Here is a 57,671-nt window from a genome sequence, read left to right on the forward strand (position 1 = left end):
CACCAGTCAGAACTACCTCGAATACTCCCGCATTTTCGGCTGCATGGAATGCATTGCGCACCGCTGGGATCGGTATTTGGCGCTCGCGCCAAACCTCGCCGGGATGGCAGTACAAGCAACGCAGGTTACACTCATTCACAGCATCGATCACAAGACGCACCAGGTGACCGATCCGCTCCGTCGCTATCTGCATGGAAGCCCCGACTGCAGGGAAAGTTTGTATCTCATATTGGTGCGTCCCATCGCGCCGTCCCTGCAAACTGTCGGCTAGATCGAGCACGGCTAATCGGGCTTGCAGGGGAGAGGTCTAGGATTACGCAGTTTTTCCGCCTGTCCACTTGACCGTCTGGACGGCCTGCGACTTTCAGCCACAGGCACAGGGCTGCAAACCTCTGTCTCATTGTGGCCTGTCTCGTCGGGATGCGCATATCGAACCCACAGCCTTGCGGCACCAGGGGAGTCAGCATCGACCCTTGCCGCTGGGGCTTCAAGGTTCTCCCACCAACGAAGACCTCAGGTGAGCTGAAGAGAAGCCTGCCAACCGTTGCAAGCGCACCACGGCCGCACCACAAGCGCACCAGACAGAGCGGGGAACAGCGGGGAATCACGGTGCAAGCATCCGGTCCCGACGAAGCTACAGCTCGGCCGTTCGCCCAGGTCAGCACGCGATCCGGCCGCAGATGATCGCAGCTTCCCAAGCTGGGGGCCCAAGTCGCGCACGGAAGCAGGCGCGTCGGCCACAGTCGACTATCGCTGTCTAGCCTGATTGGCCAGCGCACCCGCCGTCATAGCTGCCTGTCGTCGGCTGAGTTTCGAACCACTGTCACGCCAGATGCAGCGGTCAGCCACAGGTAGCGAGGTTGTCCCTGGTGGTCGAGTGGCTGGGCACTTCACCGGTCATCAAAGGGGCTCGATCCTGTGGCCCGACTCCACGGCCTTGGCCGACCTCAGGCCAGGCAGGTCGCCGGCCACACCCGCCGCCAACCTCGTTTTGAGACGCCGAGATTCGCTACCGCGCAGCCTGGGAAAGATTCCTCCCTATGATCTCCGAGGCGGGAGCGACACCGAGGCGGACCAGCACGCCAGCGCTGGTCAAAGCCCACAAGGGTGGGGGGCCACTTGACAACAACACATCACTACTCCGGCGATGAGTGGGAGCAGTACTGCCTCCTGCTCGCCCGCCGGCACTATGGCGCAGACCAGGTACAAGAGGTGCCAGCCCGCCATGGAGGAGACCTTGGAATTGAGGCCTTCACCTTCTGCGGCCGAGCATTTCAGTGCTACGCGCCGGTAGAACCGCTATCCACGTCTGAGCGATACGAAAAACAACGCGACAAGCTTTCGACTGACCTGCGTAAGCTCAGCACGAAGCAAAAGGACCTGCAACGCCTTCTTGGCGATGTCAAAATAAACACATACATTTTCCTCGTGCCCATTTTTGACTCAGCCCAGCTTGTTCAACACGCCAGCACGAAGTCGGAAGAGGTGCGGTCGAAAAGCCTTCCTTTCATCACAGATGATTTCAAGGTAACCGTCGCGACCGATGCCAGCTACGCAAAAGAGCGAAGCGAAATCTTGGAACGAGCGATTTCGCTGATCGACGTCATCCCTACTCCCCCAGGAGAGGTAGACAGTTGGATGGCCGGGAATTCTCAACTAGCCGATATGGCACTCACCAAGCTTGCCAAGCTGAAGCTATCCCCAGACTCCAGTCGCACCTACCTTGAGCAATTAGTCAACCAATTCCTTGATTCCGAAAATGCGCTAGCTCGCCTCCGGGAGAAGTATCCGGATCAATGGGAAGCGGCAACAGGGAGCAAGGTACGAAAAGAGCGCAAGCTAGTCCTTGAGTATCCTCCTGGTAGCACCAACAGCGCGGCCGACGTGACGACCATCGTGAGATCACTGAAAGAGGAACTAGCTCGCCGAGTTCCTGCGCTAGATGATTCTTTTATTGACGCCATGTCATGGGGGTCAATAGCCGATTGGCTCATGCGCTGCCCGTTGGACTTCGAGCTTAGCGAGGATTCATCATGAGTGATGTTGCAGTCCTAGAACGGGCATTCTTAGGTATTTCTAGCAACGTCGTATTCACTCGTCGGCCTGACCCGATCCCTGGCGATCTTCGCACAGGTTGGAGGCTGGCTTCAGCCGTGCTAATTCTGCGACGTTGTCGCGCAAATACTGCAAATCTAGAACAGATCCACGTCCTAGCCTGGGCTCTGCGATCCACCCAGGGCCGCAAAGTCATCGCGGAGTGGTTTCTAGAACATCGCAAGCCAAACGGCCTTATTATCAGGCATGACCCCTCGACAACCCGCACAATTAATCTCGCAATCGCCACGGGCCTGGCAAGGAGGAACGATAACTCTTCCGTATCCCTGGCAGATAGAGGGGAGCACCTAGCCACCCTACTATGGGCTAATAAGGAAGTTCTAGTGCCAGAGAAAGAGTTCCTTGCCACGCTACCCGCTCGCATCACTCAGAAGTCCGTGAGCGAGCTATTGGAGTGGAGGTCTTAATGCTGAAGATCCGGAAACTCTCTCTCAACGTGCACACCACCGGACCCACCTGCGGCACTGTCCTGGAGTTCGGCCCTGGCCTTAATATTCTACGAGCCGATAACTCAAGTGGTAAGTCCACCTGTCTCCAGTCCATAATTTATGGACTCGGTCTAGAAGGGATGATGAGTCCCAGTCGGGACATCCCACTTCCACACGCAATGACCGATAGGGTCGAAGTCGATGGGCAAGAATATCGCGTCGAAGAGTCGAGCGTTTCGCTCGAAATCGAGAACGGGCGGGGTGAGATTCTGACTATTGGTCGTCCCGTCAGGAGTGCACGGTTCGATACAACCCTGATCAGGACACGAAACGGCCCCACGCTCTCGGACTCTACTGCTCCATACACCCAGCGTGATTACTTTGTTCGCAGGGCGGGAGCGGCTCAAAGGGAGGCTGGATTCCACCATGAACTGGCCAAATTCCTTGGGTGGGAACTTCCTAAGGTGACTCGCATGGATGGCAGTGAGGGCACTTTGTACCTTGAGTGCCTCTTCCCTTACTTCTTCGTGGAGCAGAAACACGGTTGGTCAGGGGTTCAAGCACGTATCCCGACCTACCTTGGAATTCAAGACGTTTCGAAACGTTCCGCTGAATTCATCCTGTCACTAGACGCCATGGACATGGTGTTGGAGTCGCAACGGATCGAGTCGGCTATCACACTTATTGAAGCGGACTGGAAAAACGTAGAGCGCAACATTTCAGATATGTCCACTCGCGCTGGCATCCTCGTACGCGGAATCCCTAAGAAACCGCATTCTTCCTGGCAGCGCGAAGATTTAGTCTCTCTAGAAGTGGATTCCGGCTCCGGCTGGGCCCCGCTCGATGACGAGATAACTCGTCTTGCATCTGACCTAGAGGAGCAGAATGCACAGTGTCTAACATCCGTCGGCGAGGCCGCACCTGAGATAGAAGAGTCTTTGTCGCTCAATCAAGACAGGGCGACTCAACTTAGTATCGTGCTTTCCTCGGCAATTGAGGAGTGGGAGCAGGCTAAAAAGCAGGTTCTATCTCTGCAACTCCGCATTGAAGCGTTGGAAGAGGACCTGCGGAAACATAAAGACGCAGCCCTCCTGGAGCAACTCGGGGCAACAGGCAACTATAGTCTGCATGATGCTGCGTGCCCAACGTGTGGTCAAAGTCTTCCCGACGGATTTGAGATTACCGATTATCCGTTGACTATCGAGGACAACATCTCGCACCTCGATAAGGAATTGACAACCTTCCGCTCCATGCAATTAGATGCCGACCGAGTAGCGGAAATTAGCCAGGTCAGGGTTTTCAGGTTGCGCGAAGAGATGGCGAGTCTACGCGCAGCCATCCGCTCGCAGAAAGACGCCCTCATTAGCCCCAGCTCGCTGCCGGATAGCGCAAAGTTGGCTCAACGGTTCAAGGCCGAGGAAAGACTCAATGCACTACGCAGTGTCCGCGACTCCATCGAGTCTTCGATCGATGAGCTTGAATCACTCGCGGCGACTTGGCAGCAAAACAAAGAAGCTCTAGCCGCTCTAAGGAGGAGGGAGCTAACCACTGCCGACGAAATCAAGATCCGTTCGCTTACAGACTCTCTGACGTCACAGCTGGAAGCATACGGTTTCCGATCCCTCGAACCCCGCTCAATCGATGTTTCCCCGAAAACCTATCGTCCTAATCATGAAGGATTCGACCTTGGGTTCGATCTCTCGGCAAGCGATATGATTCGAGTAATCTGGGCCTATCTATTTTCCTTTATGGAGGTATCGCGGGAGTTTCAGACAAATCATCCTCAGCTGCTCATCTTTGATGAACCGCGCCAGCAAGAAGCTGCTCGGTTTAGCTTTCAGCAACTCCTGAGGCGAGCTGCTGAAAACGGGGCCGCTGGCAGCCAGGTCATCTTCGCGACTAGTGAGGAAGAGGACGATCTGAGGTCGATGCTATCGGGCCTGCCTCACCAGATGACGTCAATCCCAAGGGGCGAGAAGTTGATCAAACCTCGTACATAGGCACCCGACATCGCTGAAAGGGGCGCCGGAGTCATGTCACGGCCCGCGTCAGACTGCGAGAGGCATCCTCTCGCCCTCGTTCCAGCCAAGCCCTCGTGACATCCGTGCCTGAAATCAACCAAGGCCAGACAGCGGCAGCTACGAGCGTCCTGTGACAACTGTGACGCCCGGTCTCCGAAGCTCGTAAAGCCCAATTGACCGTACTCCAAGAGCGGGTGTACGCGAACCAGCATGTGAGGGTGCCATGTCAGAATGGGGTGATGCTGACCGAGGAGGACGCACGCCGGCTGGTGCTTGCCGAGATCGACGACGGGCGGGGCCACGTCACGTACGACCTTGAGATCCTGCGCGTGGAAGCCTTGCCGTTCGGGTGGATCTTCTACGGGGAGCAGTCCGGGACGGTCGGAGCGGACAGCACCGTCGGTTGAGAGGCAACGGTCCGTTCCGTCGATCGCAAAAACGAGCGGTTGATCCGAACTGCCACCTGCGTCCCCGTAGCCCGCCAGATCGCGGACTGCGAACGCCGAGTGCGACGCGAAGCTCACGCCCGGAACGCGGCAGCGAAGCAAGCTGCGCAGCAGCCATGAGTGTCTTACTGCGTGACAACGCCGACGAACAGCGGCGGACGCACGCGAACACCTGCGGACCATCAGCCCAGGTGAGACTCACACCAGCCCAAGGCACCACCCCCACCCAAGTTGCTTCGGGACGAAGAGGTCGTGGGTTCAAATCCCGCCACCCGGAAAGTGAAATACCAGTTCAGGGCTGGTGCTGAGAGATCAGCACCAGCCCTGAACTGTTCTCTAGAGGCTCCCTGGAGAGATCCTGGAGGATATCTTGGAAATCGCCTCCAGAGCAGCGCCCTATCAGCGAGTCTTTGGCAGCGCTTCCAGAGCAGTTACAGGCGAGCCCGGGGCTCATCACCAGGCGCGCATTCGACGCCTGCTCCCACGTCCCGGTGAGCGCGATCATCAGTGCCTGCCGCCTCCCGGGCGTGATGTGGTCGTAGCGGGACTGCACCGAGCCGTCCTCGTGACCCTACAAACGGCTTCCACTCTCTAAATGACCACCTGTGTCTTGTGCGCACAAGACACAGCGAAACGGTTGAAGTAGATTCCACTCACCTGACACGGTGTTACCTGTGACTGGCGACGGAACTCGGCAAGCAGGTACCGAAGGTTGGCCTGCCGCTGCGTTTGGCGAAGCCCTGCGGGCTTTCCGCAACCGGGCCGGGATGACCCGAGAGCAGTTGGCACGTGCTGCTGACATCGATCGCAGCGTGCTCTCACGCCTGGAGCGCGGGCAGTACCGGCACCGCCTCAGCGAACGCATCCTCACGAACCTGAGTACAGCCCTCGCCTGCGGCAACGCCCTTTTCGAAGCCGCCGACCGACCCGCGCCGGCTCTCCAGAAGCTCATCACCGCTCCCGCGCTCGCTCTGGCTCTCGCGAACCCGGAGGCCGCCTACCGAGTCCTGCGCAAGCTGCACTTGGCGGAGATCGCCGCGTCTGTGGCCAGTCCTGTTTTTGTGCCGGATGGACGGGCGGTAGATGCCGTGAGGCTGTGGAGAGCCGTCCGCGAACGGGCGGGCCTAGATTCCGTGCCTCCGCCGGAGGTGGGGCCGGGCAGGCATGCGCAGACACCCGTCGCCCGACGATTCTTGATCTCACATGCCACAGCCCACCTCCTACTGGAGACCGAATGCAGGTGGCCCTACATCGGATCCGAATCTGAGACTGAGGCAAGCGAGCTCGGAGGACTGCTGCTTACACCCCCCGGGCCTCTAACCCAGGCCGTCAGAGCAGCCTTCAGCGCCGGACTAGATCCATGGGAGGCGGACGCCGACGGACTCATCGCTGCGGTAGCCGACTATCTCCTGATACCAGGCTGGCTTGCCGCCTACAGGATCGGTGATTTCCCCGGTATCCACCTTCAGCTTCTACCTGTTGACGAGGAACCCGCATGACCGTATCCCCTGACCCCTTCGACCGGTCACTGCCGAGCCCGCTGGCCGGCCTGGCCGCCCTGCGGGCCTCCGGCGAAGAAAGCGTGGTGGCCACCGGACGGCTCTCGTCACGGCAGCAGGCTATGTACGTGGCGACATCGGTGGATGAGGCTCTGGCCGACAAGATCAGCACGGACTCGTTGCTCCGCCTGGTGCTTCTGACAGGAAGTGCGGGGGGAGGCAAAAGCGCGCTGATCCGGCAGCTGGAGAGCCGTCTGCCTGCTGAGGCGCTGAGCCGCGTGGTGGAGGACGCAACGCACGCCGACAGCCCGAGCGAGCGCCAGACTGAACGGCTCGCCGGCGTCCTGGCGGGATTCGAGCAGGGTGTTCCTCCAGCCGGGGATTTCACCCTCATCGCCGCCAACACAGGTCTACTGCTCGAACTGCACCGCGAGTTCACCGAGCGTAAGCGGCATGCCCAGGCTGAAGTAGTGGCCTATGCGCTCAAGGTGCTCGGCGTTCCCGGAAACCGGGTGCTCGACGCGGCACGCAAAGAGGAGCTGGATCAAGCTGTGCTTGTCGTCGACCTCGACCAGCGCCCCACTTCAGGAGGAGAGGGACGCTTGCTGCACAGGATGCTTGCCTCCCTTTCACCGCACGATCCTGCTGGCGTGCTTGGGGGGGCCGAGCGCTGCCGCACATGTACGGTCACGGCGTGGTGTGCGCCCCGAACGAATGCTGCGCTGCTGGCCGATCCGCAGATCGGCACCTCGCTGGACGAGGCAGTTGAGCAGGTTGCCCTCCGGCGAGGCCGCGACGTGGCACCCCGCCAGCTGTGGGACGGCATTGCTGAACTTGCGCTCGGGGGAATCAGCACCGAGGGGGACCCGTGTGAGGCCGTCGCCCGCATCGCTGCGACAGCGGATGCGGAGGCCGTATGGGCAGGCCTGCTTCCCAATGGCGCTTTCGTCTCCCCGCACAGCGAGCTAATCAGGGAACTGGCCGGACTCGACCCGTCCTACCGGGCCAGCGATGAGGCCCACACCGTGATCGCAGCCGTAGGGATCGACCCTCAGGCGGATGGCGGCCTGCTTACGAGCGTCCTCGGCCAGGGCGACGGGAGCCGGGAAGCCGTCAGCACGGGGGCTCGGGCGCTGGCCGACGGTACCCCTCCAGACGCCGCACGGGGCCTGGTACGCGCACACTGGCTCACCGGGCGCATCCCGCTCGGAGCAGTGGTGCCCACAGAGTTCAAGGCTGCGGTCGAACAGCAGGATGACGCTGTAAACCAGGTCATTGACGTTGTGTGTGATGGCCTGGTCAGCGCATTCGGCCGCAAGACGAGTCACGAATTCTTCCTGCCGACAGAGAGCCTGACGGAGAGCCGCACGGCACGCGTCCTCGTGCAGATCAGCCTTCCGGACGAAGTCGATGTCTGGCCACAGCGCACAAAGACGCTTAACCCCGCCGGCTGCGCCGTGGTCGGCTGGCGGCCACTCACGGCCCGCTTGAAGATCGGGAGGTCGGTTGTTGACCTGGACCTTCCGCTCTATGAGCTGTTGCAGCGAGCGTCCGAAGGTGCCCTTCCCGCGACAGTCGACATGGAGCGGTTCCATTCCCTGCGCTACGCGGCGGAGCGCCTAGGCCGCGCCCACGCAGGACAGGACAGCCGTCCGCTGCTTGTCACGGACGAGGCCCAGGGCACGGCGTTCCTGGTGACATCACAGCAGCGCCGCGGTCAGCAGCGCCTGAAGATCGAAAAGGTTGCGTGAGATGACCATCAGCGACCCCTCAGCCCTTAAGCGCCTGGCCGACCAGCTGCCGGGCGCAGCGCTCGGCGTAACGGTGGAAGGCAGCCGGATCTCTGTCTCCGGTGCACCCGGAATGCCGATTCCCCAGAAGCCTGCGGACTGGCTGATGCACCAGGCCCCGACGGTCTGGCCGAACACCCCGCACGGTGAGGCCCGCCCCACACTCCTCTTCGGGATCGTCAAAGACGCCGGCCCAACCCGGGCAAACCTGCCGCTGGACACCACGCTGAAAACTGTCCTCGACGAGAAACTGCCAGGCAATTCCCCACAACAACACCAGGCCCTGGCGGCAGCCATGCGCTCGAAGTTCTGGGGCACTGCAACTGGCAGACGAACCACCAAGAAGCGGACACACTACCTTCTTCCTCTGCATTCCCGCCTGCCGCTGTCCTTTGTGCAGACAACAGCCGAGGGCAGCAAGACGCCCTTCCGTTACAAGATGTTCCGCGGGACGGTCCTGCCTTTCCTCCTCAGCACGCCATCCGGGGAAGTTGACCGCGGCCTCCTGGAACGCTTCCTCGAAGTCTTCGCAGATGACCAGGATCTGACGGTGCTCGACAAGAAGGTCCTGGAGATCGCTGCTGAAATCTCTCCTGGACCGGACGGCTTGCAGGCCGACACGCTGATCGCGAGCTCACAGGCGGTTCTGCAGCGCCTTAGGGAGGCCGGGGGAGCTTTCTGCGCTGCCTCCCTGGAACAGTTCCGTCATGACCTCGGGCAAGTGCTGTCGCTGGATCTGCCGCGCAGGGACCTCATTCACCAGCTGACGATGCTTCTGGCTCTGCACCTCGCGACCCGCCTCTACCGCGCAGGCCTAGTTCTTAGTCTGCGACTCGATGAGTGCATCGCCCTTTTCCCGGGCGGTGACAAAGCCGACCTGAACGAGGTTTCCTGCGTCAAGGACTGCTGTGGTGACCTCGAAGGCTGCGACCTGTCCGGCCGGATGCTCTTCCGCACGGGGTCCGGGTCATTTCGCGGGGTCAAGCTGACCGAACCGTGCGTGACCAGTTACCGGGACCTGACCAGCAAGTACCTGCTGCCCTTGCCGGTGACCATCAACACCGCCAACCTTGCGCGCGATGCACTGCGCGCCGCTGGAGGCCCGGAAATCCCTACCTCGGACCTGGTGGCCTTGCACGCCGCGCTCACCGCCGACGACGCCTTGCGGCACAGATTCGACGCAGTCACGCGACTGCTTGCCGTGTGTCACCTCTACCAGCTGCGCGGAAACAGCGCAGTCGGGGCTGAGGCGCCCCACGACATGCCTGGCCTGCACGCCCTGCGGTCGGCTCTCCTGCAAAGCCGCAGGACGGTTATGCGGCGCGAGGGGCGCGACGTTGTGCACCAGCTTGTCAAAGATGTCCGCACGGGCCGCCTGATCGCCAGCAACGGCAATGCCGCTGTGTTCTTCGAGCTCGACGAAGACATGCTGCACCTGCTGGTGCGTCTGGTATGCGGTAACGAGCTCGTGGCATGGGACGACTTCCTGCGGGGGCTGCAGCGCTACGGACTCGCGCCGCAGAACTCTGCAGAAGAACAGCTGCTGCAGAAGGCCCTCACTCGGCTGGGCATGCTCAAGCGCTACTCGGATGCGGGCGAGAGCGCCTACGTCCATCACTCAGATGCAAGCCACGAGGAGGAGCTGTGACCGGTATCCAGCCAACGACAGCGGCCGCCGCGATCGCCTCCGGGCTCATCGACGATGCGCAGCACAGCACCGGACACCGCCGCCTCTTTCTGCGGGACTACCTGTCCATCTCCCCGGCGGCAGTCTTCGCTGCACTGGAACCCAGTCTCACCCACGAGGTCACGGTCGGTGCTGACACACCGAGGCGGATGGCCGCTGTCCCCGCAGGCAACGCCCTGCTTATCCCGTACCTCGTGGATCCAGAGCAGCCGGGCCCCAACCGCGGACTGCGGGGTTACGCCGGCACGCTGCGCACTGACTTTGCAGCGCACGACGAACAGGGACCCCCGCGCATTCTGCTCGTTTTGGACCAGCGTCCATTCGAGACGGTTCTCACAGCGGCCGAAGACGCCGCCCAGCTCGCCCGCCTGCGTTGGAGGAAACTGGTCGAGATGATCGCCCAGGCTGCGTCCGGGCCTGCGATGCAGGTGATCACCGACGTGGCGGCCGACCTATCTGGCATTGCGGAAGAGCTCCGTGGGGGAAGTCTGCTGGATGCCTTCGCCGCGTTCGCCTCGGAAACCTGGGCCGGAACCGAAGCAGCCGGCCTTGCCCTGGCCGACCTGCCCCTGTACCTGGCCGACCCACAGCCGACAACAGCCAGGCTCGGAAAGTCGCGGGACTGGCGCCACTGGCTTGAGATCCGCAGTCGGCCCGACCGCGATCTGGCAGCAGAACTCACCCGTCACGCAGGTCAGATCACGCCAGGCGTCAAGAAAGTCCTCGAAGCTCATAAAGTGAGCGGTCTCGACTGGCACGCGTTCACCCTGGATGACCTGCCTGAGCGGCCTGACCGGTCAAGGGCTGCCCTTGTCCTGCCGCCGCGGCTGCATGGGGTGCGCTCCTTCCTGCCAGAGGGCGATGCCGTGGCTGCCTGGATCGGCCCCGACGACGAATCCCTGGCAGTGTCCTTCACCGGCGCCGCGCAGGGGCTGCAAAAAGCTGCATCGGTGCGCTGGGCCGGCCGCAGCCCCGAGGAAACGACTGTCGATGAGGCTGCACTGCTCGTACATCTGAAGGTTCCCGGCGCAGGGACAGAAGGGTGGCAGTTCGGACGCTTGGAACTGCGCCGCGGCCAGCACCTCGATCTGGCCGTCTTCCGGGGTGCAGGAGCGTGGTTCCCTGTGGAGCGCGAGCTTTACCTGGATCAGCTGGCGGAGGCGTTTATCTCCTCAGATCCGCCGAGCATCGCAGCCGTGGGGCCGGACGGCGTGGTGTTGGGAAGCGCCTTGCCCGTCGACACCCCGGAGGACCGCGGCTCCGGCGCACGGACCGTCGTGCTTGTCGAGTATGCCGGCCAGCAGCGGCTCATCCCGCTCCTGACCGACACTGCCCCGGAAGTGACACCAGAGACTGGCGAGGACGACGGGCCAGTAGATGATGACGGGCCCCAGGAGGGAGACCCCAAGCCGTGGGACGACCCTGACGCCGGACCGGAAGACGGAGGCGGGGGCCAGGGCCCCCGCACGGCGCCATCCGGCCCCGTCGCCACAGGCGCCCACGCGCTGCTTGAATTCGCCGCGGCCCGCGCCAGCACCAGCCTCCCGGTTTCCGGCGCGGAGTTGAAATTCAGCAACGCCGATGTGCCCGAATTCAGCGGCGGCGGGATTTACCGGCCCTTGGAGGACCAGGCTCTTGGCGCCGGCCTGGACGGGCTGGCACTCGAAGCAGCCATCCTCAACCAGCCCGCCGCCCTGGCCTACACCGTCACCCGTGACGGAAGCGTCCCCAGACTCGTTCCCGACCGCACTCTGGAGTCCCTGAGCCTAGAAGGGCTCAGCACTGCGCATGTGGAGGCCTTCTACGCGGCACGACGGGCATTCTTCTCCTGCCTCAGCAGCCACGGCTCCGTCCATGCGGTGCTCTGCGGCGCCGGGCAAGAAGAGGCCAAAAACTACGTCGATGCCTATCAGGCACTTCTGCTTTCGCTGCCCGTGCCCGGCCGCTACAAATCTGAGTACGACCGCCTGCTGCTCTGTGACCTTGTCTCAGACCCGCAGAAGGGACAACGCTGGCTGGCACCCACCAACCCGGTTACCGTGGCATGGGCGCTGAACCTGGCAGCGCAAACCGCAGAATGGGTGCAGCAAAGCGCTCAACTGCCGCAGCGTGATCTCCAAGCGCTCACCCCCGCCTTCCTGCTGCCTCTCGTCCACCACGACGAGACCTGGTGGGAGACCGACCCGCGCTCTCCTCGCCTGTGGCGCCGCTACCAGCCGCTCGGCGCCTCTCTGGCCGTGGGGGCCGGAGACCCCCGCACCATCACCCGGCGCTTGGACAAGTTCCTGGCCATCTTCGAGACATATAGAAACCCGCAACAGCGCCTCGCCGTTGCCGTATACGAGCCCGGAGACGGCGACAGCGTCGCAGGAGCTCTGCGCGACTTCTATCGCCGTGAGAGCCGACCCGGCGCCGACCAGGTCAAGCCCGCCCTAGACGTCTCCGTGTACACAGCAGGCGGGCACACGCCTGAGCATTTGGCCGCTCTGGTGGCCCCTGACAACGACAACGACCTTGACAAGTTCATCCGCAGCCGGATCAACCTCACCTGCCAACCTGTCGATGCCCGGCCACGCTTCACTCATCTCTCCTTCGTGTTCCGTTCTCCGGCCCAGCGCGAGCCACGGGTTGCTCAACTGGATGAGCGCGCCCCGACAGCATGGGCCGGCGGTCTGGCGACCGCTCCAGGTCGCCATGCCCGCGTCGGCACCAACGAGATGGAGTTCACTTCCGGGCTGTTCATCGATCCCAGCCAGGGCCCGCTTGGTGCGTTGCTGGGCCGAACCCTGGAACTGGTGGGTGGCCAGCCACGCGGCCAGATCAGTGTGAACACCACGCAGGCGACCACGACGGTTATCGGCCGCGGCGCCATGGACGGCCTGTATGAGAGCAGCGTCTGGACCACCCATGCCGACCGGCTCCTCGGCCCCGAAGCTTTCGCCTCCGTACCTGGGCAGGCCCCAAGCATCGTCGATTTCGACGACCGCAGCGACTACGGGCAAGCAGGACTGGACAGCGTCACCGTGACGGCCCGGATGGAGCCGTACCGCGTTGCTCTCACCCGTGCCTTCGCGCCGGGCGCAGCCCTGGCAGCGAGCGCTCTCCCAGGGCTGATCGATCTCGGCAATGCAGTGAGCGGCAGGTGGAACATGGACCTGCTCTCCCTCGACGACAACCGGGTCCGGGAGAGGGTGGGTGTTCTGGCCGCTATCGCAGCTCTTCGCGATCTCGATGACGCCTTCGCGCCAGCAGACAGCCCAGATCACGTGGCTTCCGTGCTGTTGTCACTTCAGGAGCTGCTGCAGCTCCTCAGGGCGAGCGGCGTCAAGCGGCCGACCGCACGGCTGTGCGACGACCTGTTGTATTTGCGCATAAGGACAGGCGCCGATGGCCGTGTCCGTCTGCACGGCCGCATTATCGAGGTCAAATACGCAACCGTGGGACGCCCCGACCTGGCCATCGCACGCAACGAGATTGAAGCCACGCGCCAGTGGCTGGACGAGGTGTACAACACTTCCGGTCCCGCGCGGCCCTTCCGGGCACGGGACCTATCAGAGTTCATCCGCACCGCGGCAGCCAGGAACACCAGTTTCGGCCTGTCACCGCAGTGCTCCGCGATCGAAGAAATCGCGACGGCCATCGCAGAGGGCCGCTTCGACCTGACCCTGGAGTTCACTGCCTCCGGCGAACCTTATGGCGGCGATGTCATCAGCCTTGAGCTAGACAGCCCACTGCTCGCGCACCGGCAGAGGCTCCCCGGACAAGGCCCAGCACCACTGGGCTACATCCGGCTCGGCGCCCCCGCGCTGCAGCGGCTTGCGAAAGGCGAGCCACTGCAGCCGCCGAGTGGATGGCCCCGGGTAACTTTCCCAGGCGGGCGCGATACCCCCCCGGAGGACGGCGCGGCAGGACCCGCCGATGCGGGCCCTGCAAAGCCTGGAGGAGGCTCAACTGCCGAGCCACCGCCGGAAGGCGGCACCGATGGCGCCACCGAAGATCCGCTGGAATTCCCAGCGAATGACTCGGTCGACGTTGCCAGTGAGGTCGCAGACAAGGCAGCCGAACTGGATGAGGCCGCAGCCAAGTACGAACTGAACCTTGCGCCCTTCGACACCGCCGCGGCCCAGGTCGGTCCCTCAGTGATCCGCTACCGCACCCGCCTGCTGGGTAAGCAGACGATCGCTGGTGTGCGCAGCAAGGCACTCGACCTCGGCCGCGAAATCGGCGTGGCGGAGGGTGTCCTGGTTGATCAGGAGCCCTACTACCTGACGGTAGATGTACCGCGCCGCGAACGGGTGGTGGTACCACTGTCAGATTCGCTGAACAGGCTCCAGAGCGTGACGGCACCGGGCGCGCTGCCCTTCCTGCTCGGCGTTGCCCCCAGCGGCGAGATTCGTGTAGAAGACCTGGCCCGTTTGCCGCACCTGCTGGTGGCCGGCGCAACGGGTTCCGGCAAGAGCGTCCTGCTCCGCGGGCTGCTCTGCTGCCTGGCGCGCGTCCGCAGTCCACAACAGCTGCAGATCATGATCGTTGACCCCAAGCAGGTCGACTTCATGCCCTTCGAGGATCTGGCCCACTTGGTGGACCGACGTATCGTCACCGATCCCGCCGAGGCAATCTCCATCCTCACGGAGACCCTGGAACGTGAAGTGGCCGTGCGACGCGCCAAGCTCAAGGCGGTTGGGGCGACGAGCGTCCTTGAGTACTACGAGATGGGCCATTCACTCGAAGAGCTCCCGCAGATGGTGATCCTCGTCGACGAGTTTGCCGATCTCGCAGGCAGTCTCAAGCGAAAAGATCGACAGTCGTTCATGGAGCTTATCCAGCGGTTCGGGCAGCTCACACGTGCCTTTGGCATCTACCTCGTTCTCGCGACGCAACGGCCAAGCGTCCAGGTAATCACCGGCGATATCAAAGCGAACCTGACTGCCCGCGTCGCGCTGAAGATGCAATCTGCTGTGGACAGCACCACCATCCTCGGCCGCGGTGGGGCGGAGTCTCTCCGAGACCGTGGCGATCTCCTGTTCGATCACGGTGGGACGACTCAGCGCCTCCAAGCCTTCTTCACAACCCTGAACGACGTGCGCGCAGTCACGGCCCTGTGGAGGTAGAACCCGTTGACGTGGCCCCAGCTGGAACATCGGCGTCGGGGCCACGTCCTACTTGCCGACTGAGTGCCTCCTGCCAGACTTCAGCGCGTGACGATACAAGAGGGTCTGCCGTTCCCGCAGGATGCTGCTCAGGCTGGCATGCAGGAGTCTCGAGCGTTGGCGGCGAAGTACTCCCGCCGCAACGCGTTCCGCACCTGGGATCCCCCGAGCGAGCGCATGAGCAAGGTACCGCGCGAGTGGCGCATCCAGTCCGGTCTTACGCAGCACATCCCCGATGACCTCGCCCCGTTCGTGGAGTGGTTCTACAGCCAGCAGGAGGCGCGAGAGCGGTTCCGATGGGCGCTCCGTGACTCCCTCGACGAGTTGCTCGACGGCCAGCGGACGGGGCGCTGGGCGTACCAGCACCTGACGAAGACCGAGAAGACGTATCTCGGCACGGCCGTCGAGGTGAACCTCACCAAGGAGTTCGCTATCGGCAACGGCGTAGACCTCGACTGGTCCATCGCCGGCGTCGACATCGACTGCAAGTTCTCCAAGGATCTTGGCGGCTGGGAGATCCCGATGGAGATGTATCTGTGCGCTGACCACGGCGAGCGGAGTGGTCGTGCCGACCATGCTGCAGTCGTGACCTGGATGGACGACGACACGAGCCGGTGGGCCGTCGGCATAGTGCGGGTCACTGATGAGCGCCTGCGTTGGAAGAGAGAGCGGGGTGCAAACGGCGACCTCGTCCGTGCATACAACCGAGACAACAAGCGCAAGCTCTCCGACGGCGCCAAGTCTGACGTGTACTGGCTCTGGGGCGGGCTCCAGACAGATCTGCCGACGAACCTGCTGCGCCACCTGGATGTCGAAACACGCACGCGGATTCTCACTGCATCACTGCCGGGCCGAGCCTCGTCGGGCCAGCAGCGGCTGAACCAGCTTTTCCGCGAGGTTCAAAACCGGCTCATCGGCCGACAGACCGTGCTGACCGTCGGCCAGCAGGACGACTCGCCGAAGCGAGCCCGCGATGCACGGATACATCTGCGCCCGGAGGGCATTGTCGTGCTGGGTCACCAAGGATCACATCCGCACGTCGCCCGTGCGCTCGGATTGCCGGTACCGATCAAAGGTGAGTGGATCTCCACCCGCCTCGTTCCTGTCTCATCTGACGATGCGCGCCCAAATTTCTCACTGGACGGTCAGTTCTGGGCACGTGCTCGTGCGGAGGAGTTGTTGCGTCCTGAACCCGGTCCAGCTCCCGACCTGCCTGATAGCCGAAAGATTGATGGGCAGGCCCCTTGACCTGGCTCCGGTCCCCCGGATGTTCCCTGGCAAGGGGCGGCACACACAATGCCGCAGGTCGTAGGAGGTGAACGGAATCGGAGGAAGTCTGCTGACCCGGCACCGACCTTCGTGCTGGTTCCGTCTCGTGGCGTCGATGCACGATGGTGTTGACAGCGAGACCTCAACACCCCTGCGCTAAGCCTCACGCCCCAGCGTTAATCATGCCGAAGCCGTCCCTCTCCTCTGGCGCCCTGCTCTCTCGCCTCCGTGGTGTCTCGCGTGGCCAGTCAGACTGCCTGCCGGCCGTCAAGGGACAGCTTCTAATGGCCGTAGGGGCGGACCACTGCACCGCCGTCGAAAGTGCGACACCCAGGCCGCCAATAGCTGCCCACAAGCCCGGAAGCCGAGCTAGGTTAGACAAAATCCTCTTCGAGCTCTTCGATGGAATAGAGCGCGGGCGCCGGATGTTCCCCGCGCTGATTCAGCCTGTGCCGTTGGGCAAGGTGCTCCGCGTCGGACGGGATGAGGCTGCCGGGAGGCCGGGAGTGAGCGCCGCACGCACAGCGCCAGTGATAGCGCATCCGACTGCGTGGGCTGCCTGACGCGGTGGCCGGCTGGTACGCAGCAGTCTTGAGCGCCCGCCGAATCCTCTCGAACACGAGTGGTCTCCCGTTCCTGCTATCGGTGCGCGCAAGCCTACAGCCATGAGAAGCGGCGCCAGCAGGCAGAGCAACTAGCCAGTCGCTGCTTCGTTGCTTGGCTCACTCAACGCCTTGACCAGAACGGCGTTAGCAACCAGAGCTAGTTGGCCAAGAAGCACCGCTTCGAATTTGAAGTACGGATCGACCTGAAACGGCCCGGTGGGGGCGTATCCGAAGACCTCTTCCGAGCCGAACAGCGTGCCACGGTGTCCCGTGTGCGAGCGCTTGTCGTACAACGTGGCAGCGAGCTCCTTCACCTCGCGCTGGGTCATCACCGTCTTGAGTGCCTTCCGGAACCGTTTCTCGGCAACTCCCTTGTAATGGCTGCACTCAGGATGGCACTCACAGAGGGCGTCGGGGACGAACCTCATACCGACGCCCTCGATCGCCGCGACAAAGGTGAGCAGCGCGAGCGAGGGATGACGTCTCCGTAGGCGCATGGCCTCGTAGTACGCGTTGAGCGCGGTGTTCAGTTCGGAGTCGCTCTCGAGCCGCTTCCATGCCTGGTCCACCCACCTCGGCAAGCTCCAGCTCGGTGTTCCTGGAGGGACTTCACCGTTCCATTCCTGGCCTCCCGGGCTCGGAAGCTCAGGGCCGACCGAGCTCGGGATCTTCAAGGTCGGACCCGCGGCGTCCCGGGGCCATGGATGCGACCGAGGCTCCCAAAGCAGGGCCCGACTCAGCGTCACCAGAGCGCACACACGGCGCAACTGGGCCTGGGCAACTGGGATGACACGATCCCAGTCGTAAGTCGAAACCTGGCCGGTGACCATCACTGGGAAAGTGCGACTGATAGTGGTGAAGCCCGAGTCGACTCGCTCCGGCCCTCGGAACTCGCGCATGTAGACGCCACTCGGGGCTAGGGCTAGAGGCCCTACCTTCTTCGCTCTGAGCTGTCCCAAGAGCTCCGGTCCACAAATGACCGAGGGAGTGACTCCTACCAGCGCATCCCACACGTAAGACTGCTGGTGGCGCCCGATCTCGCCCACTGCGGTCTGTGCGCCAGCCCGCCAGGGCTCCACCTGGTCCGGTGAGGACCTGCCTGCGTCGCCGACGACAGTGCAGGTGATGCCGTCGGAGTGCGGGTAAACACGCAGCATGCTCGTCACAGATCCGTCAAGGGGTGGCCCCATCTCTACGGGCCCCCCGGCGCCGTCAGTTCCGCTGACGCTACGAAACCCGGAGCCCCCCATGGCCTTCTCAAGGTGGTGGGCCCATTCATTACCGTCTTCAGTGAACGCGACTGGGAAGGTACCAATGTCCTGTTCCCACACGATGGCCTCCCGCCACTTCGACTACGCCGATGCTGGTTGGCCATGGCTGCCACGACCTCGACGTCGCATGATCTACACCATCGTCTCGTTTCACTCGTGTGGACGCCACCGAATATGGCCGGGCTGTCATAGGCGGATGAACGGGAGGCCGAGGGAGCCGATCCGCTTGCTCATCAGCTGGCGCCCCTTTGCAGGCCAATTTCGATCAATGGGAGGCGCGTGTCGACCTGGTGCGGGGTTGCCCGGCCACCCCCGGCTTAGTAGGTGGAGGGGGTCTTGCCGGTAGCTCTCAAGCCAGCCCGCCACAACCTCATGGGTTCTCGCGAGCAGAGGGCAGACGCGAACCGGACACGGCAACCGCTCACGGTTACGGAGGGTATACCTAGCCTACTTCTGGGACTCCCGCTGGAGGGTTCAGACGCCAGTTGGAATGGAAAGACGCGAGCTTCGTTTCACCTCCATGGCTGGCATGAACTCCTGCCTGCGCCACACCGAACTTGTCTGAGCGTCTACTGACCTTGCTGGCGTGATGTCGTGGGGGTCGACAAGCTGTGGTTGTCGCAATAGGCCGGTCATATGAGGTATCCGCAAGGGGGCGGGCTGACTGCGGAGCGACGGGCGTTTCGCGAGCAGATCCGGATGCAGGCGGCCGAGTCATTCGCCCTGGGACACGACAATGCCACCATCGCCAAGCAGTTACGTGTCAGCGTGCGGTCTGTACAGAGGTGGCACCAGGCTTGGGAGCACGACGGCACACCGGCACTGGCGTCGATGGGGCAGGCGTCCAGGCCCAAGCTGAGTGAGGCCCTGTTCGAGGTACTCGAGCAGGAGTTGGCCAGAGGGCCGGTAGCGCAGGGCTGGCCGGACCAGACATGGACGCTGGCGCGGATCAAGACGCTGATCGGGCGCCGGTTCCACAAGAGCATGACACTGTCGGCCATCGCGCAGATGCTGCACCGGCACGGCTTCAGCCACCAGGTCCCGGCCCGCCGCGCGACCGAGCGTGACGAGGACGCTGTCACGGGGTGGGTGAAGGAGACATGGCCCCAGGTGGAAACGCCGTGGCGGCGCTCGGGGCCTGGCTGTGCTTCGAAGACGAGGCCGGGTTCTCGATGACGCCGCCCACCTCCCGCACGTGGGCCAGGCGCGGACACACCCCCGTCATCCGGGTGCGGGGACGCTCCCAACGCCGCTTCTCCGTCGCTGCTTTGGCCTGCTACAAGCAGGGTCAGCGCTCACGCCTGATCTACCGGCCCAAACAGCATGTCGACCACAAGCGGGGCGGCAGACGCAGTTTCACGTGGGCCGAATACCGCGACCTGCTCATCGCCGCCCACCAAGAGCTCGGCGCACCGATCGTGCTCGTGTGGGACAACCTGAACGTCCACCGAGACCGCCGGCTTCGGGAGTTCTTCGACACCCATGACTGGATCACCTGCTACTTCCTGCCGGCCTACGCGCCCGATCTCAATCCCGTCGAGGGCATTTGGTCACTGCTGCGACGCAGCAGCCAGGCCAACACTGCCTTCACCGACGCCGACCACCTCATGAGCGCGCTTCGGCGCGGCCTCCGACAGATCCAGTACCGCAGCAACCTCATCGATGGATGCCTCGCCGAAACCGGCCTCACTCTGACGACATCACGCCCACAAGGTCAGTAATTGCGTGTCAACTCCTGCGGACGGCGGCGGATAACCGCGTACCTCTGCGGACCATGAGCGCAGTTGCAGCCGCATCGAGCCAAGGCTGTGGCTCCACCCGAGTTTCTCCGGGACGAAGAGATCCTAGCGTCAGCTGTCACTCCGCCGCCGGCAGTCAAGGTGGAGGCTCCACGTCATTGACTTTGTGGAATCGCGTCCATCCTGTGTCAGGAGCCCAATGGAATCCATCGCCCGTGTTCCATGTACTCATGGCCCAGAGATGGGTGATCTCTTCAGGTAGCGACGGAGCCACTACCGGGAGGGGCCCGTCAGGCCTCATCAGAGGATCGAAAGCGTCGAAAGGTGCTGTCGTAAATCCCGGGAGAAGCAAAAAGAGGTGTCTCTCCGTAGCTCCTGATCGTCGCAACTTGCCGAGATTATCCGCCTGCGACGGTTCACGCAGCCAACTACTGACCCAGTGCGAGAAGGCATCGCCTGTGTCGGCAACCCAACCGCCAGATTGTTCTGGTGGCAGATCTATCGTGCAGTAAATACTGCCGGGGAAATCAGTAGCGGGTGATTGGTAGACAGAGACGACCCCGAGACGTTCCGCTCGATCAACTATGTCCTCGCCAGGCCCATGTGCTTCCCTCAGTTGCTGGGCGCCCATTCTTTCCAACTCGGCGAGCAAACCAGGGAGCTCCGCGCGCAGCCGCTTAGCACGCGCCGACGGAAGCAGTGTGACCAGCCAGCCGCCGGCTAGCCCATCATGGATCCAGCGCCCTCCACCGTTCATGATTTTCCAAAGTTCCAGCAACGTTGCATCTGCGGCTGCTGTGACTTCTACAGCCGCGAATCTACGGATACCGCGGATGAGGTCGAAATCGTGCATTCCGGGCTGGCTGCCATCGTCATGACGACGAACCTCAATGCCCGGTAGAGCTGCCTGCAGGCATGCTTGTACCCACTTCTCTTCACCACGCATCCGCTGCATACACGGACTATGCCAACCAGACGCAGAGTCATGCACGCCTTTTGGGAGGGGTCCGTGGCCAACACAGCACGGCGTGCAGTTCCCACCTCGGCGGGAGGGCCGCCATCGCCGACGCTTGCCGGAACGGATCGTTGGCAGACGCCTTCGTCTGGATGGCGTGGCCCACGGAGTCGAGTTGACCGTCGGCGGAAGGGCTGTCAACTGGTTGCCCTGGTGAGTGTCCAGCCGGGGTTCAGGCGCTCCGGCGAGCAAGGTTCATGGCCAGGGGCTGTGTCATTGGCGCGCCAGACTGCCGGAGCCATGGTGAACACCGGGGACCGGTTGTGGGTACTTCACCCCATACCGACGCAGGGCAACCCAGCAGCCACGGCAAGAAGCACGCTATTCCCAAGCAGACAGAGATTTGCCCTGCCGTTCGTCCGGGCTGCGGCGCTGGGGCGCCGGTCCCGGCCGAGCGGCAGGGCAACTGACCGCCGACGAGCAGTTCAAGCCGCAGGTGCTCCCCGAGAAGGGAGCAGAGGGCTGTCTGTCACCGCCTCACGCGATTCCGCAGCCAATCCGGCCTTTATCAGTGCCGCCAGCAGCTCAGCCGCTTCAGGGTGAACGGTGCCGAGCTGCACCAACCCGTCACCGAAGACGTTCACATCGGCCACCAGGCCGGGAAAGTCGGAGTCCAGCCCGAGTAAGACGAGCTGATCAGCCAGAGCGCCGGCGCTTCGTCGTGCGCGGTTCCAGCCGCGTACGTAGGGCACGCCGGGCGACAGGTTCTCCGCTCGCTTGGCTACCACTCCGCGCCGGTCGGTCATGGCGTCAGGCCCTTCCTTTGTGTTCTTCGGTGATGGTCGGCTCGTGATCGTCGTCGTTACGGTCTCGGCTGAAGCCGCTTGCCAGAGCCAGACGCAAGAGCTCTGCGAGACGCTCGGCCGTGTCAGGGGACACTCGGCCCAGCTCGACGAGGCCGTGCCCGAAGGCGTTCAAATCCGCGCGCAAGTAGGGGAAGTCCTTCTCCAGGCCAGCGCGCACGAGGACGTCCCGTAGTGCGGTAGTCGCGTTTCGGGCCGCGTACCAGCCTTCGCTGTCGAGCGGCGACCACGCGGCAGCATCTCGACCGCCGGTCGGCTCATCCGGCATCCGCGTTCGTCTCCTCGGGGAGGGCAGCAACCGCCGCGTAGGGCGTCGGGTACTGCTCGTCGAAGCGGTCGATGCGCGCCAGGAGTTCCACCGAGGCGACCAGCGCGGTCGCGAGGGCGACCGGGCGCAGTGGATTGGCCTCCGGCCGGCGTGTGGGGGCGCGGAGCCACTGATAGCGGTCATCGGACAGTGGGATGGGGCCGGGGACGACAACGGCGCAGCCGCGGCCGAGGTACCGGTACGGCGGTGGCGATGACGTTTCGCGTTCCAGGTAGTGCATGAAGGTCTCGCGGCTCTCCGAGCCGAGGAAGAACCCGACGCGCTGCGCCTTGCGGTCGACGACTGTCGGTCCGAACGGCATCCCACTTCGTAGGAGGCGGTCGAACATCTCCGTCCCGAGGCGCTGTTCGACGCTCACCACGTCGAAGAGGCGGCCGGTCGACAACAGGCACGGCATCCGAGGGTCGTCCGCCCAGACTTGCCGGCACTCCGCAGGGTTGTCCGCCGCTGCGGAGAGCCACTCCATGCCCCTTCTGGTCATCCTCTGCACTTCATCTCACCTCGGTCGGGTTCAGTTGCGGCCGCAATGCCGCCCTGCGTCCAGACTCAGGGGCCATGCCCCGGTCGGGGCAGATGACGAGGGATGACGGGGGATGACGCGTCGCGCATGGACGCGTCATCCCCCGTCACGAGTCAACGACCATGGATCTTCGGTTACTTGCAGCGCGCGGTGAGGAACAGCGCGTACATTCGGTCGAGAAGCCGAAGAGTCGTGCGCCGCAGAAGTCGCATCTACGGACAGGCGGGGAGGGAATGGTCACGCCTTCGCTGGAGCCGATCAGCGTTCGCTTACGGCAAGCTCGTGTGGACCGGGGCTGGAGTCAGCCGCGGTTGGTGCGCGAGCTGCGTCATGTTGCGCTCCGCCGAGGCCACCAGCTTCCCTCTGACGCCAGTGTGAAGCGGCGCATCGCCAGTTGGGAGAACGGGCACAGCACGCCGGACGACTTTTACGGTCCGATGCTGTGTGAGGCGTACGACCTCAGTGCCGGCGAGTTGGGGCTGAACCACGAAGGCGAGCGGGACACCGGACTTCTGGACGCCAGCTATCCGACGAGTCCCGAAGGCGCGATCGATACCGTCGGCCAGCTGTGGCGCGCGGATCTCAACAGGTACGAGCCCCTGTTACAGGCCGAGCCGTCCGAACCAGCGTGGAACGAAGCCTCGCTCCGGTGGCTGGTCGCGCCCGAGCCGGCCGTTCCTCCGCAACGTCGAGACGGGATGCGCGTCGGCTTTGGAGACGTGGCAACAATCAAGACCACCGCGGACATGTTCGCCGAGTTGGACGACCGTTTCGGTGGCGACCATGCCCGGCACGCAGCAGTCCAGTACCTCAGTACTGAGGTGACACCGCTCCTGCGAGGGCAGTACACAGAGCAAGTCGGACGGGCACTGTTCTCCACCGTGGCGGAGGCAACCCTCCTGGCCGGTTGGATGTCATACGACGCCTGCCGCCACGGCTTGGCACAGCGGTACTTCCTTCAGGCTCTCCGATTGGCCCAGGACGCGAACGATCGTCGCCTCGCGGGAAGCATCCTGTCCGCGATGAGTCATCAGGCGACGTTCCTCGGTCGCTACACCCAGGCCGCCACGCTCGCCCGCGCGGCACTCATGGGCATCTCCCCCGTAGCGACACCGACGCTTCGCGCCCAGTTCCATGCCATGGAGGCCCGCGCGCTTGCCCGGACAGGCGACGTACGGGCCTGTGAAGCCGCCTTGAACGCAGCCACGAATGCATTGGCGAGCAGGAACAACGACGACGAGCCCGAATGGATCAGCTACTTCGACGAAGCTGAGCTTGCCGCTGAGGCCGCTCACTGCTTCCGAGACGTCAACAGCGCGCGGAAGGCCGTACTCCACGCCGAGAACGCCATGAGCGGCAGCCACGTGCGGAGCGACTTCTTCGCGACCATGGTTCTAGCCGACGCCCACCTTCGTGCCGGAGACGTGGAGGAAGCCTGCCGCGTGGCGCTTGATGCCCTCGACTTGGGCGAGCAGCTCAAGTCGGCCCGCTGTGTCAGCTACCTGGCCGAGTTCCGGCAGAACCTTGCGGGGGTCGGCACCAGCAAGGACGTACAGCTCTTCACCGATCAGGTCCGAGAGCACAGACTGTGGATCGCGTCGGACGAGCGTGTTGGTGCTTGAGAGCTTCTCTCAGCGCGTGCTCAGAACGGACCCCATTCGTCTCGGCCCTCCCCCGTGCGAAGTGACCGGACCCGCCGGGCAAACTCAGCGGCAGCCCGGTCGTTCCTCGTAACCTGGTGGCCGAGCCAGGCCACCATCATCAGTTCACGCAGGTCCGCAAGGGTCTCGTACCCGGGCCAGTTCATCAGGTCGAAGCCGTACCGGTGCACGAACTCCGCGTACTCGGCCTGCGTGTGCCAGCCGTACCGTTCGTAGAACATCGACGTCTGGACCAGGTCCCACTCACGTGGTGCGAGAGCGAAACCGTCCAAGTCGATGAGCACGGCGTGCCCATCCCGGTGGCGGAGGATGTTCCCGATGCTGGCATCCCCGTGGATCATTCCGAACGGGAGGACGAAGTCCAGCCGCTCATAGTCCTTACCGAGGCTCGCCGCTCGCTCCTCCAGGAACTTCTGGTCCTCCCCCGAGATGCCCTCCAGGCCCTCCAAGGACGCCGCCACCTTGGCCAGTGGGTCGAAGTACGGCAGCTTCAAAGACTCAGGTTCTTCGAGCCAGTGCAAGCGACGTAGAAGATCCGCGAGTTCGCCGACCGTCCCATACTCCTCGTGCTCCTGAACGCTCTCCCAGAAGGTGACCACCCGGCCGCCGACGACGAGCGGTTGGGCGACCTCCGCCGGCACACGCATGGCCGGGAAGTCCCGCGTCTCAAGCCACCGGGTCACGTTCACGGCCCGTTCCATCTCCGCCAGCACTGACCGATCGCGCGCGATGCGGACGATCACCGGTGCCGACGCCAGGCGGTAGACCGCGTTCGAGCCGAGGCGCAGCAACTCGGCTCCGTGGGCGTCGAGTTCGGCCGTCTCGCACGCCTGTCGAAGGAGCGGCTCCAAGCCCTCCGCCGTGAACTCCGCGCCGCCGTCCGGTTCCCCGCTGCTGCCCGAGATCATGCTTCGACCATACGGGCCGGACCAACCGCCCGACAGGCTGCCCACGTAATAGGGGCGTAATGATCTTGATAGCCGAAGGTCACGACCTCCCCTCCCCCGCAGGTCAGCACCCCAAGAGCGCAACGGTCTCTGCTGGCCTCCGGAGCCGTGTGCGCAGGTTCGAATCCTGCCGGGGGCACCCTTCATACGGTGCCCAAAGACCCCGTCACCAGCGGAAACGCTGAGGCCGGGGTCTTCGCGTATGTGCAGGCGTATGCCGCTCTGAGCGGCTGTATGTCGGGGGCTGTGGACTATGCGTGGACTGGCCGCAGACCAGGAGACCGCAGGTCAGACCCCGAAATGACGAGGCCCCCGGACCGAAGTCCAGGGGCCATCACGCCGCAGGTGTGTGTGAGGAGCGCGTGGATCAGGGACCGGCGCCGGGCTGGTCGGTGTTCTCGCCGAGGAGTTCCGCGATCCGGCGAATGGCCACGTCCTGCCGCCCGTCGAGGCACTTGGCGTAGCGACTCAGGAGCACTTCAACGCTGTTGCCCGCACGCTCCGCAACCTCGGTGGGGTCCACGCCCGCGTTGAGCCACGAGGAGAGTGCGGCGTGCCGCAGGTCGTACGGGCGGGCGGCCAGCGGTGAGGCGACCTGTTCCGGCGTGAGAGCCAGGTGCCGCGCCTCGTCCCAGACGCGCCAGTAGGTGGTGGAGGCGACCACTCCCCCGCGTTCGTTGGCGAACAGCCGGCCGTCTTTGGCAGTCCCGAACTCCTCGATATGCGCAAGCAGGATGCGTACGAGACGCGGCGGAATCGGAACGATGCGGGTCGCGTTCGCGGGCCTGTTCTTGAGGCCGCGGTTGTCGTGCACCTCCCCCGTTCCGGTCCAGCGCTTGCCGACGGTGGGGCGGCTCTTTTCCAGGATCAGCGAACCCCATCCGCTATTCGGCAGCGTGCAGTCCGGGCGCCGAAGAGCCACCGCTTCCGCCGGCCGTAGCCCACCGAAGTACATGCAGGCGAAGAGAGCGACCAGGCGGCGGCCACGAGCCCGGCGGTATCCACCGACGTACGAGACGGCGCCCAGCAGCTCAGCCGCCTGGCGAGGATTCACCACGACGCGGCGGTCCACCTCCTTGGTGACCTTGGGCAGCTTCCACTTCACGAGCGTCACCGGGTTCTCCGGGAGCTCCCCCAGCTCGACCGCGTACGCCAGGGCGTTGAAGAGGACAGCCCGCTTACGCCTCACCGTCTCGGCCGCAGCCGGGGCACCAGAAAGCGTGGCCTTGAGCGAGTCGAGCACGCGGCGAATGTCCGCTGGGTTCTTGAGCGTCCCCAGCGGCAGCGACGCTTTCACCACCCAGCGGAGGGCGTTCGCGGCATCCACAGGCGGGGTGTTCTCACCCTCAGCATGGACGACGAAGGCCCAACCGCGCAGAGCTCGCCGCAACACGTCATCTGCCGGACGACCGGGCCTGTCCCCCAGGAGCTGTGTCGTGACGAGCGTCATCGTCTCGTTCAGACTGTCGCGGGAGTTCGGAGCCGCGTGCGGCCACTTCATGGCCACGTAGGCCCGTGCGAAGTCGTACCAGCTGAGGGATTCCTTGACCGGCGCCATGGAGTCCGGCAGCCCGGTTTCCGTGTCGAACGCCTCGCCCTTCTGGGTAGCCCGGAGCAGCTTGGCGCGGAAGTTGTCGGCGAGTGCCTTGGTGCGGAAGGTCTCGGAGAACGGCGAGACGTCGCCGACCTTCCATCGCACGTCGTACGAGGGGGTCTTGTACGGCCGCTTGCGAATGCTCCACACCTTGACGTCGTGCGACTTCATGCCGCCTCACCGAGCCCGTGGAGCCAGGGTCGGCGAACGCGCGGTTGGCCGTGGTAGTGCGTCGCAGGATCGACCAGATGCCCTCGACCGGGTTGAGGTCGGGTGCGTAGGGCGGCAGTTGGAAGACGGTGAGCCAGTCGCGGTCGGCGATGTAACGGCGCATGCCGGCGGTGAGGTGAGTGTTGAGGTTGTCCCAGACCAGCACGATCGGGCCTTCAAGCTGCTGGTGGGCGGTCTGTATCAGGTCGCGGTAGTCCTTCCAGGAGAAGCTTTTGCGCCCGTCGGGCCGGGCGTCCGGGCAGGGCCGGTAGATCAGCCGCGAGGATTGGCCGGTCTTGTAGCAGGCCAGGGCGGCCACCGATAAGCGGCGGCGGGAACGGCCCCGCACGCGGACCACAGGGGTGTGACCGCGGCGGGACCAGGTGCGGGTGGTCGGCGGCGTCATCGAGAATCCGGCTTCGTCCTCGAAGACGAGCCAGGCGTCGAGCGCCGCCACGGTCCTTCCACCTGGGGCCAGGTCTCCTTCACCCAGCCGGCCACCATGTTCTCGTCCCGCTCGATCGCCCGCCGGGCGGGGACCTGGCAGCTCCAGCCGTGCCGCTTGAGCAGGGCGGCCACCCCTTGCACGGTGTAGCTCTTGTGGAAGCGGCGCCCGATCAGCGTCTTGATCCGCGACAGCGTCCAGGTCTGGTCCGGCCATCCATGTGCCACCGGCCCCTTGGCCAGCTCACGCTCGAGTACGGCGAACAGTTCGTCGCTGAGCAACGGCAGCGATGCCGGGCCCTTCGAGGCCAGGGCTCTTGGCCCGTCTTGCGACCAAGCCTTGCGCCAACGCTGTACGGACCGGACGCTGACCCGCAGATCGTGAGCGATCATCGTATTCTCGTCGCCCTGCCTGAACCGCTCGGCCGCCTTCAACCGCAACTGCTCGCGGAAAGCCCGCCGTTCGTCGGTCAGCCCGCCCCCTTGCGGATACCTCATGCAGTCGGCATACCGCAGGGATCACGAAACGTCAGCACCTACGACACCACGCTTTGAAGGTCAGTAACTCTTACAACAGGGCACTCTGGCCAGCAAGGAATATAATGGTGCGTACAAGCCGAGTTATACACTCAAGCGCCGATTTTCATCACGGGGGCTAGCCTTAAAGGTTGAGGTTTCCACCACAGGGTGACTCGGGGCGCGACGGCTGACTTAAAGATCACGCTTGCCCATCTCGCGATGATGGACATGGGGAATGAGTCCGACCGCAAGGGTCGCCTATTCATCAAGGCGGGCAGAGACTTCGAAATAACCCAACTCGCTAGTGGGCTTGGGCAGGGTGCGAGCTACACAATCTGACTCAAGCATGCGACACGGGAGCTTATCGCGGGAAAGGTGGCTCACCATGCAGGCGTGGGAAGTGGGTCTGGTAGTCACTGGGTTCGGGGCGGTCGGAGGCATCCTCAGTGCCGTGTTGTCTGAGGACCGGGGTCTGCCCTGGCCTGGCTGGGTATCAGCGTCGGACGGTACAAGGGTCTGGCGCCCCGGATTTCTCGGGCACATCGTCGTCGGAGCCATCGCGGCATTGATGTCATGGGCCCTGTATGGCCCTCTGGCGAATACTTTCGTCATGGGAGGGCCGAAGAGTGAGCCTGGCAGGGATGACTACGGCATAACCTGGGCCGCCCTAGCGGGAGCCATAGGTGTGGGTATCGGTGGGGCACGCTGGCTCCTAAACTACGTGGATAAAGAAATTCTCCAGAAGGCCGTAGTCAAGGTGGCGGGGAAGCCAAGTGACCAGCAAGCACAGATTCAAATAATGGAGGCCAATCCCACCGAAGCCTTTCAGATCGCTGCGGATATGCCGCTGGATGGTGATCAGGAGGGTTCAGACGATGTAGAGGTCCCGGTGGTGACCAATCTCGGCGAGTGATGGCGTGTTCGCGGACAATCGGGCCGCCGCTGGATTCCTTGACCCATCCCGTTGACCTGCCCCCGAGGAGCACCGCGACCTAAGAGGGGTGCAAGGTAGCTCACCCGGCAGGGTGCTCCACCTTGCACCCCTCCCAAAACCAGTGCGGGCGCCATCAAGGCAACGGGCACCGGCCAAGCCACACCATCGTGCCGGCCAAGGACGCACCCAGGGCACGCTACGAGACCGCCGTCGGCATCGAGCCGCGCATGGCCGACCCGCGTTGTTTAGCTAGCGCATTCCGGGGTCATCCCCACCGAGGACCCTCCTGGCTGACGTCGTAAAGGCCAGACAAGCTTGATCCATCTTCTCTAGTGCTAGGTCCCTGCTGTGACTGTCAAGTGCCCACAGTCTCGTAGTGGTACCAACGTTGTCGCGAAGAAGCTGAGCAAACTCCTCCAGGAGGGCAGCGCACGCCACGACCACGTCGTGGGCCGCAGCACTCATTTCGGCTGGTCCTTCGAGGGCTACCGTCGAACCAGCTTCAAGCAACTCTACGATCGCCGATTCTGTCGCAGGCATTTGGGGACAAATCTGCTCCCTCGGGTCTAGCGGCGGGATGACCTTCTTAACTTCCTCAAAGTGCCGATCCACCTTGTGGTAAGCGGCGAGGAAGACCGCATACGCAGCGCGACGCGCCTCACGGTGCATCATGAGCCGCTGCTCATCGCGGTCCAACTGCCTGTCCAAACGGTCTTGGCGCCCCTTGAGGAGAGTGAAGGCCCCCGTCAGGGCAACACCAGCAAGAGCGCTGGCAGCACCTATGAGGGCGATCGACTGTTCAGCCACGGACACATCTAAATCAATAGGACCGAGCCTCGCAGGTGGATGAGCAAAGAACCCTGACCACGTAACCCACCAGTACCGCAGCCGCTGTCACGGGAGTGCAAGGTTCACAATCGCCGCCATGGGAGCCGTGATGCGTTGACAGGCTCCCATGGGGCACGGTGGGCCACCTAAGGGCCTGAGGGCGCAACGGTGGCCGCGGCTGCGGCGATCGGGCTCCGGGCGCTCCAGAGGGCCACCCGTGCCCTCCGCGTGCCCGACAGGGAGGCGCGAGACGGGGAACCACGGGGAGCAACAGCGACAGCGCCGGGAACGCACAGGGCAGCATTACGCCAGGCCAGCCCCAACCCGCATACGCGATCTTCCAAACAGGTGCTCCAGGGCAGGGCGGCAGCAGCGCTTGACTGACCATTGAGACGCCGACCTCAACGAGGGAAGCTTTTCACCCCGGGACAGGTCACAAAAATAATGGGGCCGACCCCCGTGCTTGCCGAGCCAGCCCCACTGTTGAACCTACTGGTACGCAAATCCCGCTTACCGGGCTACAGCGTGACAGAGAACCTCCATGGATCGAGTTGCCTGCTTAACAGCCGCTTGGGATTGATGGGCTATCCGCTCTCTTGGTTGCCCTGATCTTTCTAAGGCGCCCAGCAGGCTCTGAACGGCGGCCTTTAACCTGCGGAGGATGCGATCGAGCCGGTGCAGGCTGAGCCTCGATCGCAGGTCGAGGGGGCCGAGAGCCTCTCGCGCTGCCTCTAACGCCAGGTTCAGTGACCCATCCGCATGTTTCAGGTAAGCACGCAGGTGCGTCATGGCCGCTTCGCGCTGCTTCTTTTTCTCTTCTGCATCTTCTGCCCGAGACGCAGCCTCCAAGTGCCCTATAGCGTAGAAGAATTCCTCGAATCCACCCAACAGGGCCGCGTTTAGGTCATCCGTCTTTCGTCGCTTCAGGTTGGCAATTTCAGCTATCTCCGCCGCAGATGGCAATGAGTAGCCTGGACCACTGTGAGTTAACGTGTCCAAGAATCGACTGACACCCGTACGCGAATCGGTCCAAACGTCATCCTGAGCTAATTCATACCCTGGACCGCTGTGGGTCAGGGCGTCTAAGAAGCGAGTTCCCATGCTTACACGCCACCTTCCTCAGCAGTTGAACGACCCACGGCCATCCTCGTTACGCCAGGCTCAACTTCTCCTGATTGCTGAGATGTTTCCGTCATTGTCGCGTGCTGAGTCATCGCGAGCCCGGGCGCTGCTCGCTGCCACTTGTCAAGGATGGCCGGCGCCCCCGCACCAACCACGATTGCCCCGAAGACGCCTAGTTGATCCGTTGCAGCAAGCCCCCATGCAACGCCAGCGCCTAATAAGATCCGTATGACCTCACCAGTGAAGTACATCGGCTTCGTCGGCCCATTCTTCACCTTCCACGGCCATTGGTTCCGCGTCTGCAGGTGCTTATAGAGCGTCACAAGTGACACCAGAGCCCCACCGGCAGCGCCATAACAGAGCATCTGCCCATGCAGCATTAGGACTCCCCCCAGATGTCACGACCCAAGCCTGCGATCTACCAGGCTAGCGGCGACCTCTATGACTGTCATATGCATGGTGTACTATTCCGGCCGCCACACCGCGCCACGCTCGAACACACGTTTCCCCTGTGTGGTGTAAGCCGAGGTGAGCGCGACGCATCACAACTTCACCCATCGGATCCCAGACACATACATGACCGAAACTAGCCTCGGACTCACGCACCTCAGCAAACCCAGGATCGCGAGGCCGAGCAGCTGGTGTGGAGGACTTGGCGGGATTGCCCCTTAGTCGACTCCGCGAGGTTGCTGCCCGGCAGAGTTGAGTGTCTAACTGCGTGACGACGCCAACGCACAGCAGCGGACAACCGCGCACACATGTGGACCATCGCAGCAGGTAAGAGACACAGTGGCCCAAGCCTGGGCGCCCACCCAAGTTGCTTCGGGACGATGAGGTCACCAGCACCATGGCCGGCCATAGGGTGGGGGCGTGCGAAACGACCGGCATGACGAGCCCCTGTCCATCGAGGAGCTGGAGCTGTTTCTCCAGTACCTTCACCGGTTCGCCCAGCACGACGTGGACCTACACGCGCTCATGGAAGTGGGCCAGCCTGAGTACCCGTGCTACGTGACCGTGTCCCGGACACCAGTACCTGGGATCGAACCCGCCGCCTACCGCCGTCCGTAGCCGCCCCAGGCGGTACCGTCTGACATCCATGGCTGATCAACGGCGCCGTACATCGGCGACTTTGGGCGATGATCGACGTCAGCTCAGGCAGGCGAACTCCGCCGGGTTGAAGGCCCTGGCCAGCCAGCTCCTCACGCTCGCCCAGGACGGCGCTCACCTCCGCCTGGAGGAGAACAACGGGCCCGAAGGAGGCTCCGTAGGCCTGGTCTTGGAGCGGTGCGACGACGAACGACTCGTGCCAGACACGTGCCAGGTCGGGCAGGGGACCACGGGGAACAGCGGGGAACCATTTGACCGTCCACCACGCGCCTGCGTCGCGTCGCCGCAGGTCAAGCCTGTAGCAAGCCCCAGACGCCCTTAGCTTCCCAAGCTGATGTCCCGTTAGGCCGCCTTCTGCGGTGCTGCCAGCTGAGGTCATGGACGATGACCATATGCGCTACGTCAACGGCACAGGATGGCTCGCAATATTCACCGGCACGGAGACGATGATCGGCCGGACCGTGCACGTGGACGCTTGGGACGAGACGACCGGCGTAGCCCTCGTAGTCGATCCCAAGCGCGGTATCCGCCGCCCGGTCACGGACTACCCGGACTTCTCCCACCTTGAGCAAGCCGACCAGGTGGCCGCCGCCATCCCCGGAGGAGGCTGGCGCGCGTACTGGAAGGACGAAGGCCCCGCCAACGGGCCACTGACCGAACAGGTACTGGCATGGCTCGTCACAGCCAAAGGGCGAGCGACCCCGATCACCGTCGACGCCCACGGCCACGTGGACAACGCCGAGAGCGCTGATCGCCTCATCCCACCTGGGGACGAGTGAAGCAGCCTCCGCTGTCTGACCGTCTCAGTTTCCGTGTCAGTCAGCCCCGTTCACGGCCGTTCATCGAGGACTGCTCGCCGAGTTCGCCTCATGGCTCAGCCGTCCATGAACGCAGGTGAACGCCCTTGTACGAGCGCCGCCACCCCACCACCACAGTTCGAAAGCGTGTTGGCGGTGCGAGATTCAGGTCTGGTCGCGCTTGGCCCGATTGGGTTTGCCGGACGCCGGTGCATGCCTCCAGCGTGTTGCCGTCCGCGTCGAGAATCAGCAGTGGCAGACGCGCTCGCGAGGTGCCGTAACCCACGTGGCGACCGTCCCAGTGATGCCGAGCGGCATTCGAGGAGGGGTGATCATCGCCACGAAGCCCAGTCACGTGGACAGTCCTCTTCAACACACCAGCAATCGGGGCGGCCTCCTACTACTCTCCTCGGCTCAAGGCCCGTCTCGCGCGTCTGCGCTCGCGGCTAGTTAAGGCTGGGTCCGATGCCAGGGCCTGTAGGTGCGCTGTTGCGAGTGGAGACCCGAGACCCATCAGCCGCTCGGCGGCCTCGATACGTGCGTCTACGGGCCGGGACGGGTCCGACGACCAGGTGGCAAGGAGTTCCGCGGCTTTTCCCCTGGTGAGTTCCATCAGCCACATCAAGCCACGCTCGCGGCCTTCCGACTCGATCGCTGGGTCACTGGCCAATTCCGCCAACAGGGCAACGCCTTGTTCTTCATGGCCACACATAAGGAGGGACCCGGCCGCGTCCGCGCGATCGGTCGAGGGAACGCGCGGATCCGTGGCGAACACACGCAGTAGAGTGGCGGCTCGTTCCGGATCGACGGAGTGAAGGTCCGTGGCAGCTCGGAGCCGGTCCGACACGGAAAGGCCCTCGTCGTTGGTCAGAGTCGCAAGTACATCCTTTGCCTGGTCGGGAGCGACTTTAGCCAGCTCCACAGCTGCGTTGATGCGTTCGCCAGGCTCCGCGGTGCGATCGGCCGCGAAGCTAAGCAAGAACGCCATCGACCGCTCGGGGCTTTCCGAGCCAGCGTGGCTGCCGCCATGGTCCGGGTGTACGGGGACGCCGAGTCATCACTTGCCAGCGCTGTAAGCGCTTCGTCGCCCAAGTGTGCGTCGACGTCCAGAAGTCGTCGTGCAGCATGGATCCGCTTGTCGTGAGGCTTGTCCGAACCGGCCATGCGGCGCAACAGCTCGATGCCTTGCTCCCGGTCCACGTCGACGAGCCATCGCGCAGCCCAGGAGCCAAAACGCTCGTCGTCGGCGAGACGAGCGATCAGGGCAGCTCCCCGACGTCGGTCCAGCTCCGTTAGATACAAAATGGCCAGTTGTTGATCCGCGTGATGCACGTCCGGGTCTGTCGCAGAGCGAACCAGCGCTTCAGTCACGCATTCGATCACGCCAGCGGACAGGGGAACCCCATCGATGACCAAAGCAGCGGCCGCCTCTTGGGCGGTCGGGGTGCCGTGCGCCAGCAGAGCGAGTACGAGGCTCTCCAGGTTATGGCCCTCGCGCGCCCACACCCCAGCCGTGAACAAGGCGAAGGACTCCATGTCGGGGAGAACCGCAAGAGATAGTGTCCGCTCATCCGGAGGAACCTCCCGGCAGTACCGGCAGGCGGCCAGATACTCAGCGAAAGTCTCGTGAACGAAGGAGAACACTCCGAAGCGCTCGACCAAAACGCCACTCTGACGCAGCAGTTCCCTGAGAACTTCGCGCCATTGGCCAACAGGCAGGCCTGCGGGCCGTAGCCCGTCTGTGGCCTCGGCGGCGATGTCCAACAACGGTCGAGCGTCCCCCTCAATGCGCCTGTGGGCGATCTCCTCCATCAACTCACGAACACCGGAGATGAGTTGTTCGGCAGCCTCCTCCCCCCGTGTCCCTGCCTGGCGGCGCACATGGGAGGGCAGGCGACGATACAGGTCGAGGCGCTCTCGCTCGACATCCAGGAGCAGCTCGGTGAACTGCTCATACAGCTCCGCCCGGCTCCTCGGCAGACGACAATCCCCGCTCTGGCCGAACAACAGGCAGGCCATTGTCGCGAGCAGCGGAACCCGGGCCGCATCCCGAAGCCGACCACGGTCCAGCTCGACAAGAAAACGCTCAGCAAGGCTCTCGGTGCCGGAAAGGTTCATTGCCTCGAACCATTTGGTGGCGAGTACACGAAGCTCGGAGTGGTCGAAAGGTTGAAGCCAGTGCGTTGGTGCCTTGCGGCACAACAGCAGCGTTTCGGCCTCGTCCAACGGCCGGCTCGTCAGGACAAAGCGATATCGCTGTGGGTCCGCAGCCATCACCGCGTGCACAGCCCGTCGGCGATCATTGAGGGTCAGCCTGCGCCATGACCTCGGCGTCGAGTTCGAGCCTGACTTCGAGCACACCCGCACGCGGATGCTCACTGTGCTCAATACAGAGCGCAGGGGGCTGGAGCGGATACTCGCCTCCGAACAGATTCAGGCCGCCAGGCCAGTTCCACGGGCCTGATGAACGACGAGGCCGCTGGGACCGGATCCATCAGATCGGCCAACGGGCGTGAGGCTCGGGCCACCCAGCTCAGAGCCAACCGGACATCGGCCGGCATCTCACGCGGCTCCGGGCGCGGGACTACGAACGCCCAGCCCCGCATCGCCCGCCGCAGCAGTTCGTCGCTCGGATGGCCCCGCACGTCCCGGAGCATCGCCTGGGTGATCGCACACAGTGCGTCGTTGATCTCGTCCCGGGTCTTCGCCGCGATCAGGGGCACCTCATCTCCGGGTACTCCAGAGCAAAGAAGTACCAGCTGCCACCGACCATGCTCGCCTGCGGCAAACCGTGGCTGGTCCTAGCAGGCGGCTTCCGCAGAGCCTTGCCGAGTAACGCGGAGGAGCGTGGCACCAAGGTCTTCGGTCAGGGCCCTGACGTCCGTAGCACCCCCTGAGCGTCGGCCAGCCGCGGCCTTCGACCGCGCCTCCTCCCGGGGATGCCGCGCGCTTGAGATTGCGGGTTCCTCTGACGTCCACCACCTTTCTGTTCAGGTGAACGTCCTGGATGCCCTGCGCCGGCCCACTCAATACAGGGAGGATCAGAGGTAGGATGAGTAGCATGAGTGACCCTACCGGCAAGTACTCGATCACCATGCCCCGAGACATCGCCGAAGCCGCCAAGGCCCGCAGCGGCCCTTCGGGCCTGTCTGCCTATGTCGCCGCCGCCGTCGCGCGCCAGATCGAGCGGGACAATCTCAACGAGCTCATCCAGGTCGCCGAGGCCGAGCACGGGCCCATCACCGACGAAGAGATCCAGGCCCTGCGCGACCAGCTCCACCAGGCCCGCCGGCAGCAAACGCAAGGCGGGGCGGACGCCGCGTGACCCGCCTCTCCCCCGCTACCCCCGGCGGCACCCTGGTCCTGGACAGCGAAGGGCTGGCCAAGGCCGTCCTTCGCGACCGCACCGTCACCGGCTGGCTCGCCCTCGCTCGCGCCGACGACCTGCGGGTGATCACTTCCGCGGCCACCCTCGTGGAAGTGGTCCACCCCAGGGTCAACCGCCCGGCCCTGGAGTGGACCCTCTCCCGTCTCGTTATCGAACCGGTCACCGAGCCAATCGCCCGCCACGCCGCCACCCTCCTCGCCGACGCCGGCCTGCACGGCCACAAGTACGCCATCGACGCCATGCTCAGCGCCACCGCCCTCGCCGCCCCCGGTCCGACGACAGTTCTCACCTCGGACCCCGAGGATCTAACCGCCCTGTGCGGCTCTCGCATCACCGCTATCAAGGTCTGAGGATCGACTCTCGCCTGCGATACCGATCCTCTTCGGCGCTCCCCACTGCAGGGCCGCGGACCGCGGAGCCATTCCGATCTGAACCATGGCCGGTTCGCATCAACTTCGGCGTGCCCCTAGCGAAATGGGTACGGGTGCCTCCCAGGCTTTCTGTCCCTTCCGCGCCGAGCACGCCCGATTGAAGCACCGCCAATACCAGGCTCCACTGCCTCGACGGCGCAGATCCACGTCATCCCCCTTGCACGCACCGCACCGGGGAGGTCTCGCGAAGTCTTCCACGTGCTCGTGAGCGAGGATCTTGCGGGCGAAGTGGCCACCCTTGATCGTCAGCATGACCTCGCGCGAGCGGCTTTGCGACAGGGAGTTGAGGCTGCCGAGCAGGACTGTGTGTTCGTCGATGACGACGATCTTCTGGTGCATGACATTGACGGAGACTACGGTCGGCACAACTTCCCGAAGCTGCTTGACCAGATCGGTCTGCTTTTTCTGGCCTGTGTCGTAGGGGTCGCGGACGAAGACCGTCACGCGGACTCCTCGGCGTACGGCGTCTCCCAACACGGGCAGCAAGCCGATCAGTCGCTTCGCAGTCCAGGGGGACCAGATCCACAGCGACGTTCGAGCCTCTGCGAGACGGTCGGCGAAGGTGTCGTAGAAGGAGATCTCGTCGTCGATGTCGGAGACCTCGACGTGGCGGGAAAGAACATCGGCCAGACGGGAGCTGAACTGGCCAAGGTCTGGCGGCACTTGGGCGTTGGGAGCGATGAGTCTGGTTGCGGGGACCGATCGGGCACGCTGTGTGCGGATGAACTCCGCCAGTTTTCCCATGGGGGTGTGTTCTTCTGCGGCCAGGATGCGACTGCGGCTTCCGATGACGTACAACCTGGTCTGTACGCGGGTGACGGCGACGTTGAAGAGGCGCACGCCGTTACGGGCACATGTCGTCGCCTCTGGAGCACGGGAGGCGTGGGCCATCCAAAGGCCGTCACCGTAGTCGTCCTCCACCGTGTCGAAGACCACCACGGGGAACTCGCGCCCCTGAAAGCGGTGAGCGGTGCCCACTTCGGCCATCCGGCCTCCGCCGCTGCCTTCGATGTCGCGGAGGGCCTCCAAAGTGGCTTCCGCCTGCACGGGGTATGGCGTGACGACCCCGGCCGACACTTCGCCTAGCGGCTCAGCGGGACCTCACCGCTGTTGCCCGCCCGTTCGGCGACCTCGGTTGCGTCGACTCCGGAGTTGAGCCGATCGACAGCGCCGAGTGCCGGAGGTTGTACGGGCGGGCGGCGGGCGACGAGCGAGGAGACGAAAACGGCCGGCGGGAGCGCCGGCGCGCGAGCCTCCTGCCAGAACGCGGAAGTACGTCGACGAGCCGACGACGACTTCAGCCGGACGAAAGGCGCCGTAGTACATACAGGCGAAGAAGCCGACCCGTCGGCGACCACGCGCCTGGCCGTAGCCGCCGACAGGCAGCTCGACGCGCGTCAGCACGAGACCTGGCTAACTTGCCGTCAGCTTGACCGTATTCGAGTAGGTGGTCTCGGTTTCACGCGCGACACCGATCAACCCTGGTCCGGGTTCCGACTCCGCCTGCGGCTTGTTGGTGGTCGCGTCGAGCGCCAGCCTGTAACTGTTCGTGCCATGGCGCAGCTTGCCTGTAATCAGCGACGAGGTCACTCGCCCGTTGGCGGGCACGGATGGCTCTGTCCAGGTCGCTCCGTCAACGTCCCGCCAGGAACACCCCCAGAATCCACAGACCTTGGTCTGCAGCGTCGCGGTCACGGAGTTTCCGCAAGCGCTGTTGCTGGTCCTGAACTGCGCGACGTCAGCGACGACCTGGGTACCGTCGGGCAGGACCTGCCTCCGAGGGTTGTAGAACTCACCCTCGATGATCTGAGGCGCGATGAAGCCGCAGTCGTGGGCACCACTCCAGGTCACCACACCGGCCGCAGGAAAGGGTGCTTGCCCCGAGACCTCGTCAGCCGTCGCCGCGCCAGCGGTGAAGGCAACAAGGCCCACTGCGGAGAGCGCTGCAGCGGCGATCTTCGTCTTGCGCATGACTGTCCTTTCGACGCCGATCCGGCCGCAACGTTCACCGAATCATCACCCACTCTTGCCCAACTCTCCACGAGAGTGCAGGCCATGGAAGGGGCGCTAAGGAGCATCGATAGATGAATCACACACAACGACACAACCCATACCCAGGGGAACCGAATTGGCTCGACCGCCCTTCACTCGGACAGCAGCGCGTCACGCCTGCCGGTCAGGGAGGATGTGCACCCTCAGCTCTGCTCGTGCTCCGGAGCCGTGTACGTGTCAGAGGTGTGCGCTTGGATGAGCGGGTGACCATTCATGATGTTGCGCGGCAACTGCCCGAGATAGCAGTTCTTCGCGAGCACTGCCGTTCCATGGCCATCCTGGAGGCGATTCTCAGCCCTGAGTGGGGGACCGTTACCACTCCTTCAACGACCACTGGTCCGAGAAGGAGTCGATGGCCTCGATGCGGAACGGATCAGGCGACGAGTACTCGATCGTCTTCTCGGCCGCCGGTGCCTACATCCGCGGATTCGATCACGAATCACCGATGAGCCCCTACGCAGAGGACGGGCCATGGCCCGGAGTGCTCGACGAGGTTCCCGACGTCTTCCGGCCGTGTGTTGAGGAGCCCGCGTTCTCGGATGAGGACGGAATGCCTGTCGTCACTGCGTGTACGTGGCGAGAGACGGGAGACAGTGGCTGGAAAGCCGGATCGATCGACTTTCCCCACAGGGAAAATGAAGACCCGGACGGTGCCGGCTACCTCTTCCAACTACTGCTGGATCGCACGCCCGAGGCGTTTCAGCGTTGGGCCGAGGACTACTACGAGGTCTCGGTGGACCTGGACGCCGTTCGTCACATCCTTTCCTCGCGCCCGCTGACCGTAGGAGTGGTCAGCGCGTTGAACTCAGAGATCGACCTGGCCGACCTCATGCAGGACATTGCGGAGATCGGCTATCCGACGAGCTGAGACGCTGCGCGACGAGGAGGCCCCTGGACACAGTGCCAGGGGCCTCGGACCGGGCAGGGGTGTCACCCACTTCCCTACTTCGACGGCCTCTCGGCCACCGATGGCACCGGGCTCGGCACGGTGGTCGGCTTCGCCGGGGCGGGGCTCGGGGCGGTCGAGGGCCGTTCGTTCGGCACCACCGTCGGCACGGGGCTGGGCGCGGTCCCCGGGGCGGAGGGCACCGGGCTCGGCACCCTCGTGGGCGCGGACGGGACCGGGCTCGGCTCGGACGGCCCCCCGGACGGCACCGGTGACGGCACCTCCGACGGCACGGGTGACGGCGTGGCGGACGGCGCCGTAGTCGTCGTCGGCGTGGCGGAGCCGGTCGCGGCGCCCGCGACGGCGGCCCAGCCCGCCACGGCCACGGCGCTTCCCGCGAGGACGCCGATCAGCAGGCGGCGGGTGGGTCGGATGCCGTGACGGTTCGTCAAAACTGCTCCTCTGTGGGCGGGTCGGTTGCGTGAGAGGAGTACGGGGCGGCGGCCGGGGCGGGTTGCACGGGCCGGTGCGGAAACTTTTCTTTCGGGGGCGTGCAACCTCGTGGCGCGTCCCGCCGTACCTCTGAAGGACAGGTGTGATCGGTTCGGCGGAGGGTCTGGGCGGGTGCGGGAAGCAGTCCGGGAGCGGGAGTTCCGGGAGTTCGCCGAGGCCCGGCAGGGGCAGCTCAGACGCAGCGCGTATCTGCTGTGCGGGGACTGGCACCAGGCCCAAGACCTCACTCAGACGACGCTGATGAAGCTGTACGCCTCCTGGGGCCGGATCCGCCGCGACGGCAACGTCGAGGCATACGCCCGTACGATCCTCACCCGCGCCTTCATCGATTAGTACCGCAAGCGGAGTTGGCGGGAGGAGCCGATGGAGGAGCTGCCGGAGCCGGTGTCCGCCGAGCCGCCGGACACGCCCGAGCTGCGGCTGGTGATGCAGGCCGCGCTGATGGAACTGCCGCCCCGCTACCGGGCGGTCCTGGTACTGCGGTCTGGGAGGACTGGAGTGTGGAGCAGACCGCCGAGGCGCTGCGCGTGGCCCCGGGCACGGTCAAGAGTCAGAGCGCCCGCGGGCTCGTCCGGCTGCGCGGGCTCGTCGAGGGCCTGGCCGGCGGGACGAGCGGGAGGTGAGGCGGGAGATGTACGACTCGGACGAGTACGGGGAGGGCGCCCGCGTGCGGGGCGCCTTCGAGGCCATCCTCGACGGCTCGGCGGAACCGGCCCTGCCCAGTGTCACCGACGCGGCCGTCGCCGGCGGCCGACGGATCCGACGCCGTCGTACGGCGGTCTCGGGCGCCGTGGGAGCGGTGGTGGCCGCCGCCCTGACGGCCGGGATCGTGGCCGCGCTGCCCGGCGCGGGCCCCGGCCACTCGTCGGTGCCGTCGGCGCCACTGGCCCCGGCGAGCAGTCCTCCGCCCACCCCCACCGGCCCGATGCCGGGGTCGGCCGTCCCCTCCGAACCGTCGGCCGTTCCGACGCCGGGACCCGGCACCGCCGGGACCACCACGGGCGACGCCCCCTGGCATCGCCGGCGCCGTGACGGCCGACGGGCCCGGGAGGCGAGGAAGGATCGGGGTACCCGTACAGCCGTGTGACAAGATGCTTCGGTCACGCCCCACCAGAAAGGGACGATTCCCATGTCCAGGGTCGAGCTGACCACTAATTTCGGCCGTATCGTCCTCGAGCTCGCGGACGCCGAGGCGCCCAAGACCGTCGAGAACTTCCTGAAGTACGTCGGCAACGGGCACTACGACGGCACGATCTTCCACCGGGTGATCAACGGCTTCATGGTCCAGGGCGGTGGCTTCACGCCGGACATGGTGCAGAAGCCCACGCTCGCGCCGGTCCCGAACGAGGCCGACAACGGTCTGAAGAACACCATGTACACCGTGGCGATGGCGCGCACCAGCGACCCGCACTCGGCGACCGCGCAGTTCTTCATCAACGTCTCCGACAACGAGTTCCTCAACTTCACGGCCAAGAGCCCGAACGGCTGGGGTTACACGGTGTTCGGCAAGGTCGTCGAGGGCCAGGACGTCGTCGACCAGATCAAGGGCGTACGGACCGGCAGCAGCCGCGGTCACGGAGACGTGCCGACGCAGCCGGTGATCATCGAGTCCGCGAAGGCCGTCGACTGACCTCGCCGGGAGACTGACGCGACCTGCGCGGTGCCGTCGGCGGTGCGCAGGTCACGCGGTCCGTTTGCGGGCGGTCGTCTTCTTGGCGGCCGTCTTCTTCGCGCTCGTCGCCTTCTTGGCCGACGCGGTCTTCTTCGTCCCCTGTGACGACTTTGCCGTCGTCTTCTTCGCGGCGGCCGTCTTCTTCGTCGTGGCGCTCTTGGCGGTCTTGGCGGTCGACTTCTTCCCGTCGGTCTGCTTCGGCGCCGCGCGTGCCGACTTGCGCTGGGGCAGCTGCCTGACCTCCGCGGGCTCCTCGCCCCGCGACTCCTTCGCCTCCCGCACGCTCTTCTCCAGCGCGGCCATCAGATCGAGCACCTTGCCGGCGCGAGCCTGCTCCGGGGCCTCCGGGGGCGCCTCGCCCGCGGCCTTCGCGGCGACGACCTCCTCCAGAGCCTCGCGGTACTCGTCGTGCAGTTCGTCGAGGTCGATCTCGCCGAGGGTGTCCATCAGGGCGTCGGCGAGATCGAGTTCCTTGTCGCTGATGGTGACCTTGGTGTCGGGGGCGAGTCCCTCGGGCGCGCGGACCTCGTCCGGCCACAGCAGCCCGTGCAGGGCGATGGCGTCCTCCACCACCCGGAGCATGCCGAGGCGTTCACGGCCACGCAGCGCGTACTTGGCGATGGCCACCTTGTTGCTGCGCTTCAGCGCCTCCCTGAGCAGGGTGTACGGCTTGGCGGCGGGGGCGCCGCCCGCCTGGAGGTAGTACGACGCGTCCATCTGGAGGGGGTCGATCCGGTCGGCCGGGACGAAGGCGACGATCTCGATGGTCTTGGCCGTCGGGAGCGGGAGGTGGGACAGGTCCTCGTCGGTGATCGGGATGATGGTGCCGTCCGCGTCCTCGTACCCCTTGCCGATCTCCGCCTGGCTGATCTCGCGGTCCTCCAGTTCGCAGACCTTGCGGTAGCGGACCCGGCCGCCGTCCTCGGTGTGGATCTGGCGGAAGGAGATCGAGTGGCTCTCGGTGGCGTTGACCAGCTTGATCGGGATGCTGACCAGGCCGAACGAGATGGCTCCGTTCCAAATGGATCTCACCAGCAGCACCCTTTCTTGGGTATTGCACTGTTTTGCCTGATATGCGTGAGATTCTCATCGTATGACGCCGATCACTGAGGTGGAGGGGCGACGGCTCGCGCTCAGCAATCTGGAGAAAGTGCTGTATCCGGCCACCGGCTTCACCAAGGGCGAGGTGCTGCATTACTACGCCACGACGGCCGAGGTACTGCTCCCCCATCTGCGTGACCGTCCCGTCTCCTTCCTGCGCTATCCGGACGGACCCGACGGTCAGGTGTTCTTCACCAAGAACGTTCCGCCGGGTACGCCCGACTGGGTCACCACCGCCGAGGTGCCGCGCTCGGAGGGGCCGGCCCGGATGGTGCTCGTGCAGGACCTCGCGAGTCTGATGTGGGCCGCCAACCTGGTCACCGAGTTCCACACCCATCAGTGGCCGCTCGGCACCCCCGACGAGGCGGACCGCCTGGTCCTCGATCTCGACCCGGGCGCGCCCGCGACGGTCGTCGAGTGCTGCGAGGTCGCGCTCTGGCTCAGGGAACGGCTGGCGGCGGACGGTATCGAGGCGTATCCGAAGACCGCCGGTTCGAAGGGACTGCATCTTCTGGCGGGGGTGCGGGGGGCGTCACCCGACCAGGTCTCGGAGTACGCCAAGCTGCTGGCCGTGGAGGCGGAGCGGGCGATGCCCCGGCTGGCCCTGCACCGGATGACCCGCAACCTGCGTCCGGGGAAGGTCTTCGTGGACTGGAGCCAGAATGCCGCCCGCAAGACCACGGCGACGCCGTACACCCTGCGGGCCCGTCCGCGGCCGTTGGTGTCGGCGCCGGTGACCTGGGCGGAGGTCGAGCAGTGCACGGCGCCTGAGCAGCTGGACTTCCAGGCGGTTGACATGGGGCCGCGTCTCCAGGACTACGGCGACCTGCTGGCACCGCTTCTCGATCGGGGACGGGCGACTCGGTTGCCGTGAGGGCGGGCATGGGGTGCCGGGTGAGGTTGTGGGGCGGGTGCGGGTTCGTGGGGGCTGGTCGCGCAGTTCCCCGCGCCCCTGAGGGGGTGCAGCACCCTGTGCCACGACGGGCCGGTCGGCGCCTACGGGGGTGCCGGGTCAGGTCGTAGGCCGGGTGCGGGCTGGTGGGGGCTGGTCGCGCAGTTCCCCGCGCCCCTGAGGGGTGCAGCACCCTGTGCCACGACGGGCCGGTCGGCGCCTACGGGGGTGCCGGGTCAGGTCGTAGGGCGGGTGCGGGTCGGTGGGGGCTGGTCGCGCAGTTCCCCGCGCCCCTGAGGGGTGCAGCACCCTGTGCCACGACGGGCCGGTCGGCGCACGCGCCACAACAGCCGCGTCGTCAGACCTGCGTCCATGTGTGGCGGTCGCGGGCCATCGCGTGCAGGGCCTCCACGTCGGCCGGCTTGAGGACGCCGCCCAGGCGGGTCAGTGCTTCCAGGTCCGTGTCGCGCAGGACGCGGACCTCGCGGGGCGGGAGGGTGACCGCGAGGTCGGAGGGGCCGACGAGGGCGAGGACCGGGTGGACCTCGGCGGTCAGGGCGTAGGAGGCGCGGTCGGCGTCGGCGCGGACGCGGCGCAGGAGGGGCTCGGGGTCGCGGCGGCCGAGGGCGACCATCGGGTCGGCCACCGTGACCCGCTGCTTGCGGGCGTACAGCGTGTGCACGGCGAACAGCCCGCCGGGGCCGATCGCCAGATGGTGGACGCGGTCGCCGCCGGGGAGCGGGACGGAGTGCAGGGTGTGCCAGCCCGCGCCGTCGAGGCGGTCCAGCGCCTCGCCCACGGTCTGCTCGGCCTCCAGCGCGCGGCGACGGGGGTCACGGCGGAGCCGGTGCGTGGGCCCTGGGTCCCGGTCCAGGGCGATCTGGAGGGCCTCGCCGGGCCGGTTGGGGGCGAGGTCGTCGTCCGGGTGGAGGGAGAGCCGGGCCAGTTCGGCGGGCGTCGGCACCGGGGGCGGGCCCACGGCCACCCGGCCGGTCAGGAAGGGTCCGAGGACATCCAGCACATCCTCTCTGCGGTCCTCGCTCAGCAGATTGATCCGGGCGGCCTCACGGTCGTACCAGGCGATGTTCCTGCCGTCCGTGAGGCAGACGTACAGCCGCTCCTGACCATGGCGCCAGGTCGGCACGACGCGCAGTCCGCTCATGCACATCACCCCATGGACCATGGGAACAGGCGGGGTGCTGCGCAGGCAAGAAGCCGGATACCTTTGGGGTGAGTTGCAGCGAGTTGCAGTGAGTTGCAGGGCTTGGCGCAGGGGCTTGGGGAGGCGCTGTTGCGGACCCGCAGGAAGCAACCCGACGTACCGGCTCCGGACAGAGCGTGGGACGAGATCGTGCCTGGGCTCTGGATGGGCGGGCACGAGTTCCGGGGCCTTTCCGGGCAACGGGAGTTCGCTGTCGTACGGGACGAGTTCGAGCTCGTGCAGACGCTGCTGCGGCTGCCGGGGCACGGTCCCGATCCCGGTGTCGAGCACCAGGTGTGGCCGATTCCGGACGGCCCGCTGGACGGTACCCAGCTCGCGGGCGTGATGCGCCTGGCGCAGGCCGCGAGCGACGCACTGGACGAGGGCCGCAGGGTCCTCGTCCGCTGTTATCACGGCTACAACCGCTCGGGCCTGGTCGTCGCGCACGCCCTGGTCCGCAGGGGGCATACGGCCGACGCGGCGATCCGGCTGATCCGGGGCCGGCGCTCGCCGTGGGCGCTGCACAACGAGCTGTTCGTCGAGTACCTGCAGGCCGGCCTGTCCACGGCCCGGCTGCTGGAGGAGCTGACCGAGTAGGCCTGCCCCCCGCCCACCGGACGGCAAAATGGGACGTCCGTACGAATGACGTCCGTACGAATAATGTGTACGGGGCCGACGCCCCCGAACGGCCCCGACCCCAGGAGCACAGTGCCCCCCGCCCGCCGCGCGCCCCGTACGACCCGCGCCGTAGCCGCCGTAGCCCTGCTGCTCGCGGCCGCGGCGGGCTGTGGTGACGCGGGCGATCTGGTGGGCGCGGGTTCGACGCCGACCGCGATCAGCCCGGACCGGCTGTGGCCGCAGCTGACGCCCGCCTCCAGCCCGGCCTTCGAGATCGGCGAGGTGGACTCGGAGGTCGTGGCGGGCGTCTCCGTGCCCGGCGACGACATCCGCACGGTGGACCCGGTCGCGCTCGTCCGGGCCGAGATCAAGGACGATCCCAGCAGCTACACCGGCGCGGGCTACGCCGAGACGGCCCGCCGGATGGCCGACTGTGGGAAGACGGGGGCGGCCGGGAAGCGGTGTCCCGTCCTGCGGCCGTACTACCGCGACCTGACCGGTGACGGGCACGAGGACCTGACGCTGGGCTTTCGGCAGCTGCCGGGCAATGTCACCGCCGTACGCGTCTACACCGTGGAGAAGCACCGGCTGGTGCGGGTCATGCACTGGGAGGACGCGGTCAGCGGGGTGGAGCTGGCCGGACGGTCGGTGATCATCCGTTCGCCGTCCGAGGTGGCCGGATACGAGTACCGGCTCCAGTGGACCTGGGACCCGCAGCAGAAGTCGATGCTCCTCACGCACGACGAGATGCTGCGCACCGGCAGTCGTGCCCTCGGGGGCGCCCCGAGTCCGGCGCCCGGCTCCCCCGCGAGCTCGCGATGAGACTCGCGCTGCCCCGTTGGTCCGGCACGCTGGCCGTGAAGACCGCCGTCTTCATCACCGTGATGTGCTGTGCGCTGGCCGCGCTGCTCGGTGTCCTGGTGCATGTCTCGGTGACGAACCAGACCGTCGGCGAGGCCCGTGACCTGGCACTGGGCCGGCTGAAGGAGGCGACCGAGGCGTACGAGGCCGGGGACACGCTGGAGTGGGACGCGGGCGTGGACCCGCCGGACCTGCCGGCGTCGCTGCGGACGCTGGCGGTGGCCGGGGACCGCGGCACGATGGTCACTGAGCACGGCGGTCGCCCCACGATGTGGGCGGCGGGACCGGTGGACGGGAACCGGGCGCTGGCCGTGGAGGTCGACTATTCGCAGGGCGCGCGGACGATCGCGGGCCTCGACCGGGCGATCCTGTGGTCGTCGGCGCTGGCGATCACGGCGACGCTGCTGATGGGGGCGTTCGCGGTCACCCGGGTGACGACCCGGCTGCACACGACCGCCCGGGTGGCCCGGCGGATCAGTGCGGGCGATCTCGACGCGCGCGTCGACGACCCCCGGACGAAGGATCCGTCGCGGCCGCAGGACGAGGTGGCCGCGGTGGCCGCCGCGCTGGACTCCATGGCGGGGTCGTTGCAGGGGAAGCTGCTGAGCGAGCAGCGGTTCACCGCGGATGTGGCACATGAGCTGCGGACGCCGTTGACGGGACTGCACGCGGCGGCCGAGCTGCTGCCGCCGGGCCGGCCGACCGAGCTGGTGCGGGATCGGGTGGCCGCGTTGCGGACCCTGACGGAGGACCTGCTGGAGATCTCCCGGCTGGACACGGGGCGCGAGACGGTGGAGCTGGACACCGAACGCCTGGCCGCGGTGGCCGAGCGGGTGGTGCGGGCGTCCGGCACCGGCACCGAGGTCGTCGTCGTACGGGATCTGGCCGTGGAGACGGACCGGAGGCGGCTGGAGCGGGTGCTGGGAAACCTGGTCGTCAACGCGCATCGGCATGGGCGGGGGCCGGTGTCCGTGACGGTCGACGGGGCGGTGGTGACCGTTCGGGACCATGGGGACGGATTTCCGGAGTACCTGGTCGAGCACGGGCCGCAGCGGTTCCGTACGGAGGGCGGGGCCCGGGGGCACGGGCTGGGGCTGACCATCGCGGTGGGGCAGGCCGAGGTTCTCGGGGCTCGGCTCTCGTTCTCGAACGCGGCTGACGGTGGGGCGGTCGCGACTCTGACGCTGCGGTAGGCGCTGCTCCTATGGCCCATCTGAAAAGGCGACACCTCCGCCCGCCTCCTAACGTGGCGAACAGTCAGGTTCGCTCCCCCACGGAGGTCTCCTCATGTCCCTGCGCTCCCGTTTCTCGATAGCCGTCGCCGCCGGCGCCCTCGCCGTCACCGCCCTCGCCACGCCCGCCGTCGCCGACGACGAGTGGGGGGCCGATGCCCAGAGCGCCTCGGAGAGCCACCAGAACCAGGACCCGGGCCAGCACCAGGACCAGGACCCGAACCAGCACCAGGACCCGAACCAGCACCAGAACCAGGACCCGGGCGAGCATCAGAACCAGAACTCGCGCCTGTCCAGGGGGGTGGTGACGGCCAGTTCGCTGGCACTGCGCAGTGCCCCGAACCGGGGCGGGCAGATCATCCGATGGGCCGACCGGGGTGAGGTCGTCTCCATCTTCTGCCGGACCAACGGCCAGAGCGTCCAGGGCAACCGCCAGTGGTACCTCCTCACGGACGGCACCTGGGCCTGGGGCGCGGCCCGCTACATCAGGACCATCGGGTCGGCGCCACGCTGGTGCTGACATCCCGCGCAGGCTAGGCAGACATCACGTCCTATTTGGGTAAGTTCCGGACATGACCAAGGCCGGAACCACCGTGGCCCCCGCGGACACCTCCGCTCGCGCGGCACGCCTGCCCCGGCGCCGTGGCATCGAACTGGCCCTCATCGCCCTCGCCGTCCTGCTCTCGGTGTACGGCTACTGCGCTGTCGGTCTCGCCCGCAACGGCACCGTCCCGCCCGGCGCCGCCGGTTACGGCGCCGGGCTCGGGGTGCTCGCGCTCCTCGCCCATCTGGCGGTGCGTCTGAGGGCGCCGTACGCCGATCCGCTCCTGCTGCCCATCGGGGTGCTGCTCAACGGCCTGGGCCTGGTGCTGATCTACCGGCTCGACCTGGAGACGCCCGGGGACCGCGCGGCCCCGACCCAGCTCGTGTGGTCCACGGTCGGGGTGACCCTGTTCATCGTGGTCGTACTGATACTGCGCGACCACCGGGTGCTCCAGCGGTACGCCTACGTCTGTGTCGCCGCCGCGCTCGCCCTGCTGACCCTCCCGATCCTCTTCCCCGCAGTGAACGGCGCCCGGATCTGGATCAGGATCGCCGGGTTCTCCATCCAGCCGGGCGAGTTCGCGAAGGTGCTGCTGGCCGTGTTCTTCGCCGCGTATCTCGCGACCAACCGGAACGCGCTGGCGTTCGCGGGCCGACGGTTCTGGGGCCTGCAACTGCCCACGGGCCGGGTCCTCGGCCCCCTTCTCGCCATCTGGCTGATCAGCGTCGGGGTCCTGGTCCTGGAGCGGGACCTCGGCACCTCGCTGCTGTTCTTCGGGCTGTTCGTCGTGCTGCTGTACGTCGCCACCGGGCTCACCGGCTGGATCGCGCTGGGACTGCTGCTGGCCGCCGTCGGCGCCTTCGCCGTGGGCTGGCTGGAGCCGCATGTGCACAGCAGGGTGGAGGACTGGCTGCATCCGTTCGCTTCGATCGAGGCCGGCCAGGGGCCGAACCAGCTCGCACAGTCCCTGTTCGCCTTCGCGGCGGGCGGGGTCCTCGGCACCGGGCTCGGGCTCGGCCACTCCGTCCTGATCGGATTCGCCGTGAAGTCCGACTTCATCCTGGCGACGGCCGGCGAGGAGCTGGGCCTGGCCGGGCTGTCCGCCGTCTTCCTGCTGTACGCCCTTCTCGTGGAGCGCGGCTACCGTGCGGGCCTCTCCCTGCGCGACCCCTTCGGGCGGCTGCTGGCGATCGGTCTCGCCTCGATCGTCGCGCTCCAGGTGTTCGTGATCGCGGGCGGGGTCGGCGGACTGATCCCGCTCACCGGCATGGCGATGCCGTTCCTCGCGCAGGGCGGCTCGTCGGTCGTGACCAACTGGGCGATCGTCGCCCTGCTGATCCGGGTGAGCGACTCGGCCCGCCGACAGTACGACGGCAAGGAGACCCCGTGACGACGCCAGGCCCCGGCATGACCCGTTACATCCGGCACGCCGCCTGCTTCTGCGCCCTGCTGCTCGTGGCGCTCCTCGTCAACGCCACCCGCGTCCAGGTCGTCCAGGCCCACCTGCACGACGCGAACCCGGCCAACCGCCGCGAGAACATCGCCCGTTACGGCCGCGAGCGCGGCGACATCCTGGTCGGCGGGCGGCCGGTCACCGGATCCCGGGACACCGGGGAGCAGCTGCGCTACGAACGCACGTACCGGGACGGGCCCTTGTACGCGCCGGTCACCGGCTTCGCCTCGCAGGAGTACGGCACGACCCTCCTGGAGCACAGCGAGGACCCGGTCCTGTCCGGCTCGGACCCGCTGCTGACGCCGTTCCCCCTGTGGAACGACTTCACGAGGCGGCGCAACCCGGGCGGAGACGTCGTCACGACGCTCGACGAGTCCGCGCAGAAGGCGGCCTTCGACGGGCTCGCCGGGCGCAAGGGCGCGGTGGCGGCGGTGGAGCCGGCGACGGGACGCATCCTCGCGCTGGTGTCCTCGCCGTCCTACGACCCGGGGGTGCTGTCCGGCAACGACCCGGGGGTGGGCCGGTCCTGGGCGCGGCTCAACGCCGATCCGGACCGGCCGATGCTCAACCGGGCGGTGCGGCAGACCTATCCGCCGGGTTCGACGTTCAAGGTGGTCACCGCGGCGGCCGCGCTGGACGCGGGGGTGATCAAGGACGTGGACGAGCCGACCGACTCGCCGGCTCCGTACACCCTGCCCGGCACCACCACCTCGCTCAGCAACGAGTCCGACGGCTGCGAGGACCTGTCCCTGCGGGAGGCCTTCCGCTGGTCGTGCAACACGGTGTTCGCGAAGCTCGGGGTGGACGTGGGGGCGCGGGACATGACGGCCACCGCGCGCGCCTTCGGCTTCGACGACGACGCGCTGCGGATCCCCTTCTCGGTGGCCCGCAGCACCTTCGACCCGACCGTCGACAGGGCGCAGCTGGCCCTGTCGTCGATCGGTCAGTACAACACCCGTGCGACGCCGCTCCAGATGGCGATGGTCTCGGCGGCCGTCGCCGACGGCGGGCAGATCCGCACGCCCTATCTGGTGGAGCGGACCACCACGGCCGGTGGCAGCATCGTGGCCACGACGGGCCCGCGTCCGGTGCGGCAGGCGATGGCCCCGGCGACGGCCGCGGTGCTGAAGGAGCTCATGACCCAGGTGGTGACCGAGGGCACCGGCACCAACGCGGCCATTCCGGGCGCGATCGTCGGCGGCAAGACCGGCACCGCCCAGCACGGCATCGGCAACGCCGGGATGCCGTACGCCTGGTTCGTGGCGTGGGCGCAGGGTGAGCGGGACGTGCAGCCGAAGGTCGCGGTGGCCGTGGTAGTGGAGGACGCGTCGGCGGTCCGGGGGGACATCACCGGCGGCGGGGTGGCGGCGCCGATCGCGCGAGCGGTGATGGAGGCGGCGCTCAACGCCAAGGAGTGAGACGGGGCTTGAGGCCCGCCGGGCGACCGACCTACCGTTCGGTCCATGACTGGAGCCACCGCGTACCAACTCGCCCAGGTGAACATCGGCCGCCTCAAAGCACCTCTGGACTCCGTGCAGTTGAAGGACTTCGTCGACAACCTCGATCCCGTGAACGCCGACGCGGACGCCGCCGACGGTTTCGTCTGGCGGCTGGAGGGTGATGCCGGCGACGCGACGGACATCGCCGTCTTCGGGGACGAGTGGCTGATCATCAACATGTCGGTGTGGCGGGACGCCGACGCGCTGACGGCGTACATGTACCAGGGCCGGCACCGCGAGATGCTCGCCCGCCGCAGGGAGTTCTTCGAGCGCGTCCAGGAGGCGATGGTGGCCCTGTGGTGGGTCCCGGCCGGCCACCGCCCCACGGTCGCCGAGGCCGAGTCCCGACTGCTGCACCTGCGCACCAACGGCCCGACTCCGTACGCCTTCACGCTCCGCACGCCCTACCCGGCGCAGGGGGCGGAGCCGGTCACGGTTCTGGGGATCCCGGACGATCTGGGGTGCTCGGTCTAGGCCGTCAGCCGATCGGCTTCCGCAACTCCGAGCGGATTTGCTCCGTCACCTTCGCCAACTTGCCCAGATCGACCTCGGCCGGGTCCTGGCTCATCTTGGCGGTGATGATCTCGGCCACCGCCCCGCCGGTGTTGCCGTCGCCCCAGCCGCACATCGGAACCGTCACCTTCTTGGTGGTCTGCTCGTCCGTGAGGACCTCACAGCTGATGGTGATCCCGCCGGAGCCGGCGGGGTGGAAGTCCTTCGCCGGTATCGCGATGCGGGAGCCCTCTGCCGCGCCGCCCTTCATCACGTCCTCCCGCATGCGGCCGGGGTATTTGAACCGGCCGTACATGCCCGAGACGACGAGCGTGGCCTTTTCCTTGTCACCGGCCGGGCTGTACTGCGCCAGGACGGCCTTCAGATCCTTGTAGCCCCACGCGCCGTCCGCCTCCTTCTCGATCTCCTTCGCGTCCGCGGAGTCGGAAAGGTCCTCGTCGAGTGCGTAGCGGCCGTCCACCAGCGTCTTGGGCAGGTCGAGCGTGTACTCGGCATCCGGATAGCCCGCGCCGCTCGACTCCTCCACCCCGCGCATGACCGAGCCCACCACCCCCAGGGCGACGAGTCCGCCCACGACGGCGAGGACCACCACGAGCGGACGTCGCCTCGAGGGCGGGGCGACAGGGGCAGGCGCACCCCAGCCGTACGGTTGTTGCTGCGGGGGGTACGGGTTGCCGTACGGCTGTTGCTGCGGCGGCACCGGCGGTGGGCCGTACGGCTGCTGCTGGCCGTAGGACTGCTGCTGAGGATAGGGCTGCTGCTGAGCGTAGGGCCCGGGAGCGTAAGGCCCCTGCGGAGGCTGCTGGTTGTAGGGGTTCGGCGGGCCGTACGGGCTCTGAGGCGTGGACACGTCAGTACGTTACTCCACGTGAGCGGCCCCCCTCCTCGATCGCCTCCTCCACCTCCGCGACCCGCTCCCGTTCCTCCGCCGCGAAGCGTTCCGCGTCCAGTTTCTCGGCGATCTCCTCGTCCTGGGCCATGAGGAGGTCGAGGTTGGAGTCGCCCATCTCGAAGACGCCCATGTCGACGTAGGCCTGCTGGAGGCGTCTGCCCCACAGGCCGATGTCCTTGACGCAGGGGACGATCCGGGAGAACAGCAGTCGACGGAAGAGGGCGAGGAACTCGGACCGCTCGGCGTACTCCTCGGCCTCCGCCTTCGGGATGCCGAAGTTCTCCAGGACCTCGACCCCGCGCAGGCGGTCGCGCATCAGGTAGCAGCCCTCGATGACGAACTCCTCGCGCTCGCGCAGTTCGGCGTCGGAGAGCTGCCGGTAGTAGTCCCGCAGGGCCATGCGGCCGAAGGCGACGTGCCGGGCCTCGTCCTGCATGACGTAGGCGAGGATCTGCTTGGGCAGGGGCTTGTCGGTGGTGTCGCGGATCATGCCGAAGGCCGCCAGCGCGAGGCCCTCGATGAGGACCTGCATGCCGAGGTAGGGCATGTCCCAGCGCGAGTCGCTCAGCGTTTCGCCCAGCAGGGACTTCAGGTTGTCGTTGATCGGGTACAGCATCCCGATCTTCTCGTGGAGGAAACGGCCGTAGATCTCCCCGTGCCGCGCCTCGTCCATCACCTGGGTCGCCGAGTAGAGCTTGGCGTCGAGGTCGGGCACGGACTCCACGATCCGCGCGGCGCACACCATCGCGCCCTGCTCGCCGTGCAGGAACTGGCTGAACTGCCAGGAGGCGAGGTGCCGGCGGAGTTCGCCCTTGTCCTTGTCGGTGAACTTGGCCCAGTACTTGGTGCCGTAGACGGAGATGGACTCGTCGGGGGTGCCGAGGGGGTCGTGGGGATCGACTTCGAGGTCCCAGTCGATGCGCTTCTGCCCGTCCCACTGTTTGTCCTTGCCCTTCTGGTAGAGGGCCAGGAGGCGGTCGCGACCGTCGTCGTACTCCCAGCTGAAACGGGCCTTGCCCGTTGCCGGTACCTGCCAGTGGGGGTCGCCGGGATCCGTGGTGTACAGGTCGAAAGTCGGCATGTCCCGCAGGCTGCCCCTTTGTAGACGCCGGGTCAACAAGTCGCGCGCAGGGGATTGACGGTCTTGCTGACAAGCAGTCTCATAAGAGCCATGACGAGTCTGACAGATGTCGACGCGCTCGAAGGGCTGCGTGACGCCCTCGGCCTGCTCAAGGACCGGGAGCAGGTCGCCGAGCGGCTGCTCGACTCCTCCGCGAAGCACTCCTTCGATCCGGACAAGGAACTGGACTGGGACGCGCCCTTCGAGGAGGGCCTCTGGTTCTGGCCGCCGGAACTGGTGTCGCTGTACGACACCCCGATGTGGCGTCGGATGAGCGAGGAGCAGCGGATCCTGCTCTCCCGGCACGAGGCCGCGGCGCTGGCCTCGCTGGGGATCTGGTTCGAGATCATCCTCATGCAGCTGCTGTGCCGTCATATCTACGACAAGGCGGCCACGAGCGCGCATGTGCGGTACGCGCTCACCGAGATCGAGGACGAGTGCCGGCACTCGAAGATGTTCGCGCGGCTGATCACCCGGGGCGGGACGCCCTGGTACCCGGTGAGCCGGGCCCATCAGCAGCTCGGTCGGCTGTTCAAGACGATCTCCACGACACCGGGGTCCTTCACGGCGACGCTGCTCGGTGAGGAGATCCTCGACTGGATGCAGCGCCTGACCTTCCCCGACGAGCGGGTGCAGCCGCTGATCCGGGGCGTGACGCGGATCCATGTCGTGGAGGAGGCGCGGCATGTGCGCTACGCCCGCGAGGAGCTGCGGCGGCAGATGGTCTCCGCTCCGCGGTGGTCGCAGGAGTTCACGCGGGTCACCTCCGGGGAGTTCGCGCGGGTGTTCTCCGTGGCCTTCGTGAACCCGGACGTGTACACCAACGTGGGCCTCGACCAGCGGGAGGCGTTGGCGCAGGTTCGCGCCAGCGGGCACCGGCGGGAGGTGATGCAGACCGGCGCGAAGAGGTTGACCGAGTTCCTGGATGACATCGGGGTGCTCAGGGGTGTGGGGCGGCGGCTGTGGAAGTCATCGGGGCTGCTGGCCTGATGTCGGCTGCGGGCCGGGGGGCTGGTCGCGCAGTTCCCCGCGGCCCTCGAGCAGGTCCAGCTGAGTTCGTTCAGGGGCGCGGGGAACTGCGCGACCAGCCACAACGGACCCGAGGACGGCCGACTACCCTTCGAGGCATGACCCCATCCGCGCCCGCGTACCGCAGACTCGGCGTCGAGGAGCGACGCAGTCAGCTTCTTGAGGCCGCCCTCGGCCTCTTCGCGCACCGCGCCCCCGAGGACGTGTCCCTCGACGACGTGGCCGAAGCGGCCGGAGTCTCCCGCCCCCTCGTCTACCGGTACTTCCCCGGCGGCAAGCAGCAGCTGTACGAGGCCGCGCTCCGGTCCGCCGCCGACGAACTGGAGCAGTGCTTCGACGAGCCCCTGGACGGCCCCCTCCTCATCCGCCTCTCCCGTGCCCTCGACCGCTACCTCGCCTTCGTCGACGAGCACGACGCCGGCTTCAGCGCCCTGCTCCAGGGCGGCAGCGTCGTCGAGACGTCCCGGACCACCGCCATCGTCGACGGCGTACGACGGGCCGCCGCCGAGAACATCCTCAGCCACCTCGGCGTCGCCGAGCCCGGCCTGCGGCTGCGCATGACCGTACGGATGTGGATCACCGCTGTGGAGGCGGCCTCCCTGATCTGGCTCGACGAGAGCAAACAGCCCCCCGTCGAGGAACTGCGGGACTGGCTGGTCGAGCAGTTCGTCGCCGTGCTCTCGGTGACCGCGAACCGTGACCCGGAGACCGCCGCGCTGGTCACGGCCCTCGCGGCGGATGTCTGACACTGGTGCCGTGAAGAGCGAACACACACCCTTCGAGGGCGGCCCGATGGACGGCCGGGTGCTGCCCGTGCTGCTGGGACCGACCGGGCATCCGCCGAAGACGTACCGCATCCCCGTCCCCGACGCGGCCGGCGGCCCGCCCACCGTGCTGGTGTACCGCCGGGTGCCCAGGGGGCACAGCAGGCTGGGGATCCAGAAGGGGTGGAAGTACGAGTACGACCCCGAGGGGAAGTCGAGCGACCGCCTGAAGTGGCCGTGGTCCAAGCCCGACAAGCCGGCAGACACCGACGGGTGACGAGGTTGCGCCGAACCGCCCACACTCGGCGCGCGAAGACGCCGGCGCCGCCTGATGCTCACCGTGCGGAACAGAGGGGCTGCTCCGCACAGGAGGTGATGACGTGTCAGGAAGGCTTCTGCGTCTGGTGTGTACGGTGGCGGTGGCGGCCGGGACCGTCCTCGCGCCGCTGCCAGCCGCGGCCGTACCGGAGCCGGAGCCGCGTGAGCGGTCCGTCGCCGATCTGCTGACGGACCTTCAGCGGCTGTACCGGGAGGCCGAGGAGGCCACCGAGACCTACAACGCCACCGCGGAGAAGCTGAAGGAGAAGCGCGCCGAGGTGAGCCGTCTGGACGCGGCGCTCTCCAAGGCCCGGCTCTCGCTGTACGACAGCCGGGGAGCCGCGGGCCGGCTGGCCCGGCAGCAGTACCAGCACGGCAGCACCGAGATCTCGCCGTACGTCCGCCTCCTGCTCGCCAGCGATCCCCAGCACGCTCTCGAACAGGGCCATGTCATCGGCGAGTTGGCGCGGCAACGGGCCGAGACGGTGGGCCGCCTGACCGGCTCCGAGCACCGCGCCGACGAACTCGCCCGCAAGGCGCGCGGTGTGCTCGACGAGCAGCTCACGCTCGCCGCCCGGCAGAAGAAGGCCCGGGACGACGTACAGGCGAAGCTCGCCGGCGTGGAGGAGCTCCTGGCCGCCCTCACCGCCGACCAGCTCACCCGGCTCGCCGAGTTCGAGGAGAAGGGCGTCGAGAAGGCGCAGGAGGAGCTGACGACGTCGGGCGCCCTCGGTGCGGACGCGCGGAAACCGTCGCGGGAGGGCGAGACGGCCCTGCGGTACGCCCGGCGGCAGCTGGGGAAGCCGTACCAGTGGGGCGCGGAGGGTCCGAAGAGGTACGACTGCTCGGGGCTGACCTCGCAGGCCTGGGCCCATGCCGGCACCCCGATCCCGAGGACCAGCCAGGGGCAGTGGGCGCGGCTGCCGAGGGTTGCCCTCAAGGATCTGCGCCCCGGTGACCTGGTGATCTACTTCCCGAAGGCCACGCATGTGGCGATCTACGTAGGCCGGGGCAAGGTGATCGAGGCCCCGAGAACGGGCGAGAAGATCAAGGTGTCCCCGATCGCGTCCCACCCGCTGCTCGGAGCGGTACGCCCGGATGACCCGCCTACAGGGGCGCGGAGAACGGGGCGAGGGGCCACGACGGACCCGCAGCCGCCGGCGCTCCCCGCCCCCGACGGCGGTCAGGCCCCGGCGACCGAGGCCAGGTAGGCGCCCGTCTTCTCCGGCTCATAGAAGAAGTTCTCGAAGTCGGCCGGGTTGTCGAAGCCATTGGCGAAACGGTCCGCCACCGGCTGCAGCTGCCCGGCCGCACCGATCAGGTTCAGGATGTGCTCCGGCGGCGGGGCGAGCATCGCGTTCGTCCACTTGGTGACGTGCTGGGCGGTGGCCCAGTACCGCTCGAAGGTCCCCCGCATCCACTCCTCGTCGAACTCCTTCTCGCCCTGGTCGAGGATCGACGCGAGGTAGGAGGCCGCGCACTTGGACGCGGAGTTGGAGCCCTGCCCGGTGATCGGGTCGTTGGCGACGACGACGTCGGCCACGCCCAGGACCAGTCCCCCACCGGGCAGGCGGCCTATCGGATTGCGCACGGTGGGCGCGTAGCGGCCGGCCAGGGTGGCACCGGCGTCGGTGAGTTCGACGTTCGTGGCGCGCGCGTATTCCCAGGGCAGGAACTTCTCCATGAGTTCCAGGGTCAGGGAGAGGTGTTCCGCCGGGTCCTTCACGCCGTTGAAGACGTCGAGCGGGCCGCCGGGTATGCCCTCCCAGAAGAGGATGTCGGCGCGCCCGGACGTGGTGAGCGTCGGCATGACGAACAGTTCGCCGACACCGGGGACGAGGTT

47 protein-coding genes and 4 pseudogenes (2 of these 51 cut by a window edge) are annotated in these 57,671 nt (G+C 66.1%); 32 read left to right on the forward strand and 19 right to left on the reverse strand.

Features of this window, described 5'->3' with window-relative positions:
- On the reverse strand, positions 1-193 hold the beginning of the coding sequence (locus ABZT93_RS12120; protein ID WP_356102599.1) for a radical SAM protein. 1,070 nt of this gene lie to the left of the window's left edge; 193 of the gene's 1,263 nt are visible here — the first part of the coding sequence; the start codon lies at positions 191-193; its stop codon lies off the left edge, out of view.
- A 926-nt stretch (positions 194-1,119) separates the two neighbouring features.
- On the opposite strand from ABZT93_RS12120, the gene ABZT93_RS12125 reads away from it, so the two are divergent.
- The 8 genes from ABZT93_RS12125 to ABZT93_RS12160 all read left to right on the forward strand — a co-directional run bounded on the left by ABZT93_RS12125 (position 1,120) and on the right by ABZT93_RS12160 (position 16,384).
- A complete protein-coding gene (locus ABZT93_RS12125; protein WP_356102602.1) occupies positions 1,120-2,037 on the forward strand; it encodes a hypothetical protein in 918 nt (305 codons plus the stop codon).
- A 979-nt stretch (positions 2,038-3,016) separates the two neighbouring features.
- Positions 3,017-4,543 carry a hypothetical protein gene (locus ABZT93_RS12130; protein WP_356102605.1) on the forward strand — a complete coding sequence of 509 codons (1,527 nt, stop codon included), beginning with the start codon at positions 3,017-3,019 and terminating at the stop codon, positions 4,541-4,543.
- Between the two features lie 260 nt (positions 4,544-4,803).
- Positions 4,804-4,971 (forward strand): hypothetical protein, encoded by a 168-nt coding sequence (locus tag ABZT93_RS12135; protein WP_356102608.1) that lies wholly within the window; start codon positions 4,804-4,806, stop codon positions 4,969-4,971.
- A gap of 713 nt (positions 4,972-5,684) precedes the next feature.
- The gene (locus tag ABZT93_RS12140; RefSeq protein WP_356102611.1) at positions 5,685-6,509 is read left to right on the forward strand and encodes a helix-turn-helix transcriptional regulator; all 825 of its coding nucleotides are present in this window, start codon (positions 5,685-5,687) and stop codon (positions 6,507-6,509) included.
- Positions 6,506-8,260, forward strand: coding sequence for a hypothetical protein (locus ABZT93_RS12145; protein WP_356102613.1), 1,755 nt, complete (start codon positions 6,506-6,508; stop codon positions 8,258-8,260). Before ABZT93_RS12140 ends, ABZT93_RS12145 begins: the two co-directional genes overlap by 4 nt.
- Before the next feature lies 1 nt (position 8,261).
- Entirely contained in the window at positions 8,262-9,947 is a 1,686-nt protein-coding gene (locus ABZT93_RS12150) for a hypothetical protein (RefSeq protein WP_356102614.1), read from the forward strand.
- The gene (locus ABZT93_RS12155) at positions 9,944-15,097 is read left to right on the forward strand and encodes an FtsK/SpoIIIE domain-containing protein (protein WP_356102617.1); all 5,154 of its coding nucleotides are present in this window, start codon (positions 9,944-9,946) and stop codon (positions 15,095-15,097) included. Before ABZT93_RS12150 ends, ABZT93_RS12155 begins: the two co-directional genes overlap by 4 nt.
- A gap of 87 nt (positions 15,098-15,184) precedes the next feature.
- Positions 15,185-16,384, forward strand: a complete 1,200-nt coding sequence (locus tag ABZT93_RS12160) for a NaeI family type II restriction endonuclease (protein WP_356102620.1) — start codon at positions 15,185-15,187, stop codon at positions 16,382-16,384.
- Between the two features lie 715 nt (positions 16,385-17,099).
- On the opposite strand, the gene ABZT93_RS12165 is transcribed toward ABZT93_RS12160, so the two are convergent.
- A complete protein-coding gene (locus tag ABZT93_RS12165) occupies positions 17,100-17,579 on the reverse strand; it encodes a hypothetical protein (RefSeq protein ID WP_356102622.1) in 480 nt (159 codons plus the stop codon).
- A gap of 1,338 nt (positions 17,580-18,917) precedes the next feature.
- Between ABZT93_RS12165 and ABZT93_RS12170 the strand changes: the two genes are divergently transcribed.
- Together ABZT93_RS12170 and ABZT93_RS12175 are read left to right on the forward strand one after the other, a co-directional pair.
- Positions 18,918-19,457 (forward strand): winged helix-turn-helix domain-containing protein, encoded by a 540-nt coding sequence (locus ABZT93_RS12170; protein ID WP_356102625.1) that lies wholly within the window; start codon positions 18,918-18,920, stop codon positions 19,455-19,457.
- Positions 19,454-20,002, forward strand: a complete 549-nt coding sequence (locus tag ABZT93_RS12175) for a transposase (RefSeq protein WP_356102928.1) — start codon at positions 19,454-19,456, stop codon at positions 20,000-20,002. The genes ABZT93_RS12170 and ABZT93_RS12175 overlap by 4 nt, the downstream gene beginning before the upstream one ends.
- 154 nt (positions 20,003-20,156) lie before the next feature.
- On the opposite strand, the gene ABZT93_RS12180 is transcribed toward ABZT93_RS12175, so the two are convergent.
- The 4 genes from ABZT93_RS12180 to ABZT93_RS12195 form a co-directional block, all read right to left on the reverse strand.
- Positions 20,157-20,975, reverse strand: a complete 819-nt coding sequence (locus ABZT93_RS12180; protein WP_356102628.1) for a hypothetical protein — start codon at positions 20,973-20,975, stop codon at positions 20,157-20,159.
- Positions 20,976-21,460: 485 nt separating this feature from the next.
- Positions 21,461-21,781 carry a hypothetical protein gene (locus ABZT93_RS12185; protein ID WP_356102630.1) on the reverse strand — a complete coding sequence of 107 codons (321 nt, stop codon included), beginning with the start codon at positions 21,779-21,781 and terminating at the stop codon, positions 21,461-21,463.
- A 4-nt stretch (positions 21,782-21,785) separates the two neighbouring features.
- Positions 21,786-22,106 (reverse strand): hypothetical protein, encoded by a 321-nt coding sequence (locus tag ABZT93_RS12190; RefSeq protein WP_356102632.1) that lies wholly within the window; start codon positions 22,104-22,106, stop codon positions 21,786-21,788.
- On the reverse strand, positions 22,096-22,656 hold the full coding sequence (locus ABZT93_RS12195; protein ID WP_356102635.1) for a bifunctional DNA primase/polymerase: 561 nt from the start codon (positions 22,654-22,656) through the stop codon (positions 22,096-22,098). Before ABZT93_RS12195 ends, ABZT93_RS12190 begins: the two co-directional genes overlap by 11 nt.
- Positions 22,657-23,060: 404 nt before the next feature.
- Between ABZT93_RS12195 and ABZT93_RS12200 the strand changes: the two genes are divergently transcribed.
- Positions 23,061-24,308 carry a hypothetical protein gene (locus ABZT93_RS12200; RefSeq protein ID WP_356102930.1) on the forward strand — a complete coding sequence of 416 codons (1,248 nt, stop codon included), beginning with the start codon at positions 23,061-23,063 and terminating at the stop codon, positions 24,306-24,308.
- A gap of 20 nt (positions 24,309-24,328) precedes the next feature.
- On the opposite strand, the gene ABZT93_RS12205 is transcribed toward ABZT93_RS12200, so the two are convergent.
- The 4 genes and pseudogenes from ABZT93_RS12205 to ABZT93_RS12220 all read right to left on the reverse strand — a co-directional run bounded on the left by ABZT93_RS12205 (position 24,329) and on the right by ABZT93_RS12220 (position 28,040).
- Complete coding sequence (locus ABZT93_RS12205; RefSeq protein WP_356102638.1) at positions 24,329-25,255, reverse strand: aminoglycoside phosphotransferase family protein; 927 nt, start codon at positions 25,253-25,255, stop codon at positions 24,329-24,331.
- A gap of 406 nt (positions 25,256-25,661) precedes the next feature.
- Positions 25,662-27,059 (reverse strand): tyrosine-type recombinase/integrase, encoded by a 1,398-nt coding sequence (locus ABZT93_RS12210; protein WP_356102641.1) that lies wholly within the window; start codon positions 27,057-27,059, stop codon positions 25,662-25,664.
- Between the two features lie 25 nt (positions 27,060-27,084).
- Positions 27,085-27,504: pseudogene (locus ABZT93_RS12215) on the reverse strand (transposase); the annotation flags it as partial.
- Positions 27,501-28,040: a winged helix-turn-helix domain-containing protein gene (locus tag ABZT93_RS12220; protein WP_356102643.1), complete on the reverse strand. Its 540-nt coding sequence runs from the start codon at positions 28,038-28,040 to the stop codon at positions 27,501-27,503. The pseudogene ABZT93_RS12215 and the gene ABZT93_RS12220, both read right to left, overlap by 4 nt.
- Positions 28,041-28,671: 631 nt before the next feature.
- Here ABZT93_RS12220 and ABZT93_RS12225 point away from each other — a divergent pair.
- Positions 28,672-28,974 carry a hypothetical protein gene (locus ABZT93_RS12225; protein ID WP_356102646.1) on the forward strand — a complete coding sequence of 101 codons (303 nt, stop codon included), beginning with the start codon at positions 28,672-28,674 and terminating at the stop codon, positions 28,972-28,974.
- Positions 28,975-29,244: 270 nt separating this feature from the next.
- On the opposite strand, the gene ABZT93_RS12230 is transcribed toward ABZT93_RS12225, so the two are convergent.
- The gene (locus ABZT93_RS12230) at positions 29,245-29,802 is read right to left on the reverse strand and encodes a hypothetical protein (RefSeq protein ID WP_356102649.1); all 558 of its coding nucleotides are present in this window, start codon (positions 29,800-29,802) and stop codon (positions 29,245-29,247) included.
- Between the two features lie 2,642 nt (positions 29,803-32,444).
- Between ABZT93_RS12230 and ABZT93_RS12235 the strand changes: the two genes are divergently transcribed.
- Positions 32,445-32,831 (forward strand): hypothetical protein, encoded by a 387-nt coding sequence (locus ABZT93_RS12235; protein ID WP_356102651.1) that lies wholly within the window; start codon positions 32,445-32,447, stop codon positions 32,829-32,831.
- Positions 32,832-33,716: 885 nt separating this feature from the next.
- Here the strand turns inward: ABZT93_RS12235 and ABZT93_RS12240 are convergent.
- Positions 33,717-35,228 carry a hypothetical protein gene (locus ABZT93_RS12240; protein WP_356102654.1) on the reverse strand — a complete coding sequence of 504 codons (1,512 nt, stop codon included), beginning with the start codon at positions 35,226-35,228 and terminating at the stop codon, positions 33,717-33,719.
- Positions 35,229-35,910: 682 nt separating this feature from the next.
- Between ABZT93_RS12240 and ABZT93_RS12245 the strand changes: the two genes are divergently transcribed.
- Positions 35,911-36,174, forward strand: coding sequence for a CopG family transcriptional regulator (locus ABZT93_RS12245; protein WP_356102657.1), 264 nt, complete (start codon positions 35,911-35,913; stop codon positions 36,172-36,174).
- On the forward strand, positions 36,171-36,587 hold the full coding sequence (locus ABZT93_RS12250; RefSeq protein ID WP_356102660.1) for a PIN domain-containing protein: 417 nt from the start codon (positions 36,171-36,173) through the stop codon (positions 36,585-36,587). The genes ABZT93_RS12245 and ABZT93_RS12250 overlap by 4 nt, the downstream gene beginning before the upstream one ends.
- A 99-nt stretch (positions 36,588-36,686) precedes the next feature.
- On the opposite strand, the gene ABZT93_RS12255 is transcribed toward ABZT93_RS12250, so the two are convergent.
- Both ABZT93_RS12255 and ABZT93_RS12260 read right to left on the reverse strand, forming a co-directional pair.
- The gene (locus ABZT93_RS12255) at positions 36,687-37,745 is read right to left on the reverse strand and encodes a phospholipase D-like domain-containing protein (protein ID WP_356102663.1); all 1,059 of its coding nucleotides are present in this window, start codon (positions 37,743-37,745) and stop codon (positions 36,687-36,689) included.
- Between the two features lie 336 nt (positions 37,746-38,081).
- Positions 38,082-38,639: a hypothetical protein gene (locus ABZT93_RS12260; RefSeq protein WP_356102665.1), complete on the reverse strand. Its 558-nt coding sequence runs from the start codon at positions 38,637-38,639 to the stop codon at positions 38,082-38,084.
- A gap of 284 nt (positions 38,640-38,923) precedes the next feature.
- Between ABZT93_RS12260 and ABZT93_RS12265 the strand changes: the two are divergent.
- From ABZT93_RS12265 to ABZT93_RS12285, 5 genes and pseudogenes are all read left to right on the forward strand, one after another.
- Positions 38,924-39,588 (forward strand): annotated as a pseudogene (locus tag ABZT93_RS12265) (hypothetical protein).
- A 120-nt stretch (positions 39,589-39,708) separates the two neighbouring features.
- Positions 39,709-40,047, forward strand: coding sequence for a hypothetical protein (locus ABZT93_RS12270; RefSeq protein WP_356102668.1), 339 nt, complete (start codon positions 39,709-39,711; stop codon positions 40,045-40,047).
- 183 nt (positions 40,048-40,230) lie between these two features.
- Positions 40,231-40,742: pseudogene (locus tag ABZT93_RS12275) on the forward strand (SigE family RNA polymerase sigma factor).
- A gap of 8 nt (positions 40,743-40,750) precedes the next feature.
- Positions 40,751-41,151, forward strand: a pseudogene (locus ABZT93_RS12280) (hypothetical protein).
- Positions 41,152-41,242: 91 nt separating this feature from the next.
- Positions 41,243-41,749, forward strand: a complete 507-nt coding sequence (locus ABZT93_RS12285; RefSeq protein ID WP_356024829.1) for a peptidylprolyl isomerase — start codon at positions 41,243-41,245, stop codon at positions 41,747-41,749.
- Between the two features lie 51 nt (positions 41,750-41,800).
- Here the strand turns inward: ABZT93_RS12285 and ABZT93_RS12290 are convergent, their stop codons facing one another.
- The gene (locus tag ABZT93_RS12290; RefSeq protein ID WP_356102671.1) at positions 41,801-42,823 is read right to left on the reverse strand and encodes a Ku protein; all 1,023 of its coding nucleotides are present in this window, start codon (positions 42,821-42,823) and stop codon (positions 41,801-41,803) included.
- Positions 42,824-42,884: 61 nt separating this feature from the next.
- Between ABZT93_RS12290 and ligD the strand changes: the two genes are divergently transcribed.
- The gene (gene ligD / locus ABZT93_RS12295) at positions 42,885-43,766 is read left to right on the forward strand and encodes a non-homologous end-joining DNA ligase (protein ID WP_356102674.1); all 882 of its coding nucleotides are present in this window, start codon (positions 42,885-42,887) and stop codon (positions 43,764-43,766) included.
- A gap of 376 nt (positions 43,767-44,142) precedes the next feature.
- On the opposite strand, the gene ABZT93_RS12300 is transcribed toward ligD, so the two are convergent.
- Entirely contained in the window at positions 44,143-44,946 is an 804-nt protein-coding gene (locus ABZT93_RS12300; protein ID WP_356102677.1) for a nuclease-related domain-containing protein, read from the reverse strand.
- A 129-nt stretch (positions 44,947-45,075) separates the two neighbouring features.
- Between ABZT93_RS12300 and ABZT93_RS12305 the strand changes: the two genes are divergently transcribed.
- The 7 genes from ABZT93_RS12305 (at position 45,076) to ABZT93_RS12335 (ending at position 51,666) form a co-directional block, all read left to right on the forward strand.
- Positions 45,076-45,582: a dual specificity protein phosphatase family protein gene (locus ABZT93_RS12305; RefSeq protein ID WP_356102681.1), complete on the forward strand. Its 507-nt coding sequence runs from the start codon at positions 45,076-45,078 to the stop codon at positions 45,580-45,582.
- 63 nt (positions 45,583-45,645) lie between these two features.
- Entirely contained in the window at positions 45,646-46,425 is a 780-nt protein-coding gene (locus ABZT93_RS12310; RefSeq protein ID WP_356102684.1) for a hypothetical protein, read from the forward strand.
- Positions 46,422-47,657, forward strand: a complete 1,236-nt coding sequence (locus ABZT93_RS12315) for a HAMP domain-containing sensor histidine kinase (protein ID WP_356102687.1) — start codon at positions 46,422-46,424, stop codon at positions 47,655-47,657. The genes ABZT93_RS12310 and ABZT93_RS12315 overlap by 4 nt, the downstream gene beginning before the upstream one ends.
- 94 nt (positions 47,658-47,751) lie before the next feature.
- Positions 47,752-48,216: an SH3 domain-containing protein gene (locus ABZT93_RS12320; RefSeq protein WP_356102690.1), complete on the forward strand. Its 465-nt coding sequence runs from the start codon at positions 47,752-47,754 to the stop codon at positions 48,214-48,216.
- 52 nt (positions 48,217-48,268) lie between these two features.
- Positions 48,269-49,630, forward strand: a complete 1,362-nt coding sequence (locus ABZT93_RS12325) for an FtsW/RodA/SpoVE family cell cycle protein (protein WP_356102693.1) — start codon at positions 48,269-48,271, stop codon at positions 49,628-49,630.
- A 17-nt stretch (positions 49,631-49,647) separates the two neighbouring features.
- Positions 49,648-51,111, forward strand: coding sequence for a penicillin-binding transpeptidase domain-containing protein (locus tag ABZT93_RS12330; RefSeq protein WP_356102933.1), 1,464 nt, complete (start codon positions 49,648-49,650; stop codon positions 51,109-51,111).
- Between the two features lie 45 nt (positions 51,112-51,156).
- Positions 51,157-51,666: a DUF3291 domain-containing protein gene (locus ABZT93_RS12335; protein WP_356102696.1), complete on the forward strand. Its 510-nt coding sequence runs from the start codon at positions 51,157-51,159 to the stop codon at positions 51,664-51,666.
- Positions 51,667-51,670: 4 nt separating this feature from the next.
- On the opposite strand, the gene ABZT93_RS12340 is transcribed toward ABZT93_RS12335, so the two are convergent.
- Both ABZT93_RS12340 and ABZT93_RS12345 read right to left on the reverse strand, forming a co-directional pair.
- Positions 51,671-52,555 carry a hypothetical protein gene (locus ABZT93_RS12340; protein WP_356102699.1) on the reverse strand — a complete coding sequence of 295 codons (885 nt, stop codon included), beginning with the start codon at positions 52,553-52,555 and terminating at the stop codon, positions 51,671-51,673.
- Between the two features lies 1 nt (position 52,556).
- Positions 52,557-53,678, reverse strand: a complete 1,122-nt coding sequence (locus ABZT93_RS12345; RefSeq protein ID WP_356102701.1) for a ferritin-like domain-containing protein — start codon at positions 53,676-53,678, stop codon at positions 52,557-52,559.
- Between the two features lie 90 nt (positions 53,679-53,768).
- Between ABZT93_RS12345 and ABZT93_RS12350 the strand changes: the two genes are divergently transcribed.
- The 4 genes from ABZT93_RS12350 to ABZT93_RS12365 all read left to right on the forward strand — a co-directional run bounded on the left by ABZT93_RS12350 (position 53,769) and on the right by ABZT93_RS12365 (position 57,039).
- Positions 53,769-54,707, forward strand: coding sequence for a diiron oxygenase (locus tag ABZT93_RS12350; RefSeq protein ID WP_356102704.1), 939 nt, complete (start codon positions 53,769-53,771; stop codon positions 54,705-54,707).
- Positions 54,708-54,844: 137 nt separating this feature from the next.
- Positions 54,845-55,492, forward strand: a complete 648-nt coding sequence (locus ABZT93_RS12355; protein WP_356102707.1) for a TetR/AcrR family transcriptional regulator — start codon at positions 54,845-54,847, stop codon at positions 55,490-55,492.
- Positions 55,485-55,787 (forward strand): hypothetical protein, encoded by a 303-nt coding sequence (locus tag ABZT93_RS12360; protein WP_356102709.1) that lies wholly within the window; start codon positions 55,485-55,487, stop codon positions 55,785-55,787. Before ABZT93_RS12355 ends, ABZT93_RS12360 begins: the two co-directional genes overlap by 8 nt.
- A 103-nt stretch (positions 55,788-55,890) precedes the next feature.
- The gene (locus tag ABZT93_RS12365) at positions 55,891-57,039 is read left to right on the forward strand and encodes an NlpC/P60 family protein (RefSeq protein ID WP_356102712.1); all 1,149 of its coding nucleotides are present in this window, start codon (positions 55,891-55,893) and stop codon (positions 57,037-57,039) included.
- Here the strand turns inward: ABZT93_RS12365 and ABZT93_RS12370 are convergent.
- Positions 57,012-57,671 carry the 3' portion of a styrene monooxygenase/indole monooxygenase family protein gene (locus tag ABZT93_RS12370; protein WP_356102716.1) on the reverse strand. The gene runs 594 nt beyond the window's last position, so only the last 660 of its 1,254 coding nucleotides appear in the window; the start codon falls outside the window, past its right edge; it ends in the stop codon at positions 57,012-57,014. The two genes, ABZT93_RS12365 and ABZT93_RS12370, sit on opposite strands and share 28 nt — an antisense overlap.

Source organism: Streptomyces sp. NPDC005303 (assembly GCF_040607335.1).
Taxonomy (GTDB): Bacteria; Actinomycetota; Actinomycetes; order Streptomycetales; family Streptomycetaceae; genus Streptomyces.

Excerpts from the sequence above, each read along its gene's own strand:
- ABZT93_RS12130 (WP_356102605.1), top strand. The coding sequence starts at position 3,017 with ATGGATGGCAGTGAGGGCACTTTGTACCTTGAGTGCCTCTTCCCTTAC.
- ABZT93_RS12135 (WP_356102608.1), top strand. The coding sequence starts at position 4,804 with ATGCTGACCGAGGAGGACGCACGCCGGCTGGTGCTTGCCGAGATCGAC.
- ABZT93_RS12145 (WP_356102613.1), top strand. The coding sequence starts at position 6,506 with ATGACCGTATCCCCTGACCCCTTCGACCGGTCACTGCCGAGCCCGCTG.
- ABZT93_RS12150 (WP_356102614.1), top strand. The coding sequence starts at position 8,262 with ATGACCATCAGCGACCCCTCAGCCCTTAAGCGCCTGGCCGACCAGCTG.
- ABZT93_RS12170 (WP_356102625.1), top strand. The coding sequence starts at position 18,918 with ATGAGGTATCCGCAAGGGGGCGGGCTGACTGCGGAGCGACGGGCGTTT.
- ABZT93_RS12175 (WP_356102928.1), top strand. The coding sequence starts at position 19,454 with ATGACGCCGCCCACCTCCCGCACGTGGGCCAGGCGCGGACACACCCCC.
- ABZT93_RS12180 (WP_356102628.1), bottom strand. The coding sequence starts at position 20,975 with ATGCAGCGGATGCGTGGTGAAGAGAAGTGGGTACAAGCATGCCTGCAG.
- ABZT93_RS12185 (WP_356102630.1), bottom strand. The coding sequence starts at position 21,781 with ATGACCGACCGGCGCGGAGTGGTAGCCAAGCGAGCGGAGAACCTGTCG.
- ABZT93_RS12190 (WP_356102632.1), bottom strand. The coding sequence starts at position 22,106 with ATGCCGGATGAGCCGACCGGCGGTCGAGATGCTGCCGCGTGGTCGCCG.
- ABZT93_RS12205 (WP_356102638.1), bottom strand. The coding sequence starts at position 25,255 with ATGATCTCGGGCAGCAGCGGGGAACCGGACGGCGGCGCGGAGTTCACG.
- ABZT93_RS12210 (WP_356102641.1), bottom strand. The coding sequence starts at position 27,059 with ATGAAGTCGCACGACGTCAAGGTGTGGAGCATTCGCAAGCGGCCGTAC.
- ABZT93_RS12220 (WP_356102643.1), bottom strand. The coding sequence starts at position 28,040 with ATGAGGTATCCGCAAGGGGGCGGGCTGACCGACGAACGGCGGGCTTTC.
- ABZT93_RS12225 (WP_356102646.1), top strand. The coding sequence starts at position 28,672 with ATGGGAGGGCCGAAGAGTGAGCCTGGCAGGGATGACTACGGCATAACC.
- ABZT93_RS12235 (WP_356102651.1), top strand. The coding sequence starts at position 32,445 with ATGCGCTACGTCAACGGCACAGGATGGCTCGCAATATTCACCGGCACG.
- ABZT93_RS12245 (WP_356102657.1), top strand. The coding sequence starts at position 35,911 with ATGAGTGACCCTACCGGCAAGTACTCGATCACCATGCCCCGAGACATC.
- ABZT93_RS12260 (WP_356102665.1), bottom strand. The coding sequence starts at position 38,639 with ATGCGCAAGACGAAGATCGCCGCTGCAGCGCTCTCCGCAGTGGGCCTT.
- ligD (WP_356102674.1), top strand. The coding sequence starts at position 42,885 with ATGACGCCGATCACTGAGGTGGAGGGGCGACGGCTCGCGCTCAGCAAT.
- ABZT93_RS12300 (WP_356102677.1), bottom strand. The coding sequence starts at position 44,946 with ATGAGCGGACTGCGCGTCGTGCCGACCTGGCGCCATGGTCAGGAGCGG.
- ABZT93_RS12310 (WP_356102684.1), top strand. The coding sequence starts at position 45,646 with ATGTGTACGGGGCCGACGCCCCCGAACGGCCCCGACCCCAGGAGCACA.
- ABZT93_RS12315 (WP_356102687.1), top strand. The coding sequence starts at position 46,422 with ATGAGACTCGCGCTGCCCCGTTGGTCCGGCACGCTGGCCGTGAAGACC.
- ABZT93_RS12320 (WP_356102690.1), top strand. The coding sequence starts at position 47,752 with ATGTCCCTGCGCTCCCGTTTCTCGATAGCCGTCGCCGCCGGCGCCCTC.
- ABZT93_RS12325 (WP_356102693.1), top strand. The coding sequence starts at position 48,269 with ATGACCAAGGCCGGAACCACCGTGGCCCCCGCGGACACCTCCGCTCGC.
- ABZT93_RS12330 (WP_356102933.1), top strand. The coding sequence starts at position 49,648 with ATGACCCGTTACATCCGGCACGCCGCCTGCTTCTGCGCCCTGCTGCTC.
- ABZT93_RS12335 (WP_356102696.1), top strand. The coding sequence starts at position 51,157 with ATGACTGGAGCCACCGCGTACCAACTCGCCCAGGTGAACATCGGCCGC.
- ABZT93_RS12345 (WP_356102701.1), bottom strand. The coding sequence starts at position 53,678 with ATGCCGACTTTCGACCTGTACACCACGGATCCCGGCGACCCCCACTGG.
- ABZT93_RS12350 (WP_356102704.1), top strand. The coding sequence starts at position 53,769 with ATGACGAGTCTGACAGATGTCGACGCGCTCGAAGGGCTGCGTGACGCC.
- ABZT93_RS12355 (WP_356102707.1), top strand. The coding sequence starts at position 54,845 with ATGACCCCATCCGCGCCCGCGTACCGCAGACTCGGCGTCGAGGAGCGA.
- ABZT93_RS12360 (WP_356102709.1), top strand. The coding sequence starts at position 55,485 with ATGTCTGACACTGGTGCCGTGAAGAGCGAACACACACCCTTCGAGGGC.